36 protein-coding genes and 1 rRNA gene are annotated in these 46789 nt (G+C 40.6%); 12 read left to right on the forward strand and 25 right to left on the reverse strand.

Features of this window, described 5'->3' with window-relative positions; genetic code table 11:
- Window positions 1-62: 62 nt before the first annotated feature.
- The 10 genes from AC07E5_RS13720 to tviB are packed head-to-tail and all read right to left on the reverse strand — an operon-like array spanning window position 63 to window position 12719.
- Window positions 63-995 carry a heparinase II/III family protein gene (locus AC07E5_RS13720; protein ID WP_498625674.1) on the reverse strand — a complete coding sequence of 311 codons (933 nt, stop codon included), beginning with the start codon at window positions 993-995 and terminating at the stop codon, window positions 63-65.
- Window positions 996-999: 4 nt separating this feature from the next.
- Entirely contained in the window at window positions 1000-3135 is a 2136-nt protein-coding gene (locus AC07E5_RS13725) for a bi-domain-containing oxidoreductase (protein WP_498625675.1), read from the reverse strand.
- A gap of 13 nt (window positions 3136-3148) precedes the next feature.
- Window positions 3149-4294, reverse strand: coding sequence for a glycosyltransferase family 4 protein (locus AC07E5_RS13730; protein WP_498625676.1), 1146 nt, complete (start codon window positions 4292-4294; stop codon window positions 3149-3151).
- Window positions 4278-5372, reverse strand: a complete 1095-nt coding sequence (locus AC07E5_RS13735) for a glycosyltransferase (RefSeq protein ID WP_498625677.1) — start codon at window positions 5370-5372, stop codon at window positions 4278-4280. Before AC07E5_RS13735 ends, AC07E5_RS13730 begins: the two co-directional genes overlap by 17 nt.
- Complete coding sequence (locus AC07E5_RS13740) at window positions 5369-6652, reverse strand: O-antigen polymerase (RefSeq protein WP_498625678.1); 1284 nt, start codon at window positions 6650-6652, stop codon at window positions 5369-5371. The genes AC07E5_RS13735 and AC07E5_RS13740 overlap by 4 nt, the downstream gene beginning before the upstream one ends.
- A gap of 5 nt (window positions 6653-6657) precedes the next feature.
- The gene (locus tag AC07E5_RS13745) at window positions 6658-7785 is read right to left on the reverse strand and encodes a glycosyltransferase family 4 protein (RefSeq protein ID WP_498625679.1); all 1128 of its coding nucleotides are present in this window, start codon (window positions 7783-7785) and stop codon (window positions 6658-6660) included.
- Window positions 7778-8983, reverse strand: coding sequence for an MATE family efflux transporter (locus tag AC07E5_RS13750; protein ID WP_498625680.1), 1206 nt, complete (start codon window positions 8981-8983; stop codon window positions 7778-7780). The genes AC07E5_RS13745 and AC07E5_RS13750 overlap by 8 nt, the downstream gene beginning before the upstream one ends.
- 58 nt (window positions 8984-9041) lie before the next feature.
- Complete coding sequence (gene wecC, locus AC07E5_RS13755) at window positions 9042-10295, reverse strand: UDP-N-acetyl-D-mannosamine dehydrogenase (RefSeq protein WP_498625681.1); 1254 nt, start codon at window positions 10293-10295, stop codon at window positions 9042-9044.
- A gap of 12 nt (window positions 10296-10307) precedes the next feature.
- Entirely contained in the window at window positions 10308-11432 is a 1125-nt protein-coding gene (gene wecB / locus AC07E5_RS13760) for a non-hydrolyzing UDP-N-acetylglucosamine 2-epimerase (RefSeq protein ID WP_498625682.1), read from the reverse strand.
- Window positions 11433-11441: 9 nt separating this feature from the next.
- Window positions 11442-12719: a Vi polysaccharide biosynthesis UDP-N-acetylglucosamine C-6 dehydrogenase TviB gene (gene tviB, locus AC07E5_RS13765; RefSeq protein ID WP_498625683.1), complete on the reverse strand. Its 1278-nt coding sequence runs from the start codon at window positions 12717-12719 to the stop codon at window positions 11442-11444.
- A gap of 317 nt (window positions 12720-13036) precedes the next feature.
- Here tviB and AC07E5_RS13770 point away from each other — a divergent pair, with 317 nt between their 5' ends.
- The 5 genes from AC07E5_RS13770 (at window position 13037) to AC07E5_RS13790 (ending at window position 19107) form a co-directional block, all read left to right on the forward strand.
- Window positions 13037-14140, forward strand: coding sequence for a polysaccharide biosynthesis/export family protein (locus AC07E5_RS13770; RefSeq protein ID WP_498625684.1), 1104 nt, complete (start codon window positions 13037-13039; stop codon window positions 14138-14140).
- Complete coding sequence (locus AC07E5_RS13775; RefSeq protein ID WP_498625686.1) at window positions 14140-14568, forward strand: low molecular weight protein-tyrosine-phosphatase; 429 nt, start codon at window positions 14140-14142, stop codon at window positions 14566-14568. The genes AC07E5_RS13770 and AC07E5_RS13775 overlap by 1 nt, the downstream gene beginning before the upstream one ends.
- A gap of 51 nt (window positions 14569-14619) precedes the next feature.
- Window positions 14620-16806 (forward strand): polysaccharide biosynthesis tyrosine autokinase, encoded by a 2187-nt coding sequence (locus tag AC07E5_RS13780; RefSeq protein WP_498625687.1) that lies wholly within the window; start codon window positions 14620-14622, stop codon window positions 16804-16806.
- A gap of 310 nt (window positions 16807-17116) precedes the next feature.
- On the forward strand, window positions 17117-17491 hold the full coding sequence (locus tag AC07E5_RS13785; protein WP_498625688.1) for an endonuclease domain-containing protein: 375 nt from the start codon (window positions 17117-17119) through the stop codon (window positions 17489-17491).
- A 176-nt stretch (window positions 17492-17667) separates the two neighbouring features.
- Window positions 17668-19107 (forward strand): capsule assembly Wzi family protein, encoded by a 1440-nt coding sequence (locus tag AC07E5_RS13790; RefSeq protein ID WP_498625689.1) that lies wholly within the window; start codon window positions 17668-17670, stop codon window positions 19105-19107.
- 92 nt (window positions 19108-19199) lie between these two features.
- Here AC07E5_RS13790 and AC07E5_RS13795 read toward each other — a convergent pair whose 3' ends face one another.
- Together AC07E5_RS13795 and dapB are read right to left on the reverse strand one after the other, a co-directional pair.
- Complete coding sequence (locus tag AC07E5_RS13795) at window positions 19200-19844, reverse strand: START domain-containing protein (RefSeq protein WP_180159086.1); 645 nt, start codon at window positions 19842-19844, stop codon at window positions 19200-19202.
- 132 nt (window positions 19845-19976) lie between these two features.
- A complete protein-coding gene (dapB, locus tag AC07E5_RS13800) occupies window positions 19977-20798 on the reverse strand; it encodes a 4-hydroxy-tetrahydrodipicolinate reductase (protein WP_070154911.1) in 822 nt (273 codons plus the stop codon).
- Between the two features lie 282 nt (window positions 20799-21080).
- Between dapB and AC07E5_RS13805 the strand changes: the two genes are divergently transcribed.
- A complete protein-coding gene (locus AC07E5_RS13805) occupies window positions 21081-21365 on the forward strand; it encodes a hypothetical protein (RefSeq protein WP_180009316.1) in 285 nt (94 codons plus the stop codon).
- A 94-nt stretch (window positions 21366-21459) separates the two neighbouring features.
- Here AC07E5_RS13805 and dnaJ read toward each other — a convergent pair whose 3' ends face one another.
- From dnaJ to AC07E5_RS13825, 4 genes are all read right to left on the reverse strand, one after another.
- Window positions 21460-22575, reverse strand: a complete 1116-nt coding sequence (gene dnaJ, locus AC07E5_RS13810; RefSeq protein WP_004970338.1) for a molecular chaperone DnaJ — start codon at window positions 22573-22575, stop codon at window positions 21460-21462.
- A gap of 129 nt (window positions 22576-22704) precedes the next feature.
- On the reverse strand, window positions 22705-23082 hold the full coding sequence (locus tag AC07E5_RS13815) for a hypothetical protein (RefSeq protein ID WP_167845637.1): 378 nt from the start codon (window positions 23080-23082) through the stop codon (window positions 22705-22707).
- A 135-nt stretch (window positions 23083-23217) separates the two neighbouring features.
- Window positions 23218-26352, reverse strand: coding sequence for an efflux RND transporter permease subunit (locus AC07E5_RS13820; protein ID WP_167845636.1), 3135 nt, complete (start codon window positions 26350-26352; stop codon window positions 23218-23220).
- A 3-nt stretch (window positions 26353-26355) separates the two neighbouring features.
- Window positions 26356-27495: an efflux RND transporter periplasmic adaptor subunit gene (locus tag AC07E5_RS13825; protein ID WP_498625690.1), complete on the reverse strand. Its 1140-nt coding sequence runs from the start codon at window positions 27493-27495 to the stop codon at window positions 26356-26358.
- Between the two features lie 413 nt (window positions 27496-27908).
- On the opposite strand from AC07E5_RS13825, the gene AC07E5_RS13830 reads away from it, so the two are divergent.
- From AC07E5_RS13830 to AC07E5_RS13840, 3 genes are all read left to right on the forward strand, one after another.
- Complete coding sequence (locus tag AC07E5_RS13830) at window positions 27909-28523, forward strand: TetR/AcrR family transcriptional regulator (RefSeq protein ID WP_180169935.1); 615 nt, start codon at window positions 27909-27911, stop codon at window positions 28521-28523.
- A gap of 235 nt (window positions 28524-28758) precedes the next feature.
- Window positions 28759-31443 carry a phosphoenolpyruvate carboxylase gene (gene ppc / locus AC07E5_RS13835; protein WP_498625691.1) on the forward strand — a complete coding sequence of 895 codons (2685 nt, stop codon included), beginning with the start codon at window positions 28759-28761 and terminating at the stop codon, window positions 31441-31443.
- A 397-nt stretch (window positions 31444-31840) separates the two neighbouring features.
- The gene (locus AC07E5_RS13840) at window positions 31841-33139 is read left to right on the forward strand and encodes a solute carrier family 23 protein (RefSeq protein WP_004970352.1); all 1299 of its coding nucleotides are present in this window, start codon (window positions 31841-31843) and stop codon (window positions 33137-33139) included.
- Window positions 33140-33418: 279 nt separating this feature from the next.
- On the opposite strand, the gene AC07E5_RS13845 is transcribed toward AC07E5_RS13840, so the two are convergent.
- From AC07E5_RS13845 to ilvD (AC07E5_RS13865), 5 genes are all read right to left on the reverse strand, one after another.
- Window positions 33419-33598, reverse strand: coding sequence for a hypothetical protein (locus AC07E5_RS13845; RefSeq protein ID WP_004970356.1), 180 nt, complete (start codon window positions 33596-33598; stop codon window positions 33419-33421).
- Between the two features lie 316 nt (window positions 33599-33914).
- Complete coding sequence (locus AC07E5_RS13850) at window positions 33915-34202, reverse strand: chorismate mutase (RefSeq protein ID WP_168541878.1); 288 nt, start codon at window positions 34200-34202, stop codon at window positions 33915-33917.
- Window positions 34192-35511, reverse strand: a complete 1320-nt coding sequence (locus AC07E5_RS13855) for a hypothetical protein (RefSeq protein WP_178867483.1) — start codon at window positions 35509-35511, stop codon at window positions 34192-34194. The genes AC07E5_RS13850 and AC07E5_RS13855 overlap by 11 nt, the downstream gene beginning before the upstream one ends.
- Before the next feature lie 118 nt (window positions 35512-35629).
- Window positions 35630-37315 carry a dihydroxy-acid dehydratase gene (ilvD, locus tag AC07E5_RS13860; protein WP_178867485.1) on the reverse strand — a complete coding sequence of 562 codons (1686 nt, stop codon included), beginning with the start codon at window positions 37313-37315 and terminating at the stop codon, window positions 35630-35632.
- A 208-nt stretch (window positions 37316-37523) separates the two neighbouring features.
- Window positions 37524-39353: a dihydroxy-acid dehydratase gene (ilvD, locus tag AC07E5_RS13865; protein WP_498625692.1), complete on the reverse strand. Its 1830-nt coding sequence runs from the start codon at window positions 39351-39353 to the stop codon at window positions 37524-37526.
- A 372-nt stretch (window positions 39354-39725) separates the two neighbouring features.
- Between ilvD (AC07E5_RS13865) and fmt the strand changes: the two genes are divergently transcribed.
- Both fmt and rsmB read left to right on the forward strand, forming a co-directional pair.
- Window positions 39726-40688 carry a methionyl-tRNA formyltransferase gene (gene fmt / locus AC07E5_RS13870; RefSeq protein WP_178867489.1) on the forward strand — a complete coding sequence of 321 codons (963 nt, stop codon included), beginning with the start codon at window positions 39726-39728 and terminating at the stop codon, window positions 40686-40688.
- The gene (rsmB, locus tag AC07E5_RS13875) at window positions 40685-41992 is read left to right on the forward strand and encodes a 16S rRNA (cytosine(967)-C(5))-methyltransferase RsmB (RefSeq protein ID WP_178867491.1); all 1308 of its coding nucleotides are present in this window, start codon (window positions 40685-40687) and stop codon (window positions 41990-41992) included. The genes fmt and rsmB overlap by 4 nt, the downstream gene beginning before the upstream one ends.
- 129 nt (window positions 41993-42121) lie before the next feature.
- Here the strand turns inward: rsmB and AC07E5_RS13880 are convergent, their stop codons facing one another.
- From AC07E5_RS13880 to AC07E5_RS13890, 3 genes are all read right to left on the reverse strand, one after another.
- Window positions 42122-42232, reverse strand: coding sequence for a methionine/alanine import family NSS transporter small subunit (locus AC07E5_RS13880; RefSeq protein WP_004970370.1), 111 nt, complete (start codon window positions 42230-42232; stop codon window positions 42122-42124).
- Between the two features lies 1 nt (window position 42233).
- Window positions 42234-43718 (reverse strand): sodium-dependent transporter, encoded by a 1485-nt coding sequence (locus AC07E5_RS13885; protein WP_104852799.1) that lies wholly within the window; start codon window positions 43716-43718, stop codon window positions 42234-42236.
- Window positions 43719-44283: 565 nt separating this feature from the next.
- Complete coding sequence (locus AC07E5_RS13890) at window positions 44284-45726, reverse strand: aldehyde dehydrogenase family protein (protein ID WP_131262040.1); 1443 nt, start codon at window positions 45724-45726, stop codon at window positions 44284-44286.
- A 172-nt stretch (window positions 45727-45898) separates the two neighbouring features.
- On the opposite strand from AC07E5_RS13890, the gene AC07E5_RS13895 reads away from it, so the two are divergent.
- Window positions 45899-46582: a TIGR04219 family outer membrane beta-barrel protein gene (locus AC07E5_RS13895; RefSeq protein WP_167845627.1), complete on the forward strand. Its 684-nt coding sequence runs from the start codon at window positions 45899-45901 to the stop codon at window positions 46580-46582.
- A 125-nt stretch (window positions 46583-46707) separates the two neighbouring features.
- Here AC07E5_RS13895 and rrf read toward each other — a convergent pair.
- A 5S ribosomal RNA gene (gene rrf / locus AC07E5_RS13900) occupies window positions 46708-46789 on the reverse strand; the annotation flags it as partial.

Consider the following 46789-nt stretch of genomic DNA (forward strand, 5'->3'; position numbering starts at 1 on the left):
AAAGTATGTCGGAGCGGCCTAGGAAGAGGAAATTACAACGATTTACAGATGATATTTCAATGTTATTTAGGAGGCACCAGAGTGTATGAAATATCATCAACATGGCTTAAGTTGGCGCGTATGGGGGCAATGCCTAAAGTAGAGTCATTAAAAAATGAAATATCACCATCAGGATGACACATATGACTTAACCAAACTAACATTTTTTTTATGACCGCTGATAGATATATTATATCCAACTTTTCGTCCATAGAGTAAAGACTTATTAATTGATATATATCTAATAAGTCTTCTAAAAAAATTGAATGATACATTGGGGTTAATTCAAAATTTCCACCATCTACTAACACTTGCTCCTGTATTTCTTTTTGATATATTTTCAAACCTTTCTGCAACCAGACCTTAGACTCTTTAGAGTTAAAAAATATCCCAGAAAAAATCAATGCTTTAGCATTGGAAAAAAGATGATTTGCTAAAATATGCCATTCAATATTTTTAGATAAATGTTCAGCTTGTAAAGCTAATGACTGTAATTGAGCTGTATTGAGGTTATTTCCAGCTAATGCCCATTTAATCCAATTTACAATTCTTAAAGAGGTTGGATAAGGCTCCCAAGCATTACCTAATGCATATGGGTTCTGTTCGATCCATTGATCAATCAAGCTATAATGCCAATGTTGACGCTCCAATGCTTCTTTTGCATTGAGATCATCAAAATAATGTAAATTATAAAGCCATAGTTTATCTTGTTCTTTTGCATTCCAATCTAGACTAGAACCTACTTTCCCTTTTTTATTCAAAAAATAAAACTCTTTTTCACCAATCATTGAAATTGGCTTCTCTATAAAATTACTCCACTTGTTTTTAACTTCTCTTAAGTTTAATGAAAACTCTTTTTTCTGCACTCTAGGCTTTAATAAAATATAATGCAGTCGATAATACAACTGCACAAATTTTAAGTACTTAATAGTATGAATAAGTTTTTTTATATTCATAACACTACTGTGCTCTCAAAATTTCAGTGGCTTGAATGGTCATACGTGCAACTTCAAAAATTTCATCTGCTGGAATAGGTGACTCCTTGCCTTGACGAATACTCTCAACGAAAGCAGCCGCACAAGCATCTTGCCCTTTGTCCTGACGCCACAAATTCATTTTATTAAAGCCAGACCAGCCAAAACCTTTAAGTTTACGGAAGTTATCAAGTTGTAATACACGACCTGCAGCAAAGACTTCTACTCGCTCTTTAGGAAAACTTGATGCTCCGTTCGCCAAGTAGAAAATTGTTCCAAATGAACCATCTTCAAAACCTAAAGTAATGCTTGCTTTATCTTCAAGGACTTGTACAGCATCGGTTTCACCCATACGTCTAGCTTGAACAGACACAATTTTTGAACCTGCTAAAAAGCGCATTAAATCTATGAAGTGACATGCCTCACCAATAATACGCCCACCGCCTACCGCATTATCCTGTGTCCAGTGGTCTGCAGGAATTGCGCCTGCATTCATAGTCATAATAAAGCTTTTAGGCTCTTTAACTGTGTCGAGTAAGGCTTTCATTTTTTGCACTTGAGGTGCAAAACGACGGTTAAAGCCCACCATGACACGGGCATATTGTTTATTTTCTATATTGTGATTATAAGCCTGTTCAACTTTTTCTATTTCTTCTACCGTCAACGCCAATGGCTTTTCTACAAAAACATTTTTACCCGCTAACAGCGCTTTTTCTACAAAATAGGCATGGCTATTATGTCGTGTTGCAATTGCTACAGTATTTACATCTTGATTGCTTAATAAGGCATCTATATCTGTCGATGCTTCTGCAAATCCTGCCTTTTCACCATGAATCACCCCATTGATACCACCAGAAGTTACAATGGTATGCAGTTGTGAAGCCGCTTTTTTAAATGCAGGAATTAAAATACGTGAAGCATAATTGCCTGCACCAATAAAACCAACGACAGCATTTTGTGCATCAATCTGAATTGGTTTTAAAATGACTTTCTTTTCTGTTCGTGTTTCTACGGCCGAATTGTATTTAAGTAAAATACCCAAACCTGATTTATCTTCCGTTAAAACATCATAAGCTTTTGGCGCATCTTCAAATTCAAAACGATGGGTAATTAAGGCATCTACATTTAATGTGCCTGCCGCCATCATATCCAACACTGCAACAAAGTTACGCTGTTCTGTCCAGCGAACAAATCCTACCGGGTAATCCTGTCCTTTTTCTTCATAAGCAGCATCGTAACGACCTGGTCCATAAGAACATGACACCTGAAAGCTCAGTTCTTTTTCATAGAAGTCTGCACGATTTAACTCTAAACCTGTTACACCAACTAAAATAATACGGCCTCGTTTGCGACTCATACGTGCGGCTTGTGTAACAGGATCGCTCACTTTGGTTGATGCAGTAATAATGACACCATCTACCCCTGTACCACGACTAAATGCTAAACCTGCAGCAACAGGGTCTTCACCTTTGGCAGGGTTACAAACTTCTGCACCAAACTGTTTGGCAAGTTCGAGTTTGCTTTGGTCAAAGTCAATAGCCAATACACGGCAGCCATTTGCTCTTAGCATTTGAATGGTGAGTAAGCCAATTAAGCCTGCACCTGTAACCACAAAGCTTTCACCTATGGTTGGTTGTGCCAGACGAATGCCTTGCAAGCCAATACTGGCAACAACTGTAAAAGAAGCTGCTTCATCAGTTACATTGTCGGGTATTTTTGCACATAGGTTTTTTGGCACTTTGACCATGTCTGCATGTGGACCATTTGAAACAACACGATCACCGACTTTAAAGTCTTCTACACCCGCCCCAACTTCATGAACTATACCAACATTGCAATAACCGAGTGGTAATGGTTGTGCCAGTTTGGACTTTACTGCGTCATAGGTAGTAAGCAGCCCATCTGTTTGGACTTTTTCAAGTACCATTTTTACTTTTTCTGGTTGTTGGCGAGCTTTATCCAACATAGAAGCTTTACCAAAACCCACTAACATGCGCTCTGTACCTGCTGAAATAAGCGAAGTAGTGGTGGAAATAAGTAAATGCCCTCTAGAGCACTGTGGTACTGGTGCTTCTGTTACGGTTGTACCGCCTTTTGCCATATCTTGAAGGATTTGTTTCATGAGAAGACCTAAATTATGGAGTATTTGCTAATTTAATTAATAATTCCCTTTGCTGTTTCCATTTAGCAGCAGGGTCTGGATAATTTTTTGTAAAAATTTCTTCACCATTCTCTACTAACTCAGAAACCAATTCTGAATGACTAGATAAATAGAATATTTTTTCAGCGATTTCAGCAGGATTAAATGGATCTACATATAAAGCAGCATTCTCACATGAAGCATGAGCAAAATCAGTGTCAGAAATAATTAAAGGCCTTCTTGCACACATTGCTTCAGGATACACAGCTGTTGAAGCTTCCGCACTGCTTAAGCTCATAATAATATGAGAACGCAAATACACTTTAGCGATTTCAGAATTTGGAATATGGCCCAATGTTTTAACATAGTCAGTAACACCTAAATCTGTTGCTAACTTTAAAATATTCAACCACCCCTGAGAAGCTGGGTCTAAACTCAAATAAAAACAAAATTTTTTTTGTGGATTAATTTTCAACAATTCAGCTGCAATTTTTGGAAAGCTTTCATAATTTTTATGGCGATAATACCCACCAGGAACAAAAATATTAATCTGGTTATTCTCTGGTGAAATATTTTCTCTATTTTCTAAAATTGATTTTTTAAAAGCTGGACTATAACTATTATGGATAACAAAAACTTTTTTAGGATCAAACTTAAATTTTTGTAGTAAACGTGATCTAAAAGTTTCAGTTTCAACAACAATATATTCACTATTTCTTTTAAAAAATAAGGCCTTAACAGAATCTACTATTTCTTCTTTAATTTTATCCAATTTACTTGGGTAATTCTTTCTAGACTCTGGGTATAACATTTTCGGCAAAGCAAAGCCTTGTAGAAATTTTGATTTAGGCTTCCAATAAGCAGGACCAAAGACACAGAAAGTTAGATCAGGTTTATAAAGCTCTTCAAAAGCAGCCAGCTGTTTACCTTGTTTAATTTTATGTAATATAGAAACATTTTCGAACTTTTGATAAGCAATGAAACTACTTTTAATTTCATCAGTAAGTTGCTGATCAATTTGAGGAGAAGCAGCAACAATAACTTCAAAATCAGAATCATTGGTCAAATTTTGAATAATACTTAATCCAACTTGAACCCCTCCTCCAATACTCAGTAAAGAACAATCAAGAAATATTTTCATTGCATGACAACCATAAAGATAAAGTATTTAGAAAATGAGAAGACATATATTCACTGCTGTATCTATTAAACAAAAATGAAGAATACTTACCATATTCTGCAATAGTATTTTCATCCTTATACAGTCTCATGACTTCAGTTAAGTTTTCAGCACTACCTGATTTAAAGATGTGACCATTTTTATTCGGATGAACAATATGACAAGAGCAGCCTGCAGCATCCGATACAATAACGGGCATTCCGCAATAAAGTGCTTCGCTTGCTACCATACCCCAACCATCATATCTGCTAGGTAATATAAATACATCACAAGCTTTATATACTGATTTAATATTTTTTGAATCAACTACACCGCGAAAAAGCACCTGATCTTCTATATTCAGCTCTTTTGCCATCATCTTATAATCAAAATTATTTTTTTGATTTCCAACTAAAATTAAACACCATTCAGGATTATTTTTGAACTCGTTAGCAAAAGCTTTTAACAAAATATCAATACCTTTTAAAGGATATAGGGACCCTACAAATAAAAAAGCTCTTCTCTTTTTCTTAAATTCTAGAATTTTTAAATCAGCTACACAATCACTTAACTGATTAAAAGAATAGGGTAAGATTTCAATTTTATCGGGTTTTATACCCCATTTGATAAAATCATTTTTTGCATACTGAGAAATTGCAAATGCTCCTAGTGCATACTTATTGACATAATAAGCATGTAGTCTTTTTCTAGGATAGGATAAATACCACTTCCATCCTGGAGTGGCTTTCTCGCTCCAATGCACCCATGTAATATTATTCTGACAGAAAAAATCTCTTAATTTACGTGTAAATTTATGGCTATAACCTAAAATTATATGTACATATTCTTTTAATTCTCGAGCATCTGGTGTATAGGTATTAGGATCTACAAAAGTTTCATAGCCTTTAAGATTAAAAGTTGAGGACCATCCCATTTCCTCCCTTTCTGGAAAAACCTCTTGATAATAATAGACTTTCAGTCCATTATTTTTACTATAAATAGAATCAAAAAATTGAGATTGATGATGGGATGGAATATTCATCCATATCATTATTTTCATAAAATCCTCTTTATTTTGGAAAATAATACTGATAGTTGAATAACAAAATAAACAAAAAAACAATTAATAAAAAAAGCAGATATTGCCATCCAATCTCCTCTAAAAGTTCCAATAAAAGAAATTAAGAAAAATAAAGAGCAGCTAGCTAAAAAAACATTTTTTGAATATTTCAATATTCCAAATGCAATACTCAATAATAATCCAAAAATAATAGGAAAAATTATAAGACCAAACCATCCTAAATTATATACAGATTCACCTGGTATACCTGCTGCTAATGACAACCCTGGTCCATTCAAAGGCGCCCCCACCATATCGTGTGCTAACTGCTTTCCAAAGCCAACAGGTTTATCAACCCAAATAAATCTAGGCACAGGTGTAACCAAAATAGTCTTCACACTACATAATAAGCATGGATCTTGGGAATACTTATTTACTGAAAATGCAACCATATCGTTAAGATTATAAAAACTTTCATCTTCAACTGCTGAGCTATTTGTCACAGTCTCAAAATTAATATTAGATTTAAAGTCTTTAAAGTCTAAAAACTCTGTAGATCTAAACTGAGAAAGAACAAAAATTGCAGGTATAATAAATGCAAAAATACCAATATAGGTAAATATTTTTTTATAAACTTTTCTGGAAAAAATACCTTTATAACAACATATATCAACAAGCAATATTGAAAGAAATAAGTAGAGCAAACCACTCCTTACACCTGTGGAAACCACAGTAATTATAGACATTAATAAAAAAACATACCAATAAGCTTTATAAGATTTTTTATCAGTAAAATTATAAACAAATCGAGAAATAATTAATAATAAATAAACACTCCTTGTTATCAAGTTAATTATGGTTGAATATTTTTCTAAATTACCACCTTCAAATATAGAAGTTTTATAAAAACGAGTTAAGATAGAAAAAATATCTGCACCACTAAATATAAAAATTAAAAAAGGAATACTGAGAAATATTCCTGCACCGCATAAGAAATAGTTTTCATTAAAATTAAAGTTTTTATTATATATCATATCCTTTTTTAAAAACTTTATAGCCAATATACTTATTGTAGTAAACAATAAAGTTAAGTTAATAAAATGATAAATTAGAACATTATTAGATGTTTCAACAAAAAAACGTGGTGGATCTAAAAAAAATATTATTTGAGAAAAAAGTATAAAAAAAATAGGAGATATAAAAAAAGAATCTTTAGTAAAAATTATTTTATGAATTGCAAAAATCAAAAAACAAAACAATAATAACAATACTGAAAACATTTCCATTATACCTTAAAAAACTGTAATCGTTTATCCAACCAAACTTTGGATGAATAAGATTTATTAACAAGTAAGATAGCATTTTTGGCTAAAATCTCTCGTTTAAAACTATCTTTTACTAAATTTTCTATTTCTTTCGATAAAATATCTGCATCATTAGGTTCCACTAAGATCCCTGCTTCAGAGTTTTCTAAAACTTGTTTTAATCCTCCAATATTACTTGCAATTACAGGCACCCCTAAAGCCATACCTTCAAGCATAGATAAAGAGGTTGCTTCCACATAATCACCTAAAGGAACAGAGGGGATAATAGAAATTAATGCATTTGCTGTATAAGCAATAGATTCTTCATATACTAAGCGCCCTTTAAAAATGACTCTATCTTGGATCCCTAATTCTTTTGAAAGAGTAACTAAATTATTATATTCATCCCCCATACCAACAATAACAAGCTTAATGTTTTTATCAATTTTAGCTTTAGCAAAAGCTTTAATTCCTACATGCACACCACATTTTCTATATAAGTGTCTAGAGATAATTATATATTTATCAACATTTCTTTTCTTTTCTATAGTTTTTAAAAAATCAATATCAACTGCATTCGGTAATACAATATTATGAATTGCATACCCCAGTTTTTTTTCTATAATATCTTTTTGCTTATCATCCACACATACAAAACCATCACATTTTTTTAAATATGTTAATTCAGTCAGTTGGATTTTTTTAAGATCATCTTTATTATGCTGAATTTTCATTAAACTATATTGTTCATAAAATGGAGCATGTACAGTATATATCGTCTTATAAGCATATTTTTTTTCTTCTTTAAACTGTACAGCAGCAACTAATGAAGCAAAATCATGACAATCTACTATTTTGGTATTTTGCGTTATTTTTTTACTTAAAACACTTTTCAGACCTTTGACTTGAATAGCAAAATGAAAGTAAGCTCTTGTAGGAACAACTTTCTTAGCTATATATGAATATAACGAAAATACCTTACTTTTCCCTAAAGATACACAGTGGTTGATTTGCTGCCTATTCAACTCATCATTTAACACTCTTAAATGAGTACCTACACCACCTGTATTGAAGCTTCTATGCCCACTTAAGACAATAATTTCAGACATTTTGACTACTCTTTAAAAAATAATATATATATAAGTTTTGATTAAAAGCATGTAACAAGTAGGACACTAAAAAGCTTAATGCCACTCCTAAAATACCATAACCCTTGTTTAATACTAAAGATACTAAACCAAGCACGAGAATGGCCCAAACTACATTACAATAAAACCCAAACATTTGCTTATTTACTGAAATGAAAAAATGGCCAGCAACAGCATTAAAACTATTTACCAAAGCAACTAATATAAAAACCCAAAACACATAAATTTTTTCTACATATGAATCTCCATATATTGGCAACACCAATAAAAGTACAATATATACAAAAAAAGAAACAAAAACTGTAATTAAAAAATTCAAAATAACACGCTTAAAATAAAATGCTAAACTTAACATTTTTTGATTTTTTGAAAATTCAGCTAGTAAAAGATTAGCTAATACTCCAGGTATAAAAAGAATTATACTGTACCATTGCATTGCAACTGAAAAAATAGCGATTTCACCACTTAATCCATTCGAATGCATAAGGGTATAAATTATACCTACAATTGGTGTTACTAATAATGCTGACAAAAAAACTGGGAAACCCTGCTTAATGTAACCAATTTGGCTACCTTGTTTATTATTTTCTATAATATAATTTTTTTTTAATTCCATTTGATTTAAGAAAATGTTTTTATTAAATAAGATAAAAAGTATAATGCTTATAGTATTCGCTAACCCAAAGCCAATAAAAATTAAATTTAGATCCTGTTTTATTGAAAAAAATATTAAAAAACACAAGATCAAAATTGCATTGAATATATTTAACTTTGCTATTTTAATTTTTTCCTCTTTTCCATATAAAACAGATACTAATATACTAAAAAAAACTATAGAAATTGCAGAAAAAACTATAGAAAAAAAACTAATTTCTTTAAAATAGCTTAAAGAATATACCCAATTATTCTTAATTAAAATGAATAATAATAAAAAAAATATCAATGAAACTAAAAAAATAATTTTAACTACTTTAGTTATAGTAAATAATACATTTTCACCAACAGCAATTCTTTTTGTTACAACAGCATTCAAACCCAAAGTTAAAAAAACTTGTATCCCTAAAAGACCATTATATAAAACCGCATACCTACCATAAACAGCATCTCCTAACAGCTTCACCATTATAATTGTTGAAACAATCATCAAGATTCTACTCACTGCATTTCCTATAATAAGAAATAGAGAGTCTGAATGCTGTTTCAACTTATTTAACATTCTAAACAGTACCCTTAGTATCAATTAAAACTGACATATTTGTATATGACAATTTTTTAAACTCCTTATGATCTACCAAAATCAAATGAATATCAGCTTTATCTTTTTCTTCCAATGAAATAAGTTGAATATTTGATGGTACATTCTCAGGTAGTTTTTCAATATTCGGCTCAATTGCCAAAATATTTAAACCTTGTTCTGCCAGTTTTTTTGTAATATTCAATGCAGGGCTTTCACGTAAGTCATCAATATCTGGTTTAAATGCTAAACCATAACAAGCTACAGTTACATCTTTAATGGTTTTTTCAGGGTTGGCTTGTAAAAATTCAGCAATCTTAATCTTTACTTGATCTATCACCCACTCAGGTTTACTGTCATTCACTTCACGTGCAGTACGAATTAAACGGGCCTGCTCTGGTGTTTTAGATACAATAAACCAAGGGTCAACTGCAATACAGTGCCCCCCCACTCCAGGACCTGGTTGTAAAATATTGACTCGCGGATGGCGGTTAGCAAGCTGAATCAGTTCCCATACATTTATATCTAACTTGTCACAAATAATAGAAAGCTCATTGGCAAAGGCAATATTCACATCACGGAATGAATTTTCAGTCAATTTACACATTTCTGCCGTACGTGCATTGGTTTCAATGCAATCACCTTTTACAAAAACTTTGTATAAATCAATTGCTGCTTGCGAACAACGAGGTGTCATTCCACCCACAATACGATCATTACTAATCAGCTCTTGTAGCACTTTACCTGGCAATACGCGCTCTGGGCAGTGAGCAATTAGAATATCTGTCTGTTCACCAGCCTGTTGTGGAAAACTTAAATCTGGACGTGCTTCACTGAGCCATGTCGCCATTTGCTCAGTAGCGCCTACTGGTGAAGTAGATTCTAAAATGACTAAATTTCCTTTCACCAAGTATGGTGCAAGCGCTTTCGCTGCAGATTCGATGTATTTTAAGTCTGGCTCATGGTTATCTTTAAAAGGGGTCGGTACAGCTACAATATAAGCATCTGCAGCAACAGGACTTAATTGTGTAGAAAGCTTTTGTTGTGCAACCACATCACGCACTAAAGCATCTAAATCTGGTTCTACAATATGAACCTTGCCCTGATTAATTAAATCTACCGCATGCAGGTTAACATCTACACCTGTAACTTTTACCCCATGTGCAGCAAAGGTGGCCGCTGTTGGCAAACCAATATAACCTAAACCAATAACACAAATATGTTTGAACTTCTGCATTTTTTACTCAATTTATTTATTTAAAGCACGAATAATTTGTTGACTCGCGGTACCATCACCATACGGGTTGTGCGCTGCCGCCATCGTTTGATACAAGTCTGTATTTTCTAATAGCTCAATCACAGACTGTTGTATCAGTGCTGCATCGGTGCCTACAAGTTTGACTGTACCCGCCTCTACCGCTTCTGGGCGCTCGGTTGTATCTCTCATCACCAATACTGGTTTACCCAAAGAAGGGGCTTCTTCCTGAATACCGCCAGAGTCGGTTAAAATCAAATAACTGCGGTTCATTAAATACACAAAAGGTAAGTAGTCTTGCGGTGCGATTAAATAAATATTAGAAATGCCCGATAGCAATTCATTCACAGGCTTTTGTACATTTGGGTTTAAGTGGACAGGATATACAATTTGCACATCAGGATACTGTTTTGCAATATTTGCCAATGCTGTACAAATATTTAAAAAGCCCTGACCAAAGTTTTCTCGGCGGTGACCAGTCACCAAAATTAGTTTTTTTGTCGAATCTAAAAAGTTAAATTGCTGCTCAAACTGAGCAATAACCGCCCGATCTGTTTCAACCTTTTCTTTTACAGTAAGCAAAGCATCAATCACCGTATTGCCTGTGATGGTAATATTTTTCGGGTCTATATTTTCTTTAATTAAATTATTATAAGAAGACTGAGTCGGCGCGAAATGATAAGTGGTTAACGCGCCTGTAAGTTTACGATTTGCTTCTTCAGGCCAAGGTGAATAAATATCGCCCGTACGCAAACCTGCTTCTACATGACCAACCGTAATTTTATGATAATACGCAGCTAAAGAGGCGGCAAAAGTTGTGGCAGTATCGCCATGCACTAACACAACATCTGGTGTCCATTCAGCAAAAACTTGCTCTAAGCCTTTCAATACACCAGAAGTAATGTCAGACAAGGTTTGTCCTGGCTTCATTAAATTTAGATCAAAATCTGGTGTTAAGTTAAAAAGTTCCAGTACCTGATCTAGCATTTGTCTATGCTGACCTGTTACGCACACTTTAGTTTCAAAACTGCCTTCTTGTTGTTTTAATTGTAATGCCAATGGCGCCATTTTAATTGCTTCTGGTCGTGTACCAAAGACCAGCAATACTTTCTTTTTCACTATACTACCCTATAACCGAATTGAACTATCTTGCTTATCTAATGCATATTTTAAATCATAAAGTACGTGCTTAGCTTTACCCAAAGCATGTATTTCTGCCGCTGTCATTTGTTTAAACTGATCATGAGCAACTGCTAAAATAACCGCGTCATATTCATTATTCTGCAATGCACTGATTGGAGCCAAACCATATTCATGCTCCACTTCTTTTGGGTCCACCCACGGGTCATAAATATCTAAATCCAGCTCATACTCTTTTAAAGCCTGAACCATATCAATAATTTTTGTGTTGCGAATATCTGGACAGTTTTCTTTAAAACTCAAGCCCATCACTAAAATTTTTGAACCCACCACTTGTATACGCTGCTTAACCATTTCTTTAATCAATTGTGTTGCAACATATTCACCCATACGGTCATTTAAACGACGTGCTGCTAAAATAATTTCTGGATGCAAGCCTAAAGACTGTGCTTTATGGGTTAAATAATACGGGTCTACCCCAATACAGTGCCCACCGACTAAACCTGGACGGAAAGGTAAAAAATTCCACTTGGTTCCCGCAGCCTGTAAAACCGCTTCAGTATCTATACCCAACTTATTAAAAATAACAGCCAATTCATTAATTAAAGCAATATTCACATCACGCTGGGTATTTTCAATGACCTTAGCTGCTTCAGCCACTTTTATACTCGGTGCTTTATGTGTACCTGCAGTCACAATCAGTTGATAGACTGCATCGACAAAGTCTGCAACTTCTGGGGTAGAACCCGATGTTACTTTTAAAATATTGGTCACACGGTGCAGCTTATCGCCTGGGTTAATCCGTTCTGGACTATAGCCTGCAAAAAAATCCTGATTAAATTTTAAGCCTGAGACTTGTTCCAAAACTGGAATACAAGCTTCTTCTGTAGCACCTGGGTATACCGTAGACTCATACACCACTACATCGCCTTTTTTGAGTACTTTTCCAATACTGGTAGACGCTTTAATAAGTGGGGTTAAATCAGGTTGTTTAAATTCATCAATTGGCGTTGGAACAGTCACAATAAAAAAATTGCAGCTATTCAAATCATCTAAATTAGCGGAATAAGTCAGTTGTGTTGCTTGTTTAAGTTCTTCTGGAGACACTTCTAAAGTGTGATCTTGCCCACTTTGTAATTCTTGTATACGTTTTTGCTGAATATCAAAACCCACAACAGGCAGCTGCTTGCCAAATTCAACCGCTAAGGGTAAACCGACATAGCCTAAACCAATAATGGCAATTTTTAGGTCTGAGAGCTGTAGCATTTGAGCGCCTTTAAATTTATATCTGTATTTTATGAAGAGTGGATCTTTCGGCAGGGATACTAGCAGAAATTCATGAAATTTCTATTATGATTTGTGCTCAAATTACTTGAAACAGATCACAGTGTATAGTTTTTGTGAATATTCAACTTTTAAAATTTAGATTAAATCCACAATTTGTGGATTTAATCATTTCCTTTGCAAAAGATTTGACAGAATATGCAAATTGATTACAAATTGCTATGTACCTATTTTACAAGTTCGGTAAAATGACAGCAATTTATTTAAAAGATTTTAAAAAATTAATAATGGAATCTCGCGTGCGACACTTTCAACTGGCTGTTTTATTGGCATGTGGCATTGCCACTACGGGGTGCGCTGTCACCTCTGGTTTACAAACCTACGACTTACCTCGCGAAGGGGTTTACACCACCGACTTGGGTACAGCAGTCAATGTGATTAAACTCACGCAAGACTCAATGCTCGCAGTGCAACCTGCAGTACACAATATTCAGCAGGATTATGCGCATTTATTTAATACACGGCAGCGTCAATACACCTTAAGTTCAGGTGATATTCTCTCTATTTATTTATGGGCATATCCTGAAATTACCCCACCCACAAGTAGTGTAAGCAGTGAAAAGTCGGCAGAGTCAAATGGTTATCAAATTGACTCACAGGGTTATATTCAATTTCCTATTATCGGGCGTTATAAAGCCGCAGGTAAATCTTTAGCCCAAGTGAACCGCGAGTTACGCGGACAATTAGCGCGTTATTTAAAAACGCCAGATGTGATTGTGCGGGTGTTGTCTTACCAAGGACAGCGATACTCGGTACAAGGCAATGTTATGAAAGGTGGGCAGTTCTATTTAAATGATCAACCGATCAGTGTATATACCGCTTTAGGTATGGCAGGCGGGGTCAATGCTCAACAAGGTGACAATGCCTCAATGACTTTAGTCCGTCAGGGGCGTACTTATCAACTCAATACGGTAGAGTTGGAAAAAGCGGGGCTGTCATTGCACAACTTACTCATTCAGCCGAATGACACCTTATATGTCAATAACCGTGAAAACCAAAAAATTTATGTAATGGGTGAATCGGGTAAAAACCAATCCTTACCTATGCGTGATCAAGGCATGAGCTTAAGCGATGTATTGGGTGAAAGTCTGGGCTTAAACCCACTGTCTGCAAGCCGTAGTAAAATTTATGTGGTACGCAGTCAGCCCAATGCAGCACATACCGAAGTCTATCACATGGATTTAACTAGCATTGCCGACTTTGGCTTAGCCAATCAGTTTAAAATGCGCAGCAATGATATTGTCTATGTCGATGCATCAGGCTTGGCACGCTGGCAACGTGTGGTTAACCAAATTATTCCATTCTCAAATGCTTTATATAACCTAGATCGTTTGGGGAACTAATGAAAATTAATAACATTTTGGTGGTATGTATCGGCAATATTTGCCGTAGCCCCATGGCAGAATACTTTTTAAAAGAGCAATATCCACACTTGCATATTGAATCTGCAGGTATTTCAGGTTTAGTTGGTCATGCAGCCGATGACAAAGCCAGTTTATGTATGCAACGTCACGGCATCGACATGAGTCCACACGTAGCAAAAAAACTCAATGCAGAGCTGATTAAAAAAGCCGATTTAATTTTAGTCATGAGCCAAAATCAGCAAAAGCATGTGGAACAAACTTGGCCCTTTGCTAAAGGCAAAACCTTTAGATTGGGGCACTGGCAAAGTAAAAATGTTGCTGACCCATATCAGCACGATCAGGCCGTATTTGATGAAACCTGCACATTAATTCAAACCTGCATTGCCGACTGGAAAAAATATATCTAGTTTCTTGCTGTTCTAGATTTTTTGATATTCTACTTTTTTGATATTTAAACTATGAGCCAAACCGCCAACACCGAAGACACCATTGATTTAAAGGAATTATTTTTTTCTTTAATCGCACAATGGAAACTGATTATTCTTTGCGTTCTACTCAGTGTAGTCTGCGCTTTACTGTATTTAAGAACCACACCAGACACCTATGCAGTAGATGCCTTAGTACAGGTCGAAGATAGTAAAGGGGCCTCTGCAGCGCTATTGGGTGATTTGTCCAATATGATTGAGCAGAAATCGCCTGCACAAGCTGAAATTGAGATTTTAAAATCACGTTTGGTGTTGGGTAACGTGATTAATCATTTGAATTTAAATATTCGCGTTTCGGGTACAGAAGATAGTTTCTGGAACCGTTTATTGGCCAAGCATGAATATAACAGTGAGTATTCAGCGCAATCGGTGCTATTTAAAGACAATCAAAAAAGTTTTGATATTCGCCAGTTCGATATTCCGCAATACTTTCAAGATAAAAACTTAATCCTCAAATTTTCACAAGGCAAATACAGCCTGACGGATGCAGCAACCGAACAAGTAGTTTTTTCAGCGCCTTTAAACCAAGTCAGTCAATTACAGTCTGAATTTGGGGTTTGGAAAGTTGCCATTTTTAGTCAAGACAGCTTTGACGCTGCCTATAACATCCAAAAACAAAGCTTACCTGCTGCCATGAAAACCTTAACTGCCAACTACTCTGTGGCAGAAAAAGGTAAATTGACAGGTGTATTGGGACTGAATTACCAAGGGTCAGACAAACAACACATTACCCAAGTACTAAATGCCATTTTAGCGGCGTATAGCCAACAAAATATTGAGCGTCGTACTGCAGAAACGGCACAGACCTTAAAGTTTTTGGAAGACCAACTCCCAGAACTGAAACAACAATTAGATGTGGCAGAACGTGAATTTAACCGTTTCCGCCAACAGTTTAATACGGTAGATGTCACCAAAGAATCTGAGTTGTACTTAACCCAAAGTATTACTTTGGAAACCCAAAAAGCGCAGTTAGAGCAACAAGTGGCTGAAGCTGCTGCCAAATACACCAATGAACACCCTGTCATGCAGCAAATGAATGCGCAATTGGGTGCGATTAACAAACGAATTGCTGAATTAGACGGAACACTTAAACGCTTACCTGAACTACAACGCCAATATTTACAACTGTTCCGTGAAGTTGAGGTGAAACAACAACTGTATACAGGCTTGCTTAACTCTTACCAACAACTACGTATTGCTAAAGCAGGTGAAATTGGTAATGTGCGTATTGTCGATACCGCTGTAGAACCAATTGAGCCAATTAAACCAAAGAAATTACAAATTTTAATTTTGTCCGTTTTCTTGGGTGGTTTTCTAGGCACATTGTTGGCATTACTGCGTAATATGTTGCGTTCAGGTATTAAAGACTCGAACCAGATTGAAAATGAACTGGATTTACCGGTTTATGCCACTGTGCCACGTTCGCCTGTACAAGAAAGTCGTATTAATATTCTGAAAAAGAAAAAGAATATTCCTATTCTTGCAGTTAAAAACAGTGATGATATTGCCATTGAAAGCCTGCGCAGCATGCGTACTGCCATTCACTTTGCCTTAGGTAATGCCAAAAACAATATCATTATGATTTCTGGTCCTGCACCAGAGTTGGGTAAATCATTTATTTCAACCAACTTAGCTACCATTTTGGCGCAAAGTGATAAGCGCGTATTATTGATTGATGCCGATTTACGTCGTGGTTATATGCACAAATACTTTAATCACGACCCTAAGCCTGGCTTAACCGAATACCTGAATGGTCAACAAGAGTTAGGCAGTGTTGTGCGCAATACTGAAGTTGAAAATTTAAGCTTCATCAGCCGTGGTAAAAGTCCTGCCAATCCGTCAGAGTTGTTAAGTACGCAAAAATTTGCAGACATGCTCACGCACTTGTCTAGTCAGTTTGACCATATTCTGATTGATACCCCACCAGTCCTTGCGGTAACCGATGGGATTATTATTTCACAATATGCAGGTGTGAATTTGGTTGTGGCACGTTATGGCAAAACTCAAATGAAAGAGCTTGAACTGACTGTTAACCGCTTTGAACAGGCTGGCGTGAAAGTCAACGGCTTTATTTTGAATGATATTCAACGTGAAGCGGGCGGTTATGGCTATGGTTATAACTATGCTTATGCCTATAAAGCCAATAAGGATGAGGATTGATTTATTCAATCTACCCTTTTTGCCGGCGCTAGGCTTTCCCCTTAGTCAAAGGTGAGCTATATATAGCAAAAGCCACCAACGTTAAAATCCCTCCTAACCTCCCTTTAAAAAAGGGAGGAATGTTTCATTACAAAGCCTCTGCTTGTGCTAACCTCCCCTTTGAAAAAGGTGAGCTATATGCTCGTGCTAACCTCCCCCTTTATCAAAGGGGGATTGAGGGGGATAAAAAAAATCTAAAAAGATGAGCCATGTATGTCGCAAGAAAGCTAATTAAAAAATAAACCACTTTTTAAAACAAAGAATAAAAACCATGCAACCCTATAACAAAAATTTAAAACATAACTCACGACAGTTAAGAAACAATATGATCGAAGCAGAACAAAAACTCTGGTTACGACTGCGTCAAAAACAAATCTTGGGCTTACAGTTTTATCGGCAAAAGCCTATTCTGAATTTTATTGTAGATTTTTACTGTCCTGCGGCAAGTTTAATTATTGAATGCGATGGCAGCCAACATTTGAACGAAAAAGGCTTAAAGTATGATTTATTACGTGATCAGGCTTTAACACAGTTAAATTTAACGGTGTTAAGATTTAACAATTTACAAATTTTGCATGAACTCGATGCAGTCGTCCAAACGATTGAAAATGTGATTTTAAGTCAACACGCTGATAATCCCTCCTAGCCTCCCTTTAAAAAGGGTGGGAGCATTTATTACAAAGCCCTTACTAGTGCTAGCCTCCACCGTTTACAGAAGAACTTTCTTCTGAAATTTACAACAATACTCAACAATTCACATTGCAAAAATCCACTCAAAAACCTATCTTGGTTACAGTTTATAAACGCTGAGAATATATAAGAATGTTTCCACCCAAAGCGCTGTTGGCGACACTGGCATTAAGCTCATCCTTAACCTTTGCCCAAGGCATTGTCTTAAATGACCAAAACTTACGTACCGATTTAAACTGGCTAAATCAGCAAGGCGTCATTCAAATTAGTACGTCAACTTGGCCTATGAGTGGTGATGAAATTCAACGTGCACTTTCTCAAGCCAATGTCAGCAACAACAATCAACAAAAAGTCATAGATGCAGTGGTGGCACATTTAAATGCCAATAACCAACTACTCAAAGCCTCGCTTTTTGCAGAAACAGATCAAAAGAATATTCCACAAGCCTTTGGCGACCAACAAAAAGCGCAATATCAAGCAGGCTTGGAACTCAATGCAGGCAATCAACACTGGGATGCTAAAATTCGGGTCAATGCAGAAAAAGACCCACAAATTGATAACGATCAAGATGTCAATGTTGAAGGTTCCTATATTGCAGCCAAGCTTTGGAATCAATGGCTCATTGCAGGGCAAATTCCAACCTACTGGGGGCCTGCCCATGACGGCAGTTTAATTCGTGGTGATGCCAGCCGCCCAGTTTACGGCGTAACTATGCAACGTGCCGAACAACAAGCTTTCAGCAACAAATGGTTATCATGGATTGGTCCATGGCAATACCAAGCTTTTGCAGGTCAATTGCATGATTACGATACTGTGCCCGATGCAAAACTGATAGGTTTACGTGTTACAGCACAACCACTGCATTATTTAGAACTTGGGGCATCACGTGCAATCCAATGGGGTGGTGAAGGTCGACCTGAAAGTTTTGATTCACTCTGGGATGCGGTTATTGGTAAAGATAATGTGTATGGTGATACCACCAATCCCTCTAACCAAGTGGCAGGATTTGATGCACGTTTGAACCTACAGCCCTTGGTACAAGTTCCAATGGGAATCTATGCACAATATGCAGGTGAAGATGAAGCAGGTGGCTTACCCGCTAAAAAAATGTATCTGGCTGGGGTAGATTATTCATCAAGCTATCAAAATATGCCGTTCCAACTCTATACCGAATGGGCAGATACCCGTACCAATGGTAAAGCACAAGGCATTACTTATAATCACAGTGTCTATAAAGGTGGTTTTTATCAACATGGCTACCCTTTAGCGCATGCCATGGGTGGTGATGGACAAATGATTTCAGTCGGTGGGGATATTCGTTTTGATCGTATGAACCGCGTGAATGCACGTATGTTGTTTGCCAAATTGAATGAATCCAATCGAAATACGAATTATGCTTTCCCAGAAAAAGACCAGTTAAAAGCTTTGGATTTGACTTGGACACACTATTTACGCCCAGATATTCCACTTAAACTGAATGGTTGGATCAGCGATTCAGATGCCCATGGCAATGATGGCGGTGCATCGATTGGCATTGAATTTCCTTTAGAAAAAGGGCTGTTTTCATATTAAATCTACCCGCTAGACCGAAATACTTCGTGGATGAGATCGACACCGATTTCATCCATTTTTCTAAGATTAAAAATTCAGCGTAACTCAACCATTTAACGCAAAATTTCAGGCAACGCCTTATAACTACGGCTTTTGCTTAATTCAATTTTCATTTTTTGCAGCATTTGATACGGTTGCTGCTGCACAAACATATTCACAAAACTTAAAGGAATCGAGCCCTCAGGGTTAGCATAGCCATAGGTACTGACTTTGACTTTTTGATTGCCCAGTTTTTGAAAGGTCCAGTCGCCTTCGTAATCTTGAATACGCACATAATCTGGGTTCAAGGGATAGCCCCCCTCAATGGCTTTATTTTGAATACTGATAATACCTTGTGCATCTTTACTCATTTTACCTTTGACCACTAAATCACGATCTTTTAGCGGAAAAGGAAAATCCAGCACCATATATAGTAAGAACTCACCTTTTTGGTCATCGCGTGACAAAACTTTGACACTGCCCACATAAGGCACCCATTTCACGGCATGATCAACATCTAAAATTAAGGCAGCAGCTTTTTCTAAAGGTACATTGAAGGTGGTTTCGGCCTTATACACAAACACCGGGCTAGACTGCTGTTGAAAGGTCCAGACTTTAATATTGTTTTTATGTATGCTCAGTTTGGCATGTTCAATATTTTGTGCAGAGGCCGCACAAATACAGGTGCTTAACCCAAGCATCAACAGAGATTTTTTCATTTTATTTTGCATCTTATTTTAGTTTTATGTGGGGTCTGATGCGTCATCATCCATGACATCAGACCCTATTTTTAGCGGCAGATTGAAAATTGTTCAAGTCATTTTTATCTATTTCGGATTCCTGCGCAATTTTTAAACCTGAATATCGTTAAATCCAAGAACATCTTTCATATCGTATTTACGCGCTTCGCGTCCCACCACCCACGCTGCAGCACGCACAGCACCTGCAGCAAAGTTCATGCGGTTGGTGGCTTTGTGGGTAATTTCCACACGCTCGCCATCGGCAATAAACATCGCAGTATGTTCACCCACAATGTCGCCACCACGAATGGTTTGGAAACCAATACTTTTACGTTCACGTGGCCCTGTGTGTCCTTCGCGGCAGTAAACAGCATCATGTTTTAAATCACGACCTAAGGTTGCTGCAATGGCCTCGCCCATCATCAATGCCGTGCCTGATGGTGCATCGACTTTATGACGATGATGCGCTTCAATCACTTCAATATCTACACTATCACCAAAGACTTTGGCTGCCAACTCCAGCAGTTTAATAGATACGTTTACCCCAACTGAATAGTTGGCGGCATACACCACTGGGGTCTGTTGAGCCGATTCTTCTAAGAGTGCTTTTTGTTCATCATTCATGCCTGTGGTGCCAATCACAATCGCCACGCCTGCTTCACGACAAAGCTTTAAGTGCTGTGCTGTGGCGGCTGGTGCGGTAAAGTCGATCACGACATCGCAGTCAGCTAATACTTGCTCTAGGCTACCCACCACTTTCACGCCCAGTGTACCTACACCTGCCAACTCTCCTGCATCTGCACCCAATAAACTGCTTTCTGGACGCTCTACTGCGGCAGCCAATTGGTAGCCTGCTTCTTGAACAGCTTGAATTAAGATGCGTCCCATGCGGCCGCCTGCGCCTAATACACCAATGCGTGGAGTTGCTGACATAGCATATTCCTAAAATAGATTCTAAATTGTGCTTACTATATCAAAACTCGCTGCCTAGACTAAGTTTGTCAGCCAAGTTTCTGGGTTTATTTTTATCGGAAAGCAACTGTGACAGTATGCTAAAGATCACTTTAAATGCCACTGGCAAACTTTTATCAAAGCGATGCTAAAAATTTATCTGAAAATGCTCATTTTTTATTTTTATTTCACAAATTTGCAAACTTGTATGCGCAGACTAGCCTGCACGAATGATAACAACTGCAAAAATTAAAGGGGATTTACATGCATTCGAAGAAAATTGTATTGGCATTATTGTTGGGCATGAGCACAGCATCCGTATTTGCAGAGCCTGCACTTCAAGAAGGTGATACGCTTGAAAGCCTGTCTAAAGTCCGTATTAGCGTGACGCTACAAGAACCTCTTGCTGTTGAAGTCGATGCACCTGAACTAGAAGAAACAGCAGCAGAACATGGGGTTGTTGCAAGCGCTCAACCACAAACTGTCGTTAAAACAGCAACGACTGAAATGGTGGATGTTTTAGAGATTGATGTACCTGAAGTCGAATAAGCGTGCAGCAGATACAACAAAGGCGATCTTCAAGATCGCCTTTGTTTTTGAGTTTAGATGAGGTCGTGCTTTGACATACCTAACCTAGGTTTCCTTAATCAAACAAACGATCAAAGAAAGACTTTTTCTTTGGTGATGACTGACTGCCCTCACCTTCCATCGTCGTCTGCAACTCTTTTAACAATTCACGCTGACGTGCCGTTAAATTCACAGGTGTTTCCACCACAATACGGCAGAGTAAATCGCCCTGCATACTGGTACGCACAGGTTTTACCCCTTTACCACGCAAACGGAACAATTTACCCGTCTGTGTTCCCTCAGGCACTTTCAGACTCACGCGACCATCTAGAGTCGGAATTTCAATTTCCTTACCTAAAGCAGCATCGGCAATGCTGACAGGTACATCCATATATAGGTCGGCACCATCACGCTGGAAGATTTCATGCTCGCGCACCACTACTTCTACGTATAAATCTCCCGATTGACCATCACGAATGGCTTCACCTTTACCTGTTAAGCGTACGCGGTCGCCATTGTCCACCCCTGCAGGAATGGTCACTTCAAGAGTTTGTTGACGGTCTGACACACCCGAACCATGACATTTTTTACATGGGTTCTTGATAATTTTGCCCTGACCACGACAAGTGCTACAGGTTTGCTGTACCGAGAAGAAACCTTGCTGCATGCGTACTTGACCCGCACCATGACAGGTTGGACAGGTTTCAACATCATTTGGATTTTCCGAGCCTTTACCATCACAAGCTTCACATGGCGCAGGTGCTGTAAAGGTGATGGTTTTCTTAACGCCTTTGACTGCTTCTTCAAGCGTCAATTCCATCACATAGCGTAAGTCTGAACCACGGCGTTGACGTTGCTGGCCACGCCCCCCCCCACCAAAGGCTCCACCGAAAATATCCCCAAACTGGCTGAAAATATCTTCCGCACTGAAACCACCGAAGCCGCCAGCACCACCGCCCATACCACCTTCAAAGGCTTGATGGCCCATACGGTCGTACATGCTGCGTTTTTCGCTGTCTGACAGAACTTCATACGCTTCTGAAGCTTCTTTAAACTTCTCTTCAGCTTCAGGATTGTCCGGGTTACGGTCTGGATGATATTTCATCGCCAACTTACGGTAGGCTTTTTTAATTTCATCATCACTAGCGGTTTTAGAGACGCCCAAAACCTCATAATAATCACGTTTAGCCATGTCTGGCGATGCTCCTCACGGAATTCTATTTAAAACTTAACTGAAGTCTGAAATTGGGGTCAAACTGAGTTTTACAAGGGAAAGCTGCTAAAAATTTTAGCTGAAGTACTTTAGATGAAGTTCAAACCATTAGAACACGGCTTTATTTTTCAAAAATTTGGATAGCCCTTTAATCCAAGCATTGATTAAAAACAAGAAGGCAATCACGGCAAAGACCACACCTGCTACGGTGCAGGCTTTGACCCATAAAAAGGCATCCCAAGGAAAGAAGGCCAATGGAATAAACCACAATGCAGCAAACAATGCCAACACACTGTAAATCACCACATTACGCATGATCCATAAAGCCTGTGCCTGTAACCAGACTTCAGTGCTATCGACCACAATCACTTTTCGTGCATACCAATACGCCAATGCACCACTCACCACAGTAAATAAAGCAAAAAACATAAACACGTAAGAGATCGCAACCGAACGGCGAAACTTTAACAAGTTATCTTGCTTCATAATGTGATTTAACCCCATCTGTGCCATGCTTTATTTTTTAATCTGGCGCATGCTGTGACGTATGCAAAGGCTGAAAAATATAAGGTGCTACTATATTGAAATTTTCCAAGTTTCGCACCCGTTATTATGTCACTTTTACAGATTATGTGGATTTTTTTTCACTTTAAACCACTGTGCATATAATGCAGGTAAAAAGAACAGGGTTAATAAGGTCGCGACAATTAATCCGCCCATAATCGCCACAGCCATCGGGCCAAAGAAAATACTGCGAGAAAGTGGAATCATGGCCAATACTGCCGCCAAAGCGGTCAGTACAATTGGACGACAACGGCGCACCGTAGCGTTAATAATCGCGTCCCACTGCGATTCCCCAGCCCGAATATCCTGCTCAATCTGATCAATTAAAATCAAAGAATTGCGCATGATCATGCCCGATAAGGCAATGGTGCCGAGCATCGCCACAAAACCAAAGGGTTTGTTAAACAGCAACAGAAACAATACCACGCCAATAATGCCGAGCGGTGCAGTCAAAAATACGATGAATGCACGAGACATGCTACGCAGCTGAATCATTAACAAGGTCATCACCACTGCAAGGAAAAATGGCATGCCTGCATTGACTGACTTTTGCCCACGTGCCGACTCTTCAACTGTACCGCCCACTTCAATTAAATAGCCATTTGGCAATTTTTCACGCAAGGCTGCCATCGGTTCAGACAGTTCTGCCACCACCGTTGCAGGTTGCAAATTGCTACGAATATCACCACGTACGGTAATGGTCGGCAAGCGGTTACGATGCCAAATTAAGCCTTCTTCAAAACGGTATTCAATTTGTGCAATTTGCGCCAACGGCACCGATGTTCCACGTGAAGTCGGTATAGCCAAACTGCTTAAAGATGCGACATCTAGGCGCTCGGTTTGATCACCACGTAAACGGATTTCAATCAGTTCACGTTTTTCACGATACTGGTTGATTGCGGCGCCACTGATAGAGCTATTAAGGAAGTTAGCTAAATCCAGACTCGACACCCCCATTTGACGGGCACGGTCTTGATCAATCTGCAATTGAATGACTTTGCTCGGCTCACCCCAATCTAAATGCACATTGGTACTGTTTGGATTGGCACTGATGGTGGCTGCGACTTGCTGTGCCCATTGTCGCACTTGTGCCAAGTCTTCTCCTGACACGCGGAATTGCAATGGATAACCCACTGGTGGGCCATTTTCCAATAATGACACGCGAGTACGCACCTCTGGCAATAACAAGCGAATTTGTTCAGATAAATTACGGCGAATTTCATTGCGGTCTTCTAAAGACGATGCCAATACCACAAATTGGGCAAAACTGGCCTGCGGTAATTGCTGATCTAAAGGCAAATAGAAACGCGGTGAACCTGTGCCGACATAGGCTACATAATTGTCGATACCTTGTTGTTGTGCTAAAAATTTTTCAACTTTTTTAACGGCTGCTTCTGTGGCTGTTAAGGATGCACCCTCTTCAAGTTTTAAATCGACTAAAATTTCTGCCCGATTGGAAGGCGGAAAGAATTGCTGCGGTACCAATTTAAACATGGCAATGGATAGGACAAAAATGGCCACGGTCGCTGCAATGACGGTTTTACGATAGCGCACACAGGTATTGACCCAACCTCGAAACACTTGATAAAAGCGGGTTTGATATGGGTCGTGTAATTCACCTGCGTGCTGTAGCACAGGCTGCGGTTCAGCTTGTTTGCGTACACGCGCCCAAAGACGTTGATACCACGGCGCTCGCTGTGCATGACGCTGAAAATCTGGCAATAATTTATCGCCCAGATACGGCACGAATAGCACGGCAGCAAACCAGGACACCACCAAAGCTATGGTGACCACTTGGAAAATTGAACGGGTATATTCCCCTGTACTTGAGGCTGCTGTGGCAATGGGTAAAAAACCTGCCGCGGTAATCAATGTCCCTGTCAGCATAGGGAAAGCAGTGGTACGCCACGCATGACCTGCGGCTTGCAAGCGGCTATAGCCCTGCTCCATCTTAATTGCCATCATTTCAATGGCGATAATGGCGTCATCCACCAATAATCCGAGCGCTAGAATAAGCGCACCGAGTGAAATTTTGTGCAGCCCGACATCAAACAAATGCATACCTGCAAAAGTCATCGCCAAGACCAGTGGAATGGAAAATGCCACCACCAAGCCCGTGCGAAAACCCAGTGAAAAGAAGCTGACCAAGAGCACGATAATCACCGCCTCAGCCAACACTTTCATAAATTCATTGACGCTGTGTTTTACCGCAACAGGCTGATCAGAAACTTTTTGCAGTTGCATGCCCAAAGGCAAGGTCTTTTGCAAACGGGCAAATTCAGTTTCCAGATTTTCACCCAAAGCCAGAATATCACCGCCTTTACGCATCGACACCGCAATGCCAATGCCGTTTTCACCCATAAAGCGCATACGCGGTTGAGCAGGTTCGCTAAACCCACGATAGACCTCGGCAACATCGCCCAGTTGAATGGTGGTGCCATTCACCAACAGCGGCATTTGTTTTAGCTCATCAACACTGTGCAACGCACCGCTGACACGTACCTGAATACGGTCTGAATGGGTTTCAAAAAAACCTGCGCTTGCCATGCTGTTTTGTTGTTGTAAGGCTTGCTGAATCGCGGTAACAGGAATACCGAGTTGCGCGGCTTTGGTGTTAGATAACTCAATCCATATTTTTTGATCTTGTAAACCCACCAAATTAACTTTGGCTACATCTTTGACCCGCTGTAATTGTAGCTGCAAACGGTCGGCATATTCTTTGAGCGTGGCATAGTCATAGTCTGCGCCTGTCAGCACATAAATATTGCCAAAAGTGTCGCCAAATTCATCATTAAAAAATGGGCCTTGTACCCCTTGTGGCAATTCATGGCGAATGTCATTGACCTTTTTACGCACCTTATACCAGACATCTGGAATTTGGCTGGAACGCATGGAATCTTTGGCAATAAAAGTCACCATGGACTCGCCCGGACGCGAATAGGCCATGATGCGTTCATAATCGCCCGTGCTCATCAATTCTTTTTCAATACGGTCAGTGACTTGTAAGGATACCTCTTTGGCACTCGCTCCTGGCCAATAGGTTTGAATCACCATCACTTTAAAGGTAAACGGCGGATCTTCACTTTGTGCCAGTTTAGAGTAGGAAAAAATCCCGACAATGCCCAACAACAGCATCAAGTAGACCACTAAACCCTTATTTTTTAACGCCCATTCGGATAAGTTAAAATTCATATTTTAACGCTCCGTCTGTGTGGCCGCAGAAGCTGCCTGAGCGGTTGGATTGACCGCCTGTACAGCTTGATTGTCACGGTTAATTGGGCGGATTTTTTGTCGATCACGCAGTAAATGTACCCCACCCATCACCACATAATCTTGCGGCTGCAAGCCACTGAGTACAGGCACACTATCCCGTCCATAAGCGCCCAAGGTAACAGGAACTTGGCGCACGGTTGAATCAGGCTGCAAAACCAAAACAAAAGCTTGTTGCCCCGTTGCCGATACGCTTGATAAAGGTACATATAAACCCTGATTGGCTTGGCGAGTCAGAAATACCCGCGCACTTTGCCCCAATTGAATCTGTGCATTGCCTTCGCGTAAAGCCACTTTGACTTTAAAAGTACGCGACTGATCTGCCGCAGGGGAAATTTCGCGAACCTTACCTGTAAAACGGCTATCAGGTTGTGACCATAAACTGACCGTTGCCTCTTGCCCGACCCGAATATCAGCCACTGCTTGTTCGGGCACCCCAATCACGACTTCACGTTCTCCATCAATCGCCAATTGATAAGCGACCTGCCCTGCCGCTAAAACCTGCCCAACTTCAATATTGCGTTCAGTAATCACACCATTTTTTGTGGCACGTAACTGGTTATAGTCGGTTTGATTGCTGCTAACTGCATAATTGGACTGCGCCTGTTTCAACTGCGCCATAGCATGTTGATACTGGTTTTTGACTGCATCATATTGCGAGCGACTGACGGCATTCATGGGTAATAATTGCTGAAAACGCTGTAACTCATCACTGGCAATTTTTGCAGCAGATTGCGCACTTTCCAGTTGCGCACGCGCGGCATTGAGCTGTAATGCGGCATCTTGCACATCCAGTTTTGCTAAGACTTGCCCAACTTTGACCTGATCTCCCACATCGACAAAACGCTGTGTAACTTGCCCTGCAACCCGAAATGCCAAAGCCGTTTGCTGACGTGCTTGCACCTCGCCTGCATAGCTTTTTTGCTCAAGATGTAAACTGCTAGGCTGGGTTACCATTACCAAAGGGACTTCCTGTTCAACCTCGTTTTTTTGCTTACTGCATCCAATTAGGGTGATACAGCACAGCAGCATCAGGCTGGCAATGAGATTCTGAGTCGTGTTCATCAGGTTTGCTCTTATTTAAACGTTTTTTTTAGGGCAGAATACGGTAGGGTTTGCTGACACTTCGTCTATGTTTGCGACAGCGCATATTTTTAGCTGATATAAGGCATGAGGCAGGAAACTTAGTCATTCTAAGTAACTGACTCATAACGTAATAGCAGTAAAAAATATGCTTGTTCCAAAGGACTGTGGCTAAAACTTTCTCAGATTGCTTTATGAAACTTGGTAATAGTCTCGCTATTCCCTTCGTTTCATGCCTGATCTGCTCAGTTTTAGCCTACAGCGCAAGCCATTTATGAAGTGCGTGCAACCCCCTATATTAAATTGATTGTTTTTTAATTAATATACCACTGGGTACATTAATTAAAACTGAAGCGTCATTTTCCAGTTGTACTGATGCAAATTAGGATGAGCGTGTGCAGATTCATGTCGGACGACCAAAAGATTTAGAAAAACGCCAACGCATTTTAATGTCGGCAAAACACTTGTTTTTAAAGTTGGGCTTTCATGGTTCTAGTATGAATCAGATTGCACGTGAAGCAGGCGTGACCAAATTAACGGTGTATAACCACTTTCAAGACAAAGCGACCTTATTTTCCTGTGCCATTGAAGAAACCTGTGAAAGTCTGCTCAAAGCACAACCTTTGGACTTGACTGCACATCGCAATTTTAAGCAGGCCTTATACCAAGCCTGTAAACTGTCCTTGAACTTAGTCAATATGCCTGAAGCGATTAAATTAGAACATTTGCTGATGGAACTGGCCTCGGAACAAAATCCGTTGGCATTGCAGTTTTACAATGCCTCACATGCCAAACTTCGCGCGATGTGGGAAAGCTTCTTTCGCCAAGCAGTAGAATTGCAGTTTATTCAGGCAGATGAACCTAAAACGCAAACCGAATTGATCGTTTCCTTACTGCATGGTTTACGTCACCATGAAGTTTTGCTCGGTGTACGTGCCGTGCCCGATGCTGCACAATCTCAAAAGATTATTGAAGATGCAATTGGTATTTTTATGCTGCGTTATGGCTGAACAAGCTAATTTCGCAGCCTCACCATGTGAGATCTAACTCTCACCTTACACATATACGAATGATCAACTGACTCACATCTCCGCCCTGTATTTCTCTCCTAAATACTGCCGTTTGGCACTATAACTTCAGATGCACAAAATCCATGCAACTTTTGTAGATAGCCCGCTTGGATTGTAGCTAAATCGGGGTATAGTCTTAACAGAGTAGAAAAACACAGAACATGGAGAACAACGAATGATTCAACAAATTGATGCTCCTCTACGCGATGACGTACGCTTACTTGGCAACTTATTGGGTGAAACCCTCAAGTTACACGCAGGACAAGATTTGTTTAATCAGGTCGAACAAATTCGTGCCTTATCTAAAGGCGCGCGCGATGGACAAGCCGAAGCTGAAAAACAACTCGAACAACTGTTTTTAAGTCTGGAAGATGATGAAATCTTACCGCTCACCCGTGCCTTTACCCACTTTTTGAATTTTGCCAACATTGCCGAGCAATATCATGTGGTGCGGAGCCGTCGCCAAAGCGAATTTGATGAAAATGGCGTTTCTCCAAACCCGCTAGATCACTTATTTATCAAGTTTAAAGACAACCAAATTTCTGCAGAAACACTCTTTCAACAAGTCTGCGAACTGAAAATTGAATTGGTTTTAACTGCGCATCCGACTGAAGTCAGCCGTCGTACCCTAATTCAAAAATATGACGATATTAATGACTGCCTGTCTAAAATGGATCAACAAAAACTGACGCCACGTGAACGTCAGGCAGTTTTGGCAGATTTAAAACAGCTCATCAGCTCAGCTTGGCAAACCGATGAAATTCGCCAACATCGCCCAACTCCCGTCGATGAAGCCAAATGGGGCTTTACCACCATCGAACAAACCCTGTGGAATGCAGTGCCTAAATTCATACGTGAATTAGACAGCATTGTGCAGGAACACTGTGGACAAAGCCTGCCGCTGAACGTTGCGCCTGTGCGTTTCGCCTCTTGGATGGGCGGTGACCGCGATGGCAACCCCAATGTCACCCATAAAGTCACCCAAGAAGTATTGTGGCTATCGCGTTGGAAAGCAGCAGAACTGTATTTACGTGATATTGAAAACCTGCGTTGGGAACTTTCCATTCAGCAATGTAGCCCAGAATTGCTAGATGCTTTAGGACATTCCCATGCAGAGCCGTACCGTGAATATTTACGCGACACCCGTGAACGCCTAAAAGCCACCCGCGACTGGTTAGCAGCAAAATTACAAGGCAAAGATGCTGATGACAGCTTGGTGATAAAAAACAAAGACGAGTTGTTACAGCCTTTATTACTGTGTTATCGCTCGCTGACGGCTTGTCAATTGTCAGACATTGCGAACGGCAAATTGCTAGATTTAATACACCGTGTGAATTGTTTTGGTATTGAATTACTAAAACTGGATATTCGCCAAGAGTCAGGACGTCATCGCCAAGCCATTTCTGCCATTACCGAATATTTAGGTTTAGGCAATTTTGAAACATGGACTGAACAAGCGCGTCAGAACTTCTTACTTCAAGAACTGCAAAGCAAACGTCCATTATTGCCAAAATTCATGCAGGAACCTGCAGAAAGCCTGATTCAACATCCCGATGTGCAAGAAGTGTTTGCCACCATGCGCACTTTGGCTGCACAGCCGCAGGAAAGCTTGGGCGCTTATATTATTTCCATGGCGGAATATCCAAGTGATGTGTTGGCGGTGTTATTACTGCAAAAAGAAGCAGGCATTCAGCATCCTTTACGTGTGGTGCCGCTGTTTGAAACCCTGAAAGACTTGGATGGGGCTGCCCAGACCATGAATACCCTATTTAATATGCATTGGTACAAACAGCATATTCAGGGTAAACATGAGGTCATGATTGGCTACTCAGACTCCGCCAAAGATGCAGGGTTCATGTCGGCTAACTGGGCACAATACCGCGCTCAGGAAGAACTGACTGCGGTAGCACAGCAACATGCTGTGCAGCTAACCTTATTTCATGGTCGTGGTGGTTCCATCAGCCGTGGCGGTGCACCGACTCAACAAGCACTGTTCTCACAGCCACCAGGGTCTATTTCAGGTGCAATTCGCGTGACCGAACAAGGCGAAATGATTCGTTTTAAATTTGGACTTGAAGGGGTTGCCTTACAAAATCTGGAAGTCTATACCGCTGCCACCTTAGAAGCGACGCTGATGCCACCACCTGTGCCGAAGGCAGAATGGCGCGAGCTCATGCATAACATGACCGAACTTTCGGTACAGGTCTACCGTCAAACTGTGCGTGAAAATCCCCATTTTGTGAAATATTTACGCACCGTTACGCCAGAGCTAGAATTGCAGATGTTGCCGCTCGGTTCACGTCCCGCAAAACGTAAAGTCAGCGGCGGAATTGAATCCCTACGTGCCATTCCGTGGGTGTTTGCATGGACGCAAATCCGGCTGATGCTACCTGCTTGGTTAGGGACAGGCGCGGCAATTAATCAAACAATTGATCAGGGACAAAAAGCTACTTTAGATGAAATGCTCAGCGATTGGCCTTATTTCCAGACTTTAATTGATATGTTGGAAATGGTGTTGTCTAAAGCCGACAGCAATATTGCATTGTATTATGAGTCACACCTGACCGATGACGAAGACCTGAAAGAACTCGGTGAGCAACTGCGTCAACGCCTGCGTGATGCCGTGACCACCTTATTGACCCTCAAAGGCGAATCACAATTGCTCAGCAGCAATGATGTGCTAGATCAATCGATGCGGGTGCGTAAACCGTATTTATTGCCACTGCATTTGCTACAGGCAGAGTTGATGAAACGTCGTCGTTTATATTTGGCAGAACAGAATGCCGAACATACCCCTGTCGATCATGCCCTCATGGTAAGCATTGCAGGGATTGCAGCAGGCTTACGCAATACAGGTTAAGCCTCTACGAATAGCACAACAAGCAGAGTCTGTACTCTGCTTGTGGCTACTGCTCTCTCTTAGAAATGACTTAGGCTCATGCTTTATAAAGCCAAACACAGTGGACATAATAACGTGAAAGCAGACATGGACTAAGACATGCGTTACGAGGCAAAAAAACCAGCCTAAATTATGTGCAATTAAATTTATTCTTAGTCTGTTTTCATCCCACTAATGCAGCAATACATTCTTTAAATTTATAAATAAAATTACTTATTTATATTAAATGCAATTTTTAACACATAGTAAAATTTAATCCTAAAAATAAGCAGCCGGTCAGTTTCCTCGCAAAATTTTTAAAAAATTTATGCAATACAAGAGTATGATGTGCTCAATTTAGCTTTTGAGTGCTCACTTTATGTCCAATTGGTTTCCCAAATGGCGCCCTTATGAAGGCAGCATTGATGCACGTCCTGTAGGGACCAATGAGTATCTACCGCCTGCACAAACCGTTGTATTGGGGATACAACACGCGTTTGCCATGTTTGGTGCTACGGTACTTGCACCTTTCTTAATGGGCTTTGATCCGAACCTTGCCATTTTAATGTCAGGGATTTGTACCATTCTGTTTTTTTTCATGACAGGTGGGCGCGTGCCAAGTTATTTAGGTTCGAGCTTTGCCTTTATTGGGGTAGTGATTGCTGCCACAGGCTATGCAGGTGCAGCAGGTGGTTTAAATGCCAATATAGGGGTCGCGGCAGGCGGGATTATTGCCTGCGGTATTTTATATGCCCTGATTGGCTTTTTGGTCATGGCTACAGGCACCCGTTGGATTGAAAAATTGATGCCACCTGTGGTGACAGGTGCCGTGGTAATGATCATTGGTTTAAACCTTGCCCCAGTTACAGTCAAAGCGGTTGCAGGCAATCCATTTAATATGTGGATGGCCTTGGTGACTGTGCTATGTATGGGCATGATTGCCGTATTTACCAAAGGTTTACTGCAACGCCTCTTGCTCCTGATTGGCTTGCTCATATCGTATCTGATCTATTTTGTAGTCACCAATGTCATGGGTTGGGGTACGCCAATTAACTTCGCACCGATTCAGCAAGCCGCTTGGTTTGGCGTACCAGACTTTCATGCGCCTGTATTTGATGTGAATGCCATGCTGATTATTGCCCCAATTGCCTTCATTTTGGTGGCAGAGAACTTGGGACACATTAAAGCAGTAGGTGCCATGACTGGTGAAAACCTCGATCCACACATTGGTAAAGCCTTTGTAGCCGATGGTGTTGCCACAACCCTTGCAGGTGGTGTCGGTGCACCGGGTATGACTACCTATGGTGAAAACATTGGGGTGATGGCTGTTACCCGCGTGTATTCCACGATTATTTTTGTGGTGGCGGGGGTCTTTGCAATTTTCCTGGGGCTTTCACCAAAATTTGGGGCAATCATCCATACCATTCCTACCGCCATTTTAACGGGCGCTTCGATTGTGGTATTTGGTTTGATTACCATTGCTGGCGCGAAAATCTGGATTGAAAACAAAGTCGATTTTTCTAAAAACAAAAATCTGATGGTGGCTGCCGTGACCATTATTTTAGGAACGGGTGACTTTGCGTTGCAATTGGGCAGCTTTAACTTGGGCGGGATTGGGACAGCAACTTTTGCAGCCTTGTTCCTGAACTGGTTCTTTAGTTTGCGTGATCCCTCTTAATCAGAACTTGCGGTCATCTGCTTGAACCTAAGCAGATGCCGAAACAATGCAAAAAGACCGAACAACAGTGATTGTTCGGTCTTTTTTTACCTCAAACGGTCTGTCTAGAATGAACCGTTTTTAAGAGATAATGCTTTTACTTGGCTTATTTCTGTTTTTTAAGCTCTTGCTTAAGTTGCTTCAATTTGCCTTTATGTTTTGAAATCTTTTTCAAACGTGCTTTGATTTGTTGCTTCAAAGATTTAACTTGCTTAGCCATGGTATTACTCCTTAGTAAGGCTATTCGTTGCCATTGTGTTGTTTCACAAAACTACGAATAAATTTTCTTAATTCACGAGCAGCACTAGTATCAAGTTCTTCACATAAACGAATAAATTCATCACGTTCAGTACTATTAATACGAATTAAAAGTTGTCCATCTTTCTTGCCTGTCTTTATTTTTTTGATTTGCTCGTTCATTGCTGATCTCTCCAAAATAAAGACTGCTTTGCAAAAGATGTATATACAATATATATACTTTTCAGAATAATGCAAACTTACAATGTTAAAAAATGTAATAAAATCATAATCTTTTTTTTACCATAGCTTTCAAAAGCAACAGCAAAGCCAAGACAGGCAAGGCTTTGCGCTAAAAGCTGTCTATAGAAAAAATAAACATATTATTTTTAAAAATACTGTTTCGAGGCTAAAAATAAATACAGACACCGCAATTTTGCAGCGTAAAGGAAAGGATTGGCTGAGTTTGAAGTATCACGCCAAACTCATTAAAAACTTTTTAAGGGCGGAATTCTTTCAGTTCACGTTGAATAAAGTGCTGAATCATATCGTGGTACAAACGCTCAACCATATCAGGATCAACATCATGTTGCAGCGCAAGAGTACGCACTTTTTCAATGACTTCTTTCACTCGCTGTGGTGATTGCACATCTTCCACCGTCTGTTTATGGCGCATGGCTTGATCGACATAAAACTGACGTGATGCAATCAGTTCAATTAAAGCCACATCTATCTGATCAATCTTGTCACGTGCTTGTTGTAATGAGTTTACTTTTTCATTGTTCATGGGCTGGGGCTACACTTTCAGTTTCGTTTTCAATTTCACTCTTATACTTTTCTTCTAACACATTACTGAAAATACTTTCAATCATCCACACCCGATATAAGCTGTTAAATACATAACTTTGCCCATCAATGCGCAATTCCAGCACAGGAAAATCGGGCTGAGATTTCATCTCGCACAACATGTCATTTTCTTTGAGCAACTCAGTCACATCCGCTGTGGTCAGTTGATCTAACTCCAGTTCACGCTGCATACGCTCAAAATGCGCTTTAAAGGATAAATCCTGTCCCCTCGTCCATACCGCCTGCAAAATACGATATATGGCATCGACACGCTGTTCTTCAGGCGCACTGTAATACAGTTGTGCCATTTGATAAGTCGCCTGCTCAGTCGGGCGGCAAAACGGCGTAAACGCAACATCGGTACGTTTAGACAATCGGGTGGCTAGTCCCCAGTCAAAGCAGTCACGCCCATGATAGGACAATGGATACACATTTAAATGAATATTATAATAGGCCGCCAATTCTTCCTTAATATAAGCCAGCAATAACCAAGAAATCGGGTCTTCCAAGGCAATATATAAATCCAGCTCTGGGTCTAGCGCCTGAATTTCGTTCAGTTCTGCGGCATCACTAATTAAATGTTCACGCCATTCAATGTGATTAATCAAAAAAATAGGATTATCAGTGAGTAGTTTTTGTTGTTTTAAACGGCGAGTTAAGCGCAATAAATCATCGACCGCATGGTATTTACGTCCACCAAATTCAAAATAACTGGCTAATACAGGTGCATCATCAAATACCCGTTCGGAAAAATCCTGTACCTGATGATGACGGCTGGCCATGGCATATAAGGTGCGTAATTTACCCGACTGTTTTTGCCACAGCATGTGGAACACATCTTCAAGTAAATACAAAAAGTCCTGCCCACGTAGCGGGGTATGCCGCAAAATGGCTTCGGCCTGCATCAAGGCTTCTGCAGTCGGTGGTTCGGGTGTATCGTGAAAACTAAAACGATGTTGCTTGGCCAAAATCTGTGCATCATTGATGCAATAGTTTTGCCATTCCACTGCCGACATTTGATTGGGAGCATCACCACTTTGGCTGGAAATTACCACCTTTAAAGGTTTTAATTCCTCTGCCAAAATGTCTTCTAACTGCGGCAGTTGCTGCACTGCCAAATAGCTGTAAACATCGTCTAAACGCAGATGCACACTCAGTCCGTGTTCCGTGGGCAACACCGCTTGCCGAGAAGGTTTTTGATAAAACCAACTCGATCGAATCGGATCGAACCAACGGCGCAACAGTGACATGAGATCAACCTCTACAATTAAAATCCTTGTGGTCTAGGGTCTATGGACAAAAACAACCATGGCGCTAGTCCCTAAATACTACACAAGGATTTATATCAATTCACATCTAATTGATCAATTAGACCTCTAAATTCAGATCGGTAACCGCACCCTTCTCTGCCCCCGATGCCAGTTTGGCAAATTTTGCCAAAGCACCATGGGTGTAGTTTGATTTTGGTTTGACCCATGCAGCTTTACGTGCGGCCATTTCTTCTTCCGACACATGCCAAGTCATTTCACGGGTTTCGGCATTAATCGAAATTTTATCGCCATTTTTAACCAGACCAATTGGCCCACCTTCATAGGCTTCTGGGGTGACATGTCCAATCACAAAACCATGACTGCCGCCTGAGAATCGCCCATCGGTAATTAAAGCCACTGAGTTTCCTAAGCCTTTACCAATAATGGCAGAAGTTGGTTTTAGCATTTCAGGCATACCAGGGCCACCTTTAGGGCCTTCACCACGAATCACCACCACTTCGCCTTCTTGGACTTCACCATCCAAAATACCGCGCATTGCACCAATTTCGCCTTCAAAAACACGTGCAGGGCCTTCAAAATACAAACCTTCTTTGCCTGTAATTTTGGCCACCGCCCCTGTTGGCGATAAATTGCCTTTTAACACCACCAAATGCGAATCTTTTTTAATTGGGGCATCAAACGGTAAAATAATCTGCTGATCGGCTGGGTAGTCAGCAACATCGGCCAAGTTTTCTGCCAAAGTTTTACCAGTAACGGTTAAGCACGAGCCATCTAACATTCCTGCATCGAGCATACGTTTCATTAGCGGTTGAATTCCGCCAATCGCAATCAGCTCAGACATTAAATATTTACCCGATGGGCGTACATCTGCCACCACAGGTGTTTCCTGACCAATTCGTACAAAGTCATCTAGCGTGAGTTCAACCCCTGCTGAGTGGGCCATAGCAATTAAATGCAGTACGCCATTGGTTGAACCACCCAAAGCAATCAGCACTTTAATGGCATTTTCAAAAGCAGACTTGGTCATAATGTCACGCGGTTTAATGTCCAAACGCAACAGATTCATAACGGCTTCGCCTGCACGTTGGCAATCCTGCAATTTGTCTTGAGATACTGCTTCCTGTGCCGAAGAACCCGGCAAACTCATGCCCAAGGCTTCGATGGCCGATGCCATTGAGTTGGCGGTGTACATCCCACCACAAGAGCCTGCACCGGGCAAAGCCACTTCTTCAATTTGCTTGACCTGAATTTCGTTAATTTCACCTTTGGCATGCTGCCCCACAGCTTCAAATACCGAAATAATATCGGTATGTCCTGCACCTGGTTTGATAGTGCCGCCATACACAAACAAGCCTGGACGGTTTAAACGTGCCAGTCCCATAATGCAGCCTGGCATGTTTTTGTCACAGCCACCAATGGCAATTACACCATCATAAGCCTGACACCCCACCACAGCTTCAATTGAGTCGGCAATGATTTCACGTGAAACCAGTGAATATTTCATGCCTTCAGTGCCGTTAGAAATACCGTCTGAAATGGTGATGGTATTGAAAATAATACCTTTACCACCCGCCTGATTCACGCCTGTTTCTGCTTCTCGTGCCAAGCCGTCAATGTGCATATTACACGGTGTGACATTGGCCCAAGTCGATGCAATACCAATGAATGGACGGCTAAAATCTTCATCCTTAAAACCGACCGCGCGCATCATGGAACGTGCAGGTGCATTTTCAATGCCTTCATAAACTTCGGCTGAATGTTCGCGAATATTCTGTTTGCTCATAGCGGATTCCTTGCAAGATCTGTCAAGTCATACGGATCTAATTTATTCTGTATTTCATTGTATAGAAAGCAGGCACGATATAAAACCAAATGCCCAAGAAAAACCACGTGTGATTTGGATGCTTCATCCGGCACAAGTATGCACATGAAAAAAAGCACCCCAATATTTGGAGTGCTCTTTTATTTAATATTTATGCGCTAGTGGGTGCTTAGATTTCGCGTACCGCACCTTTTGCCGCACTGGTAGTGTGCATCGCATAAGCTTTCAAGGCTTTTGAAATTTTACGTGGACGCTCTTCTACAGGATGCCAGCCTTTGGCTTCCTGTGCTTCACGACGTGCCGCCATGGTTGCATCATCGACTGCCAAATGAATGCTGCGGTTTGGAATATCAATTTCGATACGGTCACCATCTTCAACCAAACCAATTGCGCCACCTTCAGCCGCTTCTGGAGAAACGTGACCAATTGAAAGACCTGAAGAACCGCCAGAGAAACGACCATCAGTCAGTAAGGCACATTCTTTGCCCAAACCTTTAGATTTCAAATAGCTGGTCGGATACAACATTTCTTGCATACCTGGGCCACCACGTGGGCCTTCGTAGCGAATTACCACCACATCACCCGCTGTAATTTTACCGCCCAAGATCGCATCCACTGCAGCATCCTGACTTTCAAAAACACGTGCCGTACCGTTGAATTTTAGAATGGAATCATCTACCCCTGCAGTTTTCACAATACAGCCATCTAAAGCGATGTTGCCGTAAAGTACCGCCAAACCACCATCTTTAGAGAACGCATTTTCTGCATTACGGATTACACCACTATCACGGTCACCATCTAAACGTGAATAGTAACGGTCTTGTGAGAACGCAGTTTGAGTTGGTACGCCGCCCGGTGCAGAACGGTAGAAGCTATACACTTCTTCATTTTCAGTACGGATAATGTCCCATTTGTCTAAAGCATCTTTTAATGTTGCTTCGTGAACTGTGCCCACTGAAGTATCTAATAAGCCCGCACGGTCTAGCTCACCTAAAATAGACATGATGCCGCCTGCACGGTGTACATCCTCCATGTGAACGTCTTGTTTTGCAGGTGCAACTTTACACAAAACAGGTACTTTGCGTGATAAACGGTCAATATCATCCATGGTGAAATCAACACCTGCTTCATTGGCAGCTGCCAATAAGTGCAATACGGTGTTGGTTGAACCGCCCATGGCAATGTCTAGTGTCATGGCATTTTCATACGATGCCTTAGTAACCATTGAACGTGGCAATACGCTGTAGTCGTCTTGTTCATAATGGCGTTTGGCCAATTCCATAATCAACTGACCTGCTTTATCAAACAGTTTTTTACGGTTGGCGTGAGTTGCTAGAATTGAGCCGTTGCCAGGTAGAGATAAACCTAAGGCTTCTGTTAAGCAGTTCATTGAGTTGGCAGTGAACATCCCTGAGCATGAACCACAAGTTGGGCATGCTGAGCGCTCGTATTCAGCGACTTCTTCGTCGGTATAGTTGTCATCTGCCGCCACAATCATTGCATCAATCAAGTCAATCGCATGTTCATTACCACGAATTTTGACTTTACCTGCTTCCATTGGGCCGCCAGATACAAACACCACTGGAATGTTTAGGCGCATGGCAGCCATCAGCATCCCTGGGGTAATTTTGTCACAGTTGGAGATACAGACCATAGCATCGGCACAGTGCGCGTTGACCATGTATTCTACCGAGTCGGCAATCAAGTCACGTGATGGCAATGAATACAACATGCCGTCATGGCCCATGGCAATCCCGTCATCAACAGCAATGGTGTTAAATTCTTTGGCAACACCACCTGCTGCCTGAATTTGTTCTGCCACCATTTGACCGAGGTCTTTTAAATGCACATGGCCAGGTACAAATTGGGTAAATGAGTTGACCACCGCAATAATCGGCTTACCGAAATCTTCGTCTTTCATACCCGTTGCACGCCATAAGCCGCGTGCACCAGCCATATTTCTTCCGTGTGTCGATGTTTTTGAACGATAGTCAGGCATTATAAAGTTCCAACTTGGTTGTGCTGAAATGAATCTGAAATTCATTCTGGCGAAATAATACTGTTTGCAAGATCTGTATCACTGCAAAACAGTTTAAGAATCTTTGTATTTTACTACAGCTTGAGGTAGTAAGGCTGCTGCTTTACCGACTTTATGATGGATAAAAAGTGACGAAAACCCACAGCAGTTTGCTGATCATACTGAATTCAATACAAAACTTTCATGAATAATTTTTAAATTTTGCATTACTAATTTTTATCATAATAATTTAGGCAGCACAGCAACAAGGTGGATTTATTACAACCTGTTCCGACCTTTGGGCTGCAATTTGTTATAATTGCCGCGTCATCTAAAACTATGGGTTGATTTCCATTGAAAATCGTTTTTGCAGGTACGCCTGAATTTGCTGCAAGCGCTTTGGCAGCACTCCTGAACACCGACCATGAGATTGTCGCGGTTTACACCCAGCCTGACCGTAAAGCAGGACGCGGACAAAAACTCACAGCATCTGCGGTGAAGCAATTGGCACTACAACACGATCTTCCTGTCTATCAACCTTTGCATTTTAAATCATCTACTGAAGAAGGTCTGGCGGCCCAACAAGAATTGGCTGCATTGAATGCCGATGTGATGGTGGTTGCGGCCTATGGTTTAATCTTGCCGCAAGTGGTTTTAGATACTCCTAAATATGGCTGCTTGAATATTCACGGTTCGTTATTGCCACGTTGGCGTGGTGCAGCGCCGATTCAGCGTGCGATTGCCACAGGTGATACCGAAACAGGCATTACCATTATGAAAATGGCTGCAGGCTTAGATACAGGCGATATGATGTATAAAACCCTATGCCCAATTACTGCCACAGACACCTCTGCTACTTTACATGATAAACTGGCGCAGCAAGGTGCCAAAGCAATTGTTGAAGTACTGGCTTCAGAGCAAAAATTGCAAGACTATTTGGCTGCGCGTGAAGTGCAAGATGAAGCCTTGACGGTCTACGCACACAAACTGACGAAAGCCGAAGCGCAAATTAACTGGTCACAAACTGCAGCCGAAATTGACCGTAATATCCGTGCCTTTAATCCGTGGCCTGTGGCGTTTATCCCTTTAGATGACACTCAAAACTTGCGCGTCTGGGGTTCAGCATTATCGGATGAATCTGCACAAGGCAAAGCTGCGGGTACAATTTTAAAACTAGACAAACAAGGCGTACACGTCGCTTGTGGCGATCAACAAGCAGTGTGCTTAAGCTCGTTGCAATGGCCAGGCGCTAAACCCCTGAATCCTGTGCAAATCATTCAAACTCAAAAACTTCAAACAGGACAAGTTCTCGCATGAGCCATTCTGAATCAGGCAACTCACATTTGAACTTGCGTGCCCAAGTCATCCGTACGCTATTGGCTGCACAACAAGGGCAGTCATTGGCGAGTGTTTTACCTGCACATTTAAGTAAAGTCGCAGAACGAGACCGCGCCTTGTTTCATGAGCTGGTTTTGGGCACCTTGCGACAATGGTATGCCCTAAAAAGCATTACTTTGCCGCTGTTGGTAAAACCACTCAACAATGAAACCGTTGAAACCTGTTTATATGTTGGCTTATATCAAGTGCTTTGCACCCGTGTAGCCAGTCATGCCGCAATTTCAGAAACCGTAACTGCAGCCAAACAATTGGGCTATCAAGCACTCAGCGGTGTGGTGAATGCGATTCTGCGTCGTGTTTCACGTGAAACATCGGAATTTCAAATGGCTTTGGCACAAGCACATGGTTTGCCAAGTTGGTTGTATAAACGCCTAAAAAAAGATTGGCCTGAACAATTAGAACAACTGACGCAAACGTTAAAGCAAACTGCGCCGCTAACCTTAAGAGTCAATACACGCCAAATTAGCCGTGATGACTATTTAGAAATTTTGCACGAACAAGAGATTGCTGCAGAAGCTTGCACCGTGTCTGAAGTTGGTATTGTGATGCTGCAAAATGTGCACATTCCAGACTTGCCTGGTTTTGATGAAGGCATATTTTCCGTACAGGATGAACATGCCCAACTGTGTGCAACGCTCTTGCCAAATTTAGATGGCAAAGTCGTGGTCGATGCCTGCGCAGCACCTGGTGGTAAAACAGCGCATCTGCTCGAAAAATTTCAGCCTAAAAAATTGATAGCCTTAGATCAGGACGCCAAACGTCTATTACGTGTCAGCGAAAACCTAGAACGTCTGCAACTGAATCAAGAAACGCAAGTAGAAATTTTGGCTGCCGATGCAACCACATGGAATGCCAGTGAAGCAGTGGACTGTATTGTATTGGATGCACCGTGTTCTGCAATTGGAGTCTTGCGTCGTCATCCAGATATTCGTTTGCTGCGTCAATCTAGCGATATTCAGCAAACGGTGGCATTACAGCAACAGATTTTGCAGCAGATGTGGCAGCAACTCAAAGTTGGTGGCACCTTGCTTTACATTACCTGCTCGGTTTTAAAAGCCGAAAATGAACAGCAAATTCAGCAATTCTTTGCCGAACATCAAAATGCCAAAGAAGTCAAAATTGATGCAGATTGGGGCATTCCACAACTGTATGGACGCCAATTATTGCCGCAACAAGGACGCGGGGATGGTTTTTATTATTGTCGTATTGAAAAAACCGCCTAAGCTATTTCTGTTTTAACGATTCTTCTCATTTAATAGCCTTTCCAAAAAAATAACCCTTGAATCAATCAAGGGTTATTTTAGTTAGCCAGTGCAATGCTTTACAGCATCGCACCCGTTTCAGCAAAATGCTTAGTCTTCGAGTTCATCTGGGTTTTTGATCAGGTGAATCATCGCCAAAACTAAACCACCCCAAAGTACCACTGTTGAAATAATCAACATCACCAATGCAGATGTATTCATCTTATTTCTCCGCTGCGTCGTGATCTTTTAAGCGGCTAAGCAATACCGCGCCAATAATAAAGAGCACTACGGTACCACCACCCACGGTGAGTAAAATGTGTAATGGATAACCACCATAGCCTTCTGCAAAAATAGATTTCAGGGTTAAGCCTAAAGCCACGAGCAATGAAAGCGGCGTCACGATGGTTAATAGGAAATTCCAGCCCCAACCCAATTTAATGCTTGAGTATTGGTTAACGTGTTGCTGCAATTCTTTGAGCAATGGACGACGGAACCAAGTCACCAAAATGATCGACAATAAACCACCACCAACAATACCAATGTTGTTGGCAAAGTAGTCAATGATGTCGACAAAAGTGATCGCGCTGTGGGTAGAGAATAAAATGGTTGAAACAATAGCTGAACCACCCGCAATGATGGTTACTGCACGCTTACGCGACCAACCCAGTTTGTCTTGGAACGCAGCAATGGGCACTTGCAGAATACTCACCATTGAGGTCACCCCTGCAACCGTCAATGAAGCGAAGAATAAGAAACCAAATAAATCGCCACCTGCACCCAAGCTTGAAATGATTTTCGGGAATGCAATAAAGGCTAAACCAATACCGCCAGAAACCACTTCATCTACCGATGAACCTGCGCTGTACGCCATGAAACCAAGCGCAGCAAAAATACCAATACCCGCTAAAATTTCAAAAGATGAGTTTGCAAGTGCAACCACCAAGCCTGAACCAGTCAAGTTGGTTTTACGTTTTAGGTAAGATGAGTAGGTCAACATAATCCCGAAACCCACTGAAAGTGAGAAGAAGATATGACCAAAGGCAGCTAACCATACTTTATAGTTCGCCATCGCTTCCCAGTTAGGCGTAAAGAAAGCATTTAAGCCATCGACTGCACCCGGTAAACGTAAAGCTTGAACCACGAGAATAGAGAACAAAATCAGCAAAAGTGGTATAAAGATTTTATTTGACAGCTCAACCCCTTTTTTCACCCCACCATATAAAATGAACATCACCACCGTCCATACGATGACCAAGCCAATAAATAAAGTAGGTACAAAACCAAAGGCTAAGCCTTCACCATTTTGTAAGTAGCTTGTGAAAAAGAATTTTTCAGTGTCTGTTCCCCATTGCTGACCAATGGAATAGAACATATAACTGCCTGCCCAAGACAATACGCTGGCATAGTAAATACCAATCAGTAAAGTCACCATCACCTGCCACCAGCCCAATGCTTCACTGTTCATGAGCTTTTTATAAGCGGTTGGTGGTGCTTTACGGTATTTATGTCCGACTGCATAGTCCAAAAACAGCAATGGCAAACCTGCGGCAAAGATCGCAATTAAATAAGGGATTAAAAATGCGCCGCCGCCATTTTCATAGGCAACATAAGGGAAACGCCAAATATTGCCCAACCCGACCGCAGAACCAATGGCTGCGATAATAAAGCCTGATCGCGCGGACCAACTCTCACGAGAATCTGTCATAGAACACCTAAACTTCAGGCTATTTTTTGCTGCTTGTTTTTTAATTCTGACCTTTTATATAAATAACTTGCTTTTTCATTAGCTTAAATTTACTTTATATAACGGTACTTTAGCGCACGCAAAAAATATCCTGCAAAAAATGAAAATCTGGGTGTTTGCTTTAGAGTCACACCTTTTGAGCATCAAATTCTAAAGGTCAAACAGCGAAATATTCGGAAAATCTTGCTTAAAGTCTTTGCCCAATATTGCGCTTGTGTATGGCTTAACAATACTCATTTTTGAATAATTTTTCTGTAAATTCTGCTTAGAAAGATGCTTTTTGTATGCATTTTTTTAATCAAAAGTTCAAATTCCACTCCATTTTGACTTGATTTTTTGGTTATACGTTCTATAACTATTTGGAATGAAATTTTGATGCTATTTGAGTTATTTTAATTTTCATCTATTTTAGCAGCGCTGTAGCCTATTATTCACCGAACTACAGCACTGTAATCAATCATCTCAAAATTCAGAGTTAACTCATCCTTTCTCTTTATTTATAACGATGCATCATTAGATCAGATACTTAACGCTTAATTACCAATAAACGCTCTTCCTGCATATCCCGAATAGCAGATTGAATCCCTTCACGCCCTAAACCCGAATCTTTCACTCCACCATAAGGCATATTGTCCACACGGAACGATGGAATATCATTAATAATCACCCCACCAACTTGTAACTGATCCCATGCATACAGCATTTTTTCCAAGCTTTGTGTATAAATACCCGCCTGTAAACCAAAACGGCTTTGGTTAATACGTGTAATTCCTTGTTCAAAAGATGAATATTTTTCCAAAATGGCAACAGGGCCAAAAACTTCATCTTTATAAACCTCCAAGTTTGGATCGACCTGTTCCAATAAAGTCGGCTCAAACATCACACCTTTCAGCTCGCCACCTGCCAATATTTTTGCGCCTTTTTTCACTGCTTTATCAATCCACTTTTTCAAGCGCTGCGCTTCAGCTTCCTTAATCATTGGCCCGACCAAAGTGCTGTCTAAATCAGGATCTGCCGCTTTAATTTTCTTGAGCTGGCTCACAAGTTTCTTTTTCAGTTCGGCATATACGTCAGCATGCACCAAAATACGTTGCACACTAATACACACCTGCCCAGCATGATTATACGCACCACCAATTAAGCGATGAATCAATGCATCATTCAATTCAGTATCGGGTTCAATCATCACTGCTGCATTGCCGCCCAACTCTAGCGTTACTTTTTTGCGTCCTGCGCGGGCTTTCATATCCCAACCCACCACATCTGAACCGGTAAAACTGAGCAGTTTAAAGCGGTCATCTGTCACTAAAACATCAGCTTGTTCACGCTCACAAGGCAATACCGAAAACGCACCTTTAGGTAAATCTGTTTCTGCCAACACTTCTGCAATTTTCAATGCTGAAATAGGCGTGGCACTGGCAGGTTTTAATACAAAAGGACAACCTGCGGCAATCGCAGGTGCAATTTTATGTGCAGTTAAATTCAACGGAAAATTAAAAGGACTAATCAAAGACACGGTACCAATGGGTACATGCTTAACCATCCCTTGATAATTCGCAGCAGCAGCCGTCACTGCCAACGGCAAAATACGCCCTTCATCTAGTTGTGACACCGCATCTGCCGCAATTTGGAAGGTATTAATTAAACGCTCGACTTCTGCCATCGCAGCCAAACGTGGTTTTCCACCTTCGGCAATTAAAATTTCGACCAATTCTTCACGCATGTTTTGAAAACGCTGCACACAATGCAACAGAATTTTTTGTTTTTGAAAGGGCTGTAACTTTGCCATTTCGGCTTCTGCTTTTACGGCTGCACGAATGGCTTTTTCAATACTTTTCGCATCGGCAAGTGCGACACGCGCATATAAATTTTGAGAATATTTATGCTGAACGGCTAACCATTGCCCTGTTTCTACGGCTTTATTGGCAAGATAGAGCGGATAATCGACAGGTGGATGGACATTTTGCATACTGAAATCCTCTATTTTTGGCGCGAATTAAGCTATATTTTTACAAGAATTTTGATTCTAGAAAATGTATGATGCGCTAAGTTGGACAATATTTCACATGATTTTTTGTCACGAGAACATACAACACCACACCATTCATCCCAAATGATGATGACAAAATACTAGAGTTTATATGCTTACATTACAACGTTTTGCTTTAGCATGCAGTTTAATTAGTTGTTCAGCGGTGCATGCCGATATCATTGGTGTAAAAGCCAGCCTAGATTACTGGAAATACAGTGCAGACTGGACTCAAACGCAACTCTCACCTGAGCTTGATGATGATTATGCCCTACCTTTTAGCGTTTCAGTCGAGCATCCTGTGCCATTTTTGCCCAATGCAAAAATTAAACACACCAATTTACAGGCCGAAAGTGAACAAAGTGTTGCAGGTGTAAAAACCCATCAGCTCGATTTAGACTATTCAGATTTCATTTTATATTATGAAATTTTAGATAATATTGTTGCAGCAGATGTTGGGATTGGCGCTAAACTCATTAAGGGTGATTTAAAATCTAATCTGTTCCAAACTCAGGAAGTCAGTGAAACTTTGCCAATGCTGTATGCTGAAGCTGCAGTAAAGTTACCATTTACAGGATTAAGTGCTAAAGCTGAAGCCAATTACGCTAAAAATAGTGACAATGAAGTGCGTGATGCTCAAGCAGAAATTAAGTATAACTTTATTGATGCGATTCTGGTGGATGTCGGTTTAAAAGCGGGTTATCGCATCTTAGACATTAAACTGAATCAAGATTCCAACCAAGAAACTCAATTAGAGTTTAAAGGTCCATATTTAGGCTTAGAAGCACATTTCTAAGTATATGATATTCATATAAGTTTAAAACCCTTAAATTATATTTAAGGGTTTTTTATTCTTCTTAACATTTTATTTTATCCATAAAAAAACACCCCCAACGCTAGTTGAGGGTGTTTAGAATAATGAGCTGGCGATGACTTACTCTCACATGGGTAACCCCACACTACCATCAGCGCGAAGAGGTTTCACTTCTGAGTTCGGGAAGGG

Source organism: Acinetobacter seohaensis, assembly GCF_056431365.1.

What these genes read in the sequence shown, in the direction of transcription:
- AC07E5_RS13720 (WP_498625674.1), bottom strand. Translation starts at nt 995, where the DNA reads ATGAATATAAAAAAACTTATTCATACTATTAAGTACTTAAAATTTGTG.
- AC07E5_RS13725 (WP_498625675.1), bottom strand. Translation starts at nt 3,135, where the DNA reads ATGAAACAAATCCTTCAAGATATGGCAAAAGGCGGTACAACCGTAACA.
- AC07E5_RS13730 (WP_498625676.1), bottom strand. Translation starts at nt 4,294, where the DNA reads ATGAAAATATTTCTTGATTGTTCTTTACTGAGTATTGGAGGAGGGGTT.
- AC07E5_RS13735 (WP_498625677.1), bottom strand. Translation starts at nt 5,372, where the DNA reads ATGAAAATAATGATATGGATGAATATTCCATCCCATCATCAATCTCAA.
- AC07E5_RS13740 (WP_498625678.1), bottom strand. Translation starts at nt 6,652, where the DNA reads ATGTTTTCAGTATTGTTATTATTGTTTTGTTTTTTGATTTTTGCAATT.
- AC07E5_RS13745 (WP_498625679.1), bottom strand. Translation starts at nt 7,785, where the DNA reads ATGTCTGAAATTATTGTCTTAAGTGGGCATAGAAGCTTCAATACAGGT.
- wecC (WP_498625681.1), bottom strand. Translation starts at nt 10,295, where the DNA reads ATGCAGAAGTTCAAACATATTTGTGTTATTGGTTTAGGTTATATTGGT.
- tviB (WP_498625683.1), bottom strand. Translation starts at nt 12,719, where the DNA reads ATGCTACAGCTCTCAGACCTAAAAATTGCCATTATTGGTTTAGGCTAT.
- AC07E5_RS13775 (WP_498625686.1), top strand. Translation starts at nt 14,140, where the DNA reads ATGAAAATTAATAACATTTTGGTGGTATGTATCGGCAATATTTGCCGT.
- AC07E5_RS13780 (WP_498625687.1), top strand. Translation starts at nt 14,620, where the DNA reads ATGAGCCAAACCGCCAACACCGAAGACACCATTGATTTAAAGGAATTA.
- AC07E5_RS13785 (WP_498625688.1), top strand. Translation starts at nt 17,117, where the DNA reads ATGCAACCCTATAACAAAAATTTAAAACATAACTCACGACAGTTAAGA.
- AC07E5_RS13790 (WP_498625689.1), top strand. Translation starts at nt 17,668, where the DNA reads ATGTTTCCACCCAAAGCGCTGTTGGCGACACTGGCATTAAGCTCATCC.
- AC07E5_RS13795 (WP_180159086.1), bottom strand. Translation starts at nt 19,844, where the DNA reads ATGAAAAAATCTCTGTTGATGCTTGGGTTAAGCACCTGTATTTGTGCG.
- dapB (WP_070154911.1), bottom strand. Translation starts at nt 20,798, where the DNA reads ATGTCAGCAACTCCACGCATTGGTGTATTAGGCGCAGGCGGCCGCATG.
- AC07E5_RS13805 (WP_180009316.1), top strand. Translation starts at nt 21,081, where the DNA reads ATGCATTCGAAGAAAATTGTATTGGCATTATTGTTGGGCATGAGCACA.
- dnaJ (WP_004970338.1), bottom strand. Translation starts at nt 22,575, where the DNA reads ATGGCTAAACGTGATTATTATGAGGTTTTGGGCGTCTCTAAAACCGCT.
- AC07E5_RS13815 (WP_167845637.1), bottom strand. Translation starts at nt 23,082, where the DNA reads ATGAAGCAAGATAACTTGTTAAAGTTTCGCCGTTCGGTTGCGATCTCT.
- AC07E5_RS13820 (WP_167845636.1), bottom strand. Translation starts at nt 26,352, where the DNA reads ATGAATTTTAACTTATCCGAATGGGCGTTAAAAAATAAGGGTTTAGTG.
- AC07E5_RS13825 (WP_498625690.1), bottom strand. Translation starts at nt 27,495, where the DNA reads ATGAACACGACTCAGAATCTCATTGCCAGCCTGATGCTGCTGTGCTGT.
- ppc (WP_498625691.1), top strand. Translation starts at nt 28,759, where the DNA reads ATGATTCAACAAATTGATGCTCCTCTACGCGATGACGTACGCTTACTT.
- AC07E5_RS13840 (WP_004970352.1), top strand. Translation starts at nt 31,841, where the DNA reads ATGTCCAATTGGTTTCCCAAATGGCGCCCTTATGAAGGCAGCATTGAT.
- AC07E5_RS13845 (WP_004970356.1), bottom strand. Translation starts at nt 33,598, where the DNA reads ATGAACGAGCAAATCAAAAAAATAAAGACAGGCAAGAAAGATGGACAA.
- AC07E5_RS13850 (WP_168541878.1), bottom strand. Translation starts at nt 34,202, where the DNA reads ATGAACAATGAAAAAGTAAACTCATTACAACAAGCACGTGACAAGATT.
- AC07E5_RS13855 (WP_178867483.1), bottom strand. Translation starts at nt 35,511, where the DNA reads ATGTCACTGTTGCGCCGTTGGTTCGATCCGATTCGATCGAGTTGGTTT.
- ilvD (WP_178867485.1), bottom strand. Translation starts at nt 37,315, where the DNA reads ATGAGCAAACAGAATATTCGCGAACATTCAGCCGAAGTTTATGAAGGC.
- ilvD (WP_498625692.1), bottom strand. Translation starts at nt 39,353, where the DNA reads ATGCCTGACTATCGTTCAAAAACATCGACACACGGAAGAAATATGGCT.
- rsmB (WP_178867491.1), top strand. Translation starts at nt 40,685, where the DNA reads ATGAGCCATTCTGAATCAGGCAACTCACATTTGAACTTGCGTGCCCAA.
- AC07E5_RS13880 (WP_004970370.1), bottom strand. Translation starts at nt 42,232, where the DNA reads ATGAATACATCTGCATTGGTGATGTTGATTATTTCAACAGTGGTACTT.
- AC07E5_RS13885 (WP_104852799.1), bottom strand. Translation starts at nt 43,718, where the DNA reads ATGACAGATTCTCGTGAGAGTTGGTCCGCGCGATCAGGCTTTATTATC.
- AC07E5_RS13890 (WP_131262040.1), bottom strand. Translation starts at nt 45,726, where the DNA reads ATGCAAAATGTCCATCCACCTGTCGATTATCCGCTCTATCTTGCCAAT.
- AC07E5_RS13895 (WP_167845627.1), top strand. Translation starts at nt 45,899, where the DNA reads ATGCTTACATTACAACGTTTTGCTTTAGCATGCAGTTTAATTAGTTGT.